This window comes from Streptomyces montanus (genome assembly GCF_005786655.1).
GTDB classification, from domain to species: Bacteria; Actinomycetota; Actinomycetes; order Streptomycetales; family Streptomycetaceae; genus Streptomyces; species Streptomyces sporangiiformans.
On sequence record NZ_VBZC01000019.1, the window covers coordinates 84964 to 141658 of the forward strand.

Genomic DNA, 56695 nt, shown 5'->3' on the forward strand with positions numbered 1-56695 from the left:
CGTTCTCCCCCGGATCAGGACTCGGGCCGCTTGACGCTCTCCAAGAGCATGTCCAGCCATTCCGCGACCTTGTCCCGGTGCTGGTCCGTCGGTAGCTGTGCGGCGCGCCAGGCGATGCCACGGACCCCGTGGTCCTGGAGCAGCTGCTCGAAGGGGTCGGCCGCGGCGGCGGCCGAGGCTCTCTCGCGGTCGGCGAGTTGCTGGAGCAGCTCCTGCTCGGAGCGCTGGAGGGCGCCCGCCAACGCCTCGGGGTCCTCGGCCGTGAGGAACCCGGCGTGCACGCGGAAGAAGCGCTGGATGGCGTCGCAGTGCTCCATGGTGGGGCGGCGGTCTCCGTTGATGAGGGCGCCCGCCTGCTGACGCGACATGCCCGCGCCGTCGGCGATCTCCTGCTGTGTGTACCGGCGGCCGTTCGGCTTCAGTCGCGTACGGCGCAGCAGGTCGAGGCGTTGCAGGAAGCGGGTCTGCAGATCCGGCTCACCGGCGGGCCGGCCGCTCAGCAGTGCCTTGACCACGACCTCCGGCACACCGGAGGCCACGGACAGGCGCTGGACGTCGAACACCTCGCTGTGCGGCACACCGAGCCGGTCCGCGAGCGCGTGGACGCGGGCCACCACGGCCGGCAGCAGACCCGTCGCGGTGGCGCCCGGAACCTCGAAGCCATCCGTCACCGACAGGTCTCCCACGTTTCTCTCGACCGCTCTGAGGAAGGTGCGGAACCATGGGGCGCGAAGCCCCCGGAATCCGGGTAGTGCACCGTGAACTTCCGGAGACTAGCCCCTCGTTCGAACTCACATCCAGGCCTCGCCACAACTGTGGCGAGATTCAATCGTCAACAGGCGCCAAATGCCACGATAGTTGACACGCCTCCACCGGTGATAGCAGGATCACGGCGCCGCGTGAAGGCCGCAAAGGCAAGAGGGGTGACCTCCCGATGGAGTACCAGGCAGGAGGGCGGCGGCCGCGGCCGCGACCTGTCCCCGAGAGTCTCCAGGCTCAGGCGTATTTACAGGACTACGCCGCGCTCCTGGAGGCCGTCCCCTTTCCGTCCGTCGTCTTCGATCACCGCTGGGATGTCGTTCTCACGAACGACGCGTTCGAGACACTTTTCCGCGGCGTCGGACCGCATCCCACGGCCATGCCGGGGGACAACTTCCTCCGGTTCGTCCTGTTCCATCCGGATGCGGCCACGATCCTCGCCGAGCACGAGTCGAGCTGGTGTCTGCCGATGCTGGCCCACTTCTCCGCCGCGATGGAGCGGCACGGCCAGGACCGTGTGCTGCTGTCCATCCTCCGGGACATCGCCCAGGATCCGATCATGGACGCCGCGTACCGGCACGGCCTGCCGCACTGGATCCGCTCCGTCGGCCCGGGCGCCCTGGAGCACGACGGCGCCGTACGGCCGCTGTGGCACCCGGACCCTCGGTGGGGCCGTACCGACTGCCGGATCGTCGGCGAAACCCCCAAGACCCTTCAGGACATGGGCTATACGCGCATGACCCTGGTCCTGCGTGAGGCGGACCGCTCCACGGGTGTGACGCGCCGGGCCGCACGGACACGGCGTACGACGAGCCACCTCAGCGTGGTCCCCGCAGCGAAGGCGTGACCCGTGAAGGCGTGACGGCCCGGCTCAGCCTCTGTCGCGACCGTCGCGAGGGCTGCCGGACCGTGTGCCGGACAGGGCGAGGCGGCGGGCGATGAGCCGCGCCGTCGACTCCTGTACGCACTGCTCGGCCAGGGCCCGGGCCGAGTCGGCGGACCCGTCCCGCACCGCCGAGAGAACGGAGCTGTGGCGGCCCGCGGCCTCGTCGCGATACCCGTCGTCCGCGAGGACCAGGCACAGCAGCGCCCCGATCTCCGTCTGGAAGGCGACCTGCTCCCGGGTGAGCCGCGCGGACTGGGCGGCGGCGGCCAGCTCCACATGGAACCGGCCGTACTTCCGGCTGCGCGAAGCGGCGTCCTGAGCCTGCCTCAACTCATCGACCGTACGCCGCAGTTGCTGGAGATCGTCGGGCTCCGTCCGTTGCGCCGCCAGCCGGGCGGCCGCGCCCGAGACCGCCGCCCAGTGGTCGCCGAGATCGCGCAGCTCCTCGGTGCTCCAGCCCGTGAGGCGGGCCTCGAGCCGTTCCTCGCCCGGGAGTTCGGGCAGCGAGACGAAGCTGCCGCCGCCCCGCCCCCTGCGGGTGGTGACCAGACCCTGCTGGCGCAGGGCCATCAGCGCCTCGCGGAGGGTCACGGTGGATACGCCGAGCTGCGCGGCCAGCTCGGTCTCGCCGGGGAGCTGCTCTCCGTCGGCGAGCAGCCCGAGCTCGATGGCGTCGCCGAGCCGACGGACGACCGATTCCACGCGGGCGCGGTTCTCCACCGGCGTGAAGACGGCTCTTCGGACGCCGTTGTCGCCCATGTCTTGCCTCACGGCCACCACCTTGTGCGTTGACTCAACCTTTACCTTAAGGGGGACTTGAGATTTGAACTATGACTTCATATCTTTTCGAGCAACGTAAGACAGCACCAGAAGGGTTCCCGTCCATGCAGGGAAGCGCGGTCCGGCTGAACGGCCTGCGGAAGTCGTTCGGAGAGACGGCCGCCGTGTCCGGGGTCGACCTGGAGATCACGGACGGGGAGTTCTTCTCGATGCTGGGGCCGTCCGGCTCCGGCAAGACCACGGTCCTGCGGCTGATCGCCGGCTTCGAGAGCCCCACCTCCGGCACGATCGAGCTGGCCGGCCAGGACGTCACGGGCCTCGCCCCCTTCGAGCGGGACGTGCACACCGTGTTCCAGGACTACGCGCTGTTCCCGCACATGACCGTGGAGCAGAACGTCGCCTACGCCCTCAAGGTCCGCAAGGTGCGCAAGGCCGAGCGGCTCAAGCGGGCCCGGAAGGCGCTGGCCGAGGTACGCCTGGAAGGGTTCGGCAAGCGTCGCCCCGCCCAGCTCTCCGGCGGGCAGCGCCAGCGTGTCGCGCTCGCCCGCGCTCTCGTCGGCCGCCCCCGCGTGCTGCTGCTCGATGAGCCCCTCGGCGCCCTCGATCTCAAGCTGCGCGAGCAGATGCAGGTCGAGCTCAAGGCCCTCCAGCGGGAGGTCGGCATCACCTTCGTGTTCGTCACGCACGACCAGGAGGAGGCGCTGACGATGAGCGACCGGATCGCAGTCTTCAACCAGGGCCGTATCGAACAGGTCGGCACCCCCGCCGAGGTGTACGAAACGCCGTCGACTCCCTTTGTCGCCGGGTTCGTCGGCACGTCCAATCTGCTCACAGATCAGGCCGCGCAGCGGATCGTCGGCCAAACCGGCACCTACAGCGTGCGGCCCGAGAAGATCCACGTCCTCGAAGGACTCGAAGGACTCGAAGGACTCGAAGGAAGCGAGACGACTGCCCCCGCGGACGCGTCGCAGTACACCACCGCCGCCGGCACGGTCGCCGAGGTCGTCTATCTGGGAGACGCCACCCGTTTCCTCGTGGACCTCGACGCGGGGGGACGCCTCACCGCCCTCCAGCAGAACCTGGAGACCTCGTCCGCGGACGTCGCCGCCTACCGGGGCGCCCGGGTCAGGCTCCGCTGGCACCAACGGCACGCCGTCCGGGTGCCGGACGCCCTCTGAAGGTCCCCCACAGGTCCCGGGCGCGGCTCGCACGCCGCGCCCGCGTCTCCCACCCATCCCCCCACCCAGCTCCCCCTGGAGATCTCGTGCGTTTGAACAGGTCAGTCACGGCCGTCGCGGCCGTCGGCGTGCTGCTGTTGGCCACCGCCTGCGGCTCGTCGGACAGTTCCGATCCGGCCTCGGCGACCGGGCTCAACCCGCCGGACCTCAAGGCCCAGTCCAAGCTCGGCAAGTCGGAGGGTCAGGTCAACCTCATCGCCTGGGCCGGCTATGTCGAGGACGGCTCCAACGACCCGAAGGTCGACTGGGTCAGCGACTTCGAGAAGCAGACCGGCTGCAAGGTCAACTCGAAGACCGCGGCCAGCTCCGACGAGATGGTCAAGCTGATGAAGACCGGCGACTACGACGCCGTCTCCGCCTCCGGTGACGCGTCCCTGCGCCTCATAGCCTCCGGCGACGCGGCGCCCGTCAACACCGGCCTCGTCCCGAACTACAAGGACGTCTTCAGCGGCCTGAAGAAGAAGGACTGGAACTCCGTCGACGGCCAGATGTACGGCATCCCGCACGGCCGCGGCGCCAACCTGCTGATGTACAACACCGAGAAGGTGAAGCCGGCCCCCACCTCCTGGTCCGCGGTCTTCGAAGATGCCTCCCGGCACAAGGGCAAGGTCACCGCGTACGACTCACCCATCTACATCGCCGACGCGGCGCTCTACCTGAAGTCGGCCAGGCCCGAGCTGAAGATCAAGGACCCCTACGCCCTCGACCAGAAGCAGTTCGACGCGGCCGTCAGCCTGCTGAAGAAGCAGAACGCGAACGTCGGCGAGTACTGGAGCGACTACCTGAAGGAGATCTCCGCCTTCAAGAGCGGCGACTCCGTGGTCGGCACCACCTGGCAGGTCATCGCCAACCTCACCGCGGACGAGGGGGCCAAGGTGAAGGCCTTCGTGCCCGACGAGGGCTCCACCGGCTGGTCCGACACCTGGATGCTCTCCGCCAAGGCCAAGCACCCCAACTGCGCCTACCGGTGGATGGACTGGATCATCTCGCCGAAGGCCAACGCGCAGGTCGCCGAGTACTTCGGTGAGGCCCCGGCCAACGCCAAGGCGTGCGAGGAGACCAGCGTCAAGAACTTCTGCGACACGTTCCACGCGAAGGACGAGGCCTACTGGAAGAACATCGCGTTCTGGAACACGCCGATCGAGCAGTGCCTCGACGGACGCACCGACGTCAAGTGCGTGCCCTACGCGAAGTGGGTCCAGGCCTGGACCGAGATCAAGGGCTGACCGCAGCGATGACGCACACCGCGCAGGCCGCCGGACGTTCGCGCGTCCGGCGGCTCGCCGGGACCCTGCACCGCCGACCGCGGCTGCGGCTGTCCCTACTGCTGGCCGCGCCGCTGCTGTGGCTCGCGGTGCTCTATCTCGGCTCGCTGGCCGTGCTGTTCGCCTCCGCGTTCTGGACGACGAACTCCTTCACCTCCGAGGTGGTGAAGGTCTGGTCGACGGACAACTTCGAGACGCTGTTCACCACGCCGGTCTTCCGGCAGGTGATCCTGCGCAGCGTCGGCGTGGCGCTCGCGGTCACCGCGCTGTGTGCCGTGATCGCCTTTCCGGTCGCCTTCTACACGGCCCGCGTCGCCAAACCGAGGTGGCGCCCACTCCTCGTCGTCGCGATCCTCACCCCGCTGTGGGCCAGCTACCTGGTCAAGGTGTACGCCTGGCGGCTGATCCTCTCCAAGGGCGGCCTCGCCGACTGGGTGCTCGCGCCGTTCGGTCTGCACGGCCCGGGCTACGGCCTCGTCGCCGCCGTCATCGCGCTGACGTACCTGTGGCTGCCGTACATGATCCTGCCGATCCACACGGCCCTGGAGCAGATGCCCGGCAACCTCCTCGACGCCTCCGCCGACCTGGGGGCGCGGGCCGGACGTACCTTCCGCTCCGTGGTGCTGCCGACGGTCCTGCCGTCCGTCGCGGCCGGCTCCGTCTTCACGTTCTCCCTGAGCCTCGGTGACTACATCACGGTGCAGATCGTGGGCGGCAAGACCCAGCTGATCGGCAACCTCGTCTACTCCAACATCGAACTGAACCTGCCCATGGCGGCCGCGCTCGGTACCGTCCCGGTCGTCGTCATCGTGCTCTACCTGCTCGCGATGCGCCGCACCGGTGCGCTGAGCAGTCTGTGAGGAGACCGCCGTGCAACTGTCCCGCTCCGCGCGGATCGCGCTGCGCATCGCCGCCGGGTTCGGCTTCGCGGTCATCTACGTCCCGCTCGCGCTCGTGCTCGTCAACTCCTTCAACCGCGACCGCAGCGCGAGCTGGCCGCCGCCCGGCCTCACCACCCGCTGGTGGTCTCTCGCGTGGGACAACGAGGGCGCCCGGGAGGCACTGTGGGTGTCGGTCAAGGCCGGCCTGGGCGCCACGGCCATCGCTCTCGTGCTCGGCACGCTGATCGCCTTCGCCGTCGGCCGCCACCGGTTCTTCGGCCGTGACACCATCTCGTTCGTGGTCGTCCTGCCGATCGCGCTGCCGGGCATCGTCACCGGCATCGCGCTCAACTCGGCTTTCAGTACGGTACTTGAGCCGCTGGGCGTCGGCCTCGGTATGTTCACCGTGGTCGTGGGGCACGCCACCTTCTGCATCGTGGTCGTCTTCAACAACGTCGTCGCACGGCTGCGCCGGACGTCCGGCTCGTACGAGGACGCGGCGATGGACCTGGGCGCGGACACGTTCCGGGCCTTCGTGGACGTCACGTTCCCGCTGGTGCGGTCGGCCCTGCTCGCCGGTGGGCTGCTCGCCTTCGCGCTCTCCTTCGACGAGATCGTGGTGACGACCTTCACGGCGGGACCCGGCGTCGAGACGCTGCCGATCTGGATCTTCAACAACATGACCCGGCCGCAGCAGGCCCCGGTCGTCAACGTGGTGGCCGCCCTGCTCGTCCTGCTGTCCGTGATCCCGATCTACGTGGCCCAGCGACTTTCCGCGGACCCGGCGTCCACGAGCAGGGTCTGATCGCCCGACAGCCTCCATGGCGTGCGGAGAGCTCAGCCCGCGGCCGCTTAAGGGATTCATTAGATGTGCCCATCCTGGCTGGCCGGAAGCATGGCGCAACCAAGAGGCTGAGCGGCACGAGCGGACCGGGCCGCCCGAGGAGCCAGACGGGGAGCACGGACAGATGAAGGAAACACGACCGGCGGATGCCCCGTTCTACGTGCTTCTGGGGCCGGACGGGGCCGGCAAGTCCTCCGTGATGACCGAGCTGAACCGCCGGCTCCCCGAGTGGTCGTTCGCCTCGACCGACGACGCCTTCGTCGGCGACGAACACCGGCTGGTCCGGCAGCTAAGGGCGCACGTGGAGAAAGAGGTACTGCCCGGCCTCGGAGAGACGTATTCCATGGACTTCCTTGCCAGCCTGCTGCAGACGGCGGTGGTCCACCTCAGGGATCGTGTCGGCTTGGCCACCGCACAGTCGCCGCTCGTCATGGACTCCTATTACTACAAGATCCTGGCCAAGTGCCGCCTCGGCGGCGTAGAGGACAACCCGATGTACGCGTGGTGGCGCTCGTTCGCGCAGCCCCGGACGGTCATCTACCTGGACGTGTCACCGCCGTCCGCATGGCGGCGGCTGCAGGGAGGTGCGTCGGTGAACCGGCTGGAGTCCACCGACGTCCGCAGCGGCCGGCTCGGCTTCGAGTCGTATCAGCGCTCGCTGCGGAAACTGATGATGGAAGAGGTGCGGCACGTGCCCGTTGTGATCGTGGACGAGCAGCCGAGTGTGACGAGGGCGGCCGACCGGGTGCTGGAGGTGCTCGCCCCGTGACGTCGCACCCGACCTGGGCCGACCCCGGGCACGCCGAGCGTTACCTGGTCCGTGTCCGGGCCGCGCGGGAGCGGCTGTTGGCCGAGCAGGCCGACCCGCGCGGCGAACAGCAGAAGGTGCTGGCCGATCTTCTGGCGCACAACGCGGACACCGAGTTCGGCCGGGCGCACGGCTTCGGCAGCATCCGCACGATGGACGAGTTCCGGCGGGCCGTCCCGCTGCAGGACTTCGACGCGCACGCCGCGCACATCGAGCGGATGGCCGCCGGCGAGACGAACGTGCTGACCGCCGATGACCCGGTGGTCTACTTCACCAGCAGCGGCAGCACCGGCGCCCACAAAAAGATCCCGGTGACCCGGCGCTTCATGCGGACGACGTTCTTCCCGTTCTACTACGCGGCCTGGGCACCGCTCATCGAGCACTTCCCCGATGTGATGGCCCGCCCCGACGCCGTCCTCAACCTCAAACACGACCCGCTCGCGGCGCCGCCGCGCACCGAGGACGGGCATCCGCACGTCGGCGCCAGCCAGGTCGACTTCGGCACGGCCTTCGGTGAGCCACTCGCCGCCGAGCTGGGCACCGCCGCCCCGTGGGCGGAGCTGCCCGTCGACGTGCGGCCCGACGACCACCTGGAAAAGACGTACCTGCGGCTGCGGTTGGCCGTGCAGAGCGACGTGCGGTGCGTGATCGGCATCAATCCGGCGATGATCGCGGCACTGCCCCACCAGCTGAACCTGTGGTGGCCGCGGATCGTCAAAGAGGTTCACGACGGCACCCTCGGCGGCCTGCCACACGGCACGCCCGATCCGGGCCGGGCCGCGGAACTGTCCCGGCTGGCCGAGTATTTCGGCACCGTGCGGCCGGCCCACGTGTGGCCCCGGATGCGTGCTCTGTTCTGCTGGACGACAGGCGTCGCCTCGCTCTACCTGCCCGCGCTGCGTGAGGAGTTCGGCGCCGGCGTGGCCGCCCTGCCCGCGCCCGTCGCCGCCTCCGAGGGACCCACCGGCGTGCCTTTCGACCGGCACGGCTCGGCGGGCAGCCTCGTACTGTCCGCCTGCGTCTACGAGTTCGCCGACGCGGACACCGACCTCACGCCCGACACACCGACCCTGCAGCCCCACGAACTGGAGGAGGGCCACGACTACCACGTGATCTTCAGCCACGTCGGCGGCTTCTATCGCTACGCGGTGGGTGACGTGGTGCGGGTCGTGGACCGGGTCAACGGTGTCCCGCGGGTCGAGTACGCCGGGCGCAACCGGCTTTCCGACCGGACGGGGGAGCGGCTGCGGGAGGCCCATGTGATCCGGGCGGTCCGCACCGCACTCGACGGCGCCGGACTGCGCCTGCGCAACATCAGCTGCCGGGTGGCCGCGGAGAACGGACAGGCCGCCCGCTACACGTTCGCCGTGGCCCCGCACTCCACATGGGACACCACCGAGGCGACCCGATTCGCCGTCGACGTCGACGCCGCTCTGTCCCTTCAGTCCGCGGACTACGCGCGGGCCCGTACCGGCGGCAAGCTCGCGGCGCCCGAGACGGTACTGGTCGAGGAGACGGCGTTCCAGCACGACTGGCACGCCTCGGTGAGCGGCGGCATCCGGCCCACCCAGGTCAAGGACCGCCTCTTCCGACAGGACCCGTCCCAGTGGGAACGCCTGACCGCCGCAGGCCGGCCCGTTCGTCGCGAGCAGGCGTCGCGCACCTAGGTGTGCCGATCGGCCCCGCCCGGCAATCCGCAACCACCCCACACGCGTGACCAGGAGGGCTCTCATGACAGACCTGACCGACGCCGTAGAACGTACGGCCCTGCTCACCGCCGCTCTCCGCCACGCTGAGAGCGGACGCCCGGACCGCCTCTACGACGACCCCTACGCCGCCGCCCTCGTCGGTGACGCAGGCCCGGCTCTGCTCGCCGAGATCCGCGAGGCGACCTATCCGGCGAACGCCCGCCGCTCCCTGCCCAGCACCCCGGACTACAACGCGATCCGCACCCGGTTCTTCGACGACTACCTGCAGAAGTGCGCGGCGGACCCTTCCATGACGCAGATCGTGCTGGCGCCCTCCGGCATGGACTCCCGGGCCTACCGGCTGCCCTGGCCGGGCCACATCCGCTACTTCGAGGTCGACCGGCCGGCGGTGCAGCGTTTCAAGGCCGACCGGCTGCGACACGTCCAGCCGCAGGTGGACCATCGCGTGATCGAGGTCGACCTGGTCGTGGACGACTGGGAGACCGAACTCGTGGCTGCCGGCTACGACCCGGGCCTGCCCTCCACCTGGCTGCTGGAGGGGTTGCTGTACTACATCCCCGAGCGGGACGTCCATCGCATGCTCGACCGGGTGGCCGCACACTGCGCCCCGGGCAGCCGCATCGCCGCGGACATCGTCAACGAGGCGGCCCTGACCCTGCCGTCCATGCGGGGCCTGCTGGACGTCTTCGCCGGGTGGGGCTGCCCCTGGGTGTTCGGCAGCGATGATCCCGAGGCTCTCTTCGCCGGGCACGGCTATGACGTGCAGGCGGTCCAGCCCGGCGAGGAGGGCGCCGACTACGGCCGCTGGCCGGACCCGGTTCCGCCGCGCGACGTCCGCGACGTCCGCCGGGTGTTCCTCGTCCACGGGACCAGGCGGTGACCCGTACCGCCGTCGTCGCCGGCGGCAGCATCGCCGGGCTCGCCACCGCTCTGGCCCTGGCCGGGCGGGGTTGGCAGGTCCAGGTTCTGGACCGGGCGGCGCCCCCGCCGGACGGCCCGCCCCGTAAGGCGGCCGGCACCTGGGAGCGCCCGCTGGTACCGCAGAGCGGCCACTCGCAGTTTCTGCACTCGCTCGGCGTGGGTGTGTTGCGCGAGCACCTGCCGTTCCTCCTCGATGACGCGGTCGAGGAGGGCGGTCGGCTGCTGGACCTGACCGCGGTGGCGCCGCCGGCCGCCGACCCCGCCGACCGGGACGGCGACGAGCAGCTCCTCGCGCTCGGCATGCGTCGTCCGGTCCTGGAGCTGGTGCTCCTGCGAGCCGTCCGCAACAGACCAGAGGTGACACTCCGTCACCAAACCGTCGTGGACGGGCTGATGCTGGATGAGGACGCCCGGCGAGTCAGGGGTGTGGTGACCCGTGACGGTGCGCGGATCCCTGCCGACGTCGTGATCGACGCCGCCGGCCGTGCGGCGCTCTCCAAGTCCTGGCTGGCGGCCGCCGGCGTCACCGTCGAGCCCGACACCACCTCGCCGTCCCACCTGCGGGCCTTCACCCGGTTCTACCGGCTGCTCTCTCCCGGTGCCGTGCCCGGCCCACTGAACCGGGGCAACGCGGCCGGCGGCGTCTGGGACCACTACGCGGCCGTCGTGCACCCCGCCGACGGCGACGTCTTCGCCATCACCCTGGGCATGCCCAGCCGCGACCCGGCCACCACCGCCCTGCGCAGGCCCGATCCGTTCACGGCCGTGTGCCGCCTGTCCCCGTTCGTCACACCCTGGGTCGACCCCGCGGCGGTGGAACCACTCACCGGAGTCCGCGCCATCACCATGCCGGCCAACGCGCTGCGCGGCATCATCAGCCCCCGGCAGCGACCGGTGGCCGGCCTGTTCGCCGTCGGCGACGCGGCGGCACTGACCAACCCGCTGTACGGGCGGGGCGTTTCGCTGGCACTGCGGCACGCCGTCACGCTGGCCGAACAGCTCGACGACAGTGCCGGCTCGTCGCCGGACCTTGCCGAGCGGGCCGCCCGGCAGGCCCACGAACTGTACCGGCCCTGGTACGAGCAGTCGGTGCACGACGACAACGCCCGGAACCGGATGTGGCGTGCCCGCTTGGCGGGCGAGGAGACCGTTCCGCTTCCGGCGGTGGTGCCCGGCGGACCGCCGCTGCCCGTGGTCGCGGCCGCGGCCACCGGTGACCGCGCGGTGTGGCGGGGGCTGATCCGCGGCGCGATGAGCCTCGACCGCCCGGCGGACGTCTTCGGCGACCCACGGATGCTGGCGCGGATCGAGGCCGCCGCCCGCCCCGTCGCTCAGGCCGCTCGCCCCGTCGCTCCGACCGCCCGTCCCGCTGTTCCGGTCGGCCGCCCCACCGCCCCGGCCGGTGGGCGGCCTCCGACCCGCACGGAGCTGTTGGCGGCGATCGAGCCCCGAGAAGGAACCTGAGGTGACATCCCATCCCAGGGTGCTCCTCGCGCCCATCACCGTCACGCCGTCCAAGCCCCTGACCCCCAGTCACCTCAAGGGCCTGCTCTGGTCGGACGTGCTGTACCGCGCGACCGCCCGGCTGGCCGACGTGACGTACCGGTACAGCCCCACCACGTACTACCCGACCGAACAGGTCCTGGGATTCTGGGAGTTTCTCGACCGGACCGAGGGTGACACCGACTACTCCGGTGCCTCCGAGGAGGACATCGGCGAGCTGTACGTGCGTCACCGGGCGGAGGGCGCTCGGCCGGGAGCGGATGCTCTCCGCCCCTACCTGGAGGCCGTGGAGGCCGGCGACTGGGTGCACCCGGCGAGCAGCAGGGTCCTGCACCTGTGGTCGGGACACTACGCCCGGCTGGGGCTTCACGACCCCGGGATGCTGAAGCACCAGCCGCCCGGCCTCGGGCTGGCTGAGATGATCGAGCGGCTGGTCGCCCGCGGTGTGGGCCTGGACCAGCGGCGCTGGGGCGGCCCGGTCTACCTGGACCTGAGCGGCTGTGGAATGCCGCTGCGGCAGATCGTCACCGCGGACGGCCGCCCGAACTATCTTGCGTGCGCACTGCGCGAGCTCCTGCCGCTCGCCGAGTCCCACGACGAGGTCGTCTTCCTCTACGACCGGGAGCTCGACCCCGACTACCGACTGCTCGAGCGAGTACTGAGCGGCCCGGACACGGCGGTGCACCGCATCCCGATCGGCCGGGTGCCCATCGGCGGGCGGATCGCCTCGGCCCGGCACGGAGGCTGGCACGACCACACCGTGGACGCCCTGATGGACCACCTCGGCAAGGAACACGACGCCGCGGCGATCCGGCTGGGCATGCGCCTGTACTTCCTGGCCACCTTGGGCAAGGGCGACCAGCAGTCGTTCCGCCACGACCTGTTGGAAAAGAGCTGTACGCGCGCCGCGCGACTGCTCGAACGTTCCGCGCAGCACCCGCCGGCCGGATCCGCGGCTCTGGCAGAGGACTTGAGCCGCCACCGACGCTCTCACCTGTACGTCGACCCCTACCGGCTGACCTCGTCGTTGCTCGCCAGGAGCCGGCGCACGGTCGACCGCGACCTGCTCTCCTCGGTGTTCTCCTGTGAGGCTCACTGCGATGACTTCCACAACCGCTGCCGCTGCGGCATCCACGACGGCTCGGAAAGCCTGCCCGGCCGAGGCTTCCCCGGCTGAGCGGCTGCTCGCCGTCACCGCCGACCGCATCCGCGTCACCCGCCCCGACCTTGTGGCCGACCTCGACCTGAACAGCATGGCGGACCTGGAACGGGCCCGGACCCGGATCACCGATGACGCCGCGCGACAGGACGCGGTGGTCGTCGCGGTCGTCCGCGAACCCGACCTGCCCCGGTGGGCCGCTCAGACCTGCGCGTTCGCGCTGGCACTGGAGCCCGCCCGGGCCAGGGCCTGGCGGCGCGCGTTCACCCGCACCCTTCACCTGGCCGGCCAGCCGCTGCGGTTGGCCGAACGGTTCCGGTTCGCACGCGTAGCCCCTGACGGCTCCGTCGGCTGGACGGACCCGCTGCCCGAGGCCGACACCCTTCCCCTGCGACGGCTGCTCAAGGCTTTCGCGGGGACGCAGGAACTGAGCCCGCGCGCCCCCGCCACCGTGCAAGTGCCGCACCCCTTCGAGGCCTCCGCCCCGCGGTGCGCGCCGCGCACCCCCGTCCACCGCGACCTGTACTACGCCACCGCGCGGGTCACCGTCGCCGAGGGCTTGATTCACCTCAACCACCTGCTGGCCGAGGCAGTCATGGACGGCCTGATCGGGCCCGGTGACCGGCTGACTCTCCGGCCGGTGCCCCGCCTGGCCGGCTATGAGCGGACGTTCGCGGCGGCACGCGTCGAGGCCGACGTGCACCGTCCGCGCACCCTCCAGATCTACGCCGCGCTCACCGAGGAGCTCTGACATGGTCCCCAAGACCGACCACCCCGCGCCGCCCGCCGGCGGCCCCGGCACCGCCGACGCCGCCGCGATCCGGCTCGGCATTCACGAGACGCCGGACCTCGCGAACGACGTCATCGCCCGGGCCGGTGCACGCGTCGAGGACTTCGTCCTCGTGCCGTACGACGTCCGCGATCCGTTCAGGCAACTGCGCGCCGGTCAGGTGGACGTCATGCTGGTGAAGTTCGGTCCGCGCGAGAACGACATCGCCGTCGGATCGCCGGTCGGCTTCGACGCGCGCGCCGTACTCGTCGCCGCGGACCACCCGCTGGCCTCCCGCGACGCGGTGTCCGTGGAGGAAGCCGCGTCCTACGACGCCTTCGAGCGGCCGGAGGGTTTTCCGGCGTCCGTGTGGGACCTGATCGTCCCGCCGCGGACGCCCGCCGGGACGCCGATCCGCCGCGTCCACACACTCACCACCATCGAGGCCCTGGTGCGTACCCTGACCACCACACGGGCGGTCCACCTGTCCTTCCGCTCGGTCGAGGCGGCCCTGCCGCCGCAGGTCCGGGCGGTCCCGCTGAGCGATCTCCCCAGCGCGCCGATCGCTCTGGCGTGGCCCAACGGCGCCGTCCTGCCGGCACGCGTGCGGGCCTTCATCCGTGCCGCGGAGGCCGACGCCGCCGGGGCCCCGACCTCGTCCTGATGAGCGAAAGCCCGCACCGCTCCCGCACAATGAAGGACACTCCTTCCGTCAGACGGAAGCCGGGTTGCCGAGTCGTGGCTGCCGTCACGACTGTGGTGACACAACCGGCAGCGCGGGGCGACGGCGCCCCGCTTCCAGGGACGGGACCGCCCATGCCTCATATGACCGCTTTCGCCAGGAACCAGTGGTACGTCGCCGCCTACGCCCACGAGGTCGGGCGCGAACTGCTCGGCCGTACGATCCTCGGTGAGCCGCTCGTCTTCTATCGCACGGAGGAGGACGGGACACCGGTCGTCCTGCACGACCGGTGCGTGCACCGCCGCTACCCGCTGTCGGAGGCCCCGACCCGCCTCGACGGCGACCGGATCGTGTGCGGTTACCACGGCTTCACCTACGACACGACGGGCACCTGTGTGTACGTGCCCGGGCAGAAGCGCGTCCCGCGCACGGCCCGCGTCGCCTCGTACCCGGTGGTGGAGCAGGACTCCCTGATCTGGGTGTGGATCGGCGACCCGGCCCTCGCCGACCCGCAGACCATCCCGCGGGCCAAGCACCTCGACTCCCCGGGCTGGGTCACCGTCCGCGGCATGGAGCCCATCGACTGCGACTACGGCCTCCTCGTCGACAACCTCCTCGACCTCTCCCACGAGACGTATCTGCACGGCGGTTACATCGGCACACCCGAGGTCGCCGAGACGCCGATCACCACCGAGGTCGACGAGGGCGCGGGCATCGTTCGCGTGAGCCGGCACATGGACGACGCGGAGTGCCCGCCGTTCTACGCCAGCTCCACCGGCATCGAGGGCCGCATCACCCGCTGGCAGGACATCGAGTACCACGCGCCCTGCCTCTATCTGCTGCACAGCCGGATCGCCCCGGTCGGCGTCGTGCCCGAGGAGGACGGCAGCGACCCGAACGGCTTCCACACCGAGATCACGTACGCGATCACGCCGTCCGGCGACGGCAAGGTGTACGACTTCTGGATGGTCTCGCGCGACTGGGCGACGGACGACGACGAGGTCACCGAGTTCCTGCGGGGCAACAACCACACGGTCGTCATGCAGGACGTCACCGCGCTCAACCTGCTGCAGAAGACGCTCGGCACCGAGCGCCACGGTTACCAGGAGCTGAGCATCAACATCGACACCGGCGGTCTCGCCGCCCGCCGTATCCTCGCCCGGCTGGTCGAGGAGGGCGAGAAGCCCATGGAGAAGGTCCAGTGACAAGTCCCACCGGCGAGATCTACCGCATCGACTGGCTGCCGGGCACCGACATCCTGCACGGCACCTGTCACTGCGGCCGCGAGCACACGGCACAGGACCCCATCGAGATGTGGGAGTGGATGCTCGCCCACCCGCAAGGACACGAGCCGCGAGGAAACAGCTCATGACCGTGTACGAAGCCGAACTCGTCGTCGACCGCCGGGAGTCCGCGGCCGACGGCGTGCTCACCCTCACCCTCCGCCATCCGCTGGGCGAGGAACTCCCCGCGTGGGAGCCGGGCGCGCACATCGACGTCCTCCTCGGCCCGGACCTGGAGCGGCAGTACTCGCTGTGCGGGGACCCGGCGGACCGGAGCGCCTGGCGGATCGGTGTCCTGCGCGAACCCGACGGGCGCGGTGGATCCGCCTACGTCCACGGGAAGTTGAGGGAAGGCGACAAGGTCCGTGTGCGCGGGCCGCGCAACAACTTCGCGCTCGAACCCGCCCCGCGCTACCGCTTCATCGCGGGCGGCATCGGCATCACCCCGATCCTGCCGATGCTGGCCGCGGCCGAGGCGGCGGGCGCTCAGTGGACGCTGCTGTACGGGGGGCGGACGCGCGACTCCATGGCCTTTACCGAGGAGTTGGCCGCGTACGGGGACCGGGTGGCGATCGCCCCGCAGGACGAGACGGGGCTGCTGGATCTCGGCTCCGTGCTCGACGACGTGCCCGAGGGCACCCTCGTCTACTGCTGCGGTCCGGGGCCGCTGCTGGACGCCGTCGAGGAGCGGTGCCCGGGCGGGGTGCTGCACGTCGAGCGGTTCCAGCCCAAGGAGCAGGAGACCGGCCCGGACAGCGAGTTCGAGGTCGTGCTGGAGCGCACGGGGAAGACGCTGACCGTGCCCATGGGTGTGTCGGTCCTGGACACCGTGCGGGACGCGGGTGTCGAGGTGCTCTACTCCTGCACCGAGGGCACCTGCGGGACCTGCGAGACCGATGTCCTGGAAGGCACCCCCGACCACCGGGACTCGGTGCTCAGCGACGAGGAGCGGGAGGCCGGCGAGACCATGCTCATCTGTGTGTCCCGCTGCCGAGGCAAGCGCCTCGTGCTCGACCTGTGACCCGCAGGTCGGCCTCGATCCGGGCGACCGTGGCCAGCAGGTGCGGCAGCAGGTCACGGCGTACGGACTCGACGGAGTTGCGGCTGGCGTGCACGGGGATGTTGACCGCCGCGACGACTTCGCCGTCCCGGTCGCGCACCGGGACGGCGACCGACCGCAGTCCCTCCTCCAGCTCCTGGTCGACGATCGCGTACCCCTGACGGCGAACACGGCGCAGTTCGGCGCGCAGCGTCCCGGCCGAGACGATGGTGCGGGCCCTGAGGGGCGGTAGCTCGGCGCGGGCCAGCCGGGTGTCGATCTCCTCGTCCGGCAGGTGCGCGAGGATCACCCGGCCCACGGACGTCACATACGCCGGGAAGCGGGTGCCGACGGTGATCGTCGCGGTCATGATGCGACGCGTGGGCACGCGTGCCACGTACACGATGTCGTCGCCGTCGAGAACGCACAGGGACGACGACTCCCTTATCCGCGCGACGAGTTGCTCGAGATGCGGCTCGGCGATCTCGGGCAGGGTGAAACTGGACAGGTACGAGTAGCCGAGTTCCAGGACGCGCGGGGTGAGCCGGAACATCCGCCCGTCCGTCCGCACGTACCCGAGGTCGACGAGGGTGAGCAGGAAGCGGCGGGCGGCCGCGCGGGTCAGCTCGCAGGCGCGCGCCACCTCGCTCAGCGTCAGTTCGGGGTGCTCGGCGTCGAAGGCACGGATGACCGCGAGACCGCGCTCGAAGGACTGGACGAAGTGCGGTTCGCGGGCTTCAGCGGACATCGTCGCCTCCACGAGGAAGCACGGGAAGTGCGCTCTGTACGCACGGAAGTGCGCTCTGCGCACGCTAAGAGCACGCTTCGGCAACTGTCAACGTCCGTGCATGCAAGCCCATTGACCCGTACCCGGCGACGCTCTACTTTCGCGCTGAGCACTTGTGTGCGGTCTGCGCACAGCCCGTCGAAGAGCTGTCCCACTTAGGGGGATTCATGCGTCGTCTGCTCATCTGCCTCGCGGCCGGTGCCGTGTTCGCCGCCGCGACGGCCTGCGGTTCCGACTCCTCCGGGTCGGGCGGCGAGGACAAGGGGTCGGGCGGTACCACCACGCTCAAGGTGGGGGTCATTCCCATCCTGGACGTCGCCCCCATCTATCTGGGCCAGAAGAAGGGCTTCTACTCCGAGCGCGGTCTGAAGCTGGAGCTGACCCCCGCCCAGGGCGGGGCGGCGATCGTGCCCGGTGTCGTGTCCGGCCAGTTCCAGTTCGGCTTCAGCAACACGACGTCCCTGCTGGTCGCCCAGTCCAAGAACGTGCCCGTCAAGGTCGTGGCGAACGGCGTCGCCTCCACCGCGAAGGAGGGTGCCGATTTCATGGGCACCACGGTGAAGAAGGGCAGCCCGATCAAGTCCCCCAAGCAGTTGGAGGGCAAGAAGGTCGCGGTCAACACGCTCAACAACATCTGCGACACCTCGATCAAGGAGTCGGTCCGCAAGGACGGCGGCGACCCGTCCAAGGTCAAGTTCGTCGAGATGCCCTTCGAGCAGATGCCGGCCGCGCTCGACGGCGGACAGATCGACGGAGCCTGCACACCGGAGCCCGCGCTCGCCACGGTCAAGGCCGCGGGCGGCAGGTCCATCGCGTCGAGCTTCTACGACGTGGACCCGAACCTCACCGTGGCCATGTACTTCACCTCCCAGCAGTACGCCCAGCAGAACCCGGAGGTGGTGAAGAAGTTCCAGGAGGCGACGGCCGAATCACTCAAGTACGCCGACAGCCACCCGGACGAGGTCCGCGAGATCCTCACCACGTACACGAAGATCCCCAGCACCCTGCTGGACAAGCTGACTTTCCCTCACTGGCCCGCTGAGCCGAACCGCGCCTCCATCGAGCGTCTCGCCGAACTGGCCAAGCAGGACGGCCTGTTCAAGGAGACCCCGGACCTGGACAAGCTGCTGCCGTGAGGGGAACCAACGCCGCCCTGGGCGCGGCCGGGCTCGCGGGTTTCCTCGCGCTGTGGGAGGCGGTCCCTCGTCTCGGCGTCGTCTCCGAGGACTACTTCCCGCCGGTCAGCCGCGTCGCCGGCGCGCTCGTCACCGAGCTCGGCGACCAGGCGTTCTGGACGGCGCTCGGGGACACGCTCACCGGCTGGGCGCTGGGGCTGGCGATCGCGGTGACGGCCGGGATCCTCGCCGGAGTGGTGATCTCGATCGTGCCGTTGCTGCGCGAGGCGACCGCGTCCACGATCGAGTTCCTGCGCCCGATCCCGTCGGTCGCCCTGATCCCGCTCGCGGTCCTGCTGTACGGCTCGGAACTGCGCTCGGTGCTGCTGCTGGTGGTGTACGCGTCCTTCTGGCAGGTGCTGATCCAGGTGCTGTACGGCGTCCGGGACGTCGACCCGGTCGCCGAGGAGACGGCCCGCTCGTACGGCCTCGGTACGTGGGCCCGGGTCCGCCACGTCCTGTGGCCGACCGCCCTGCCGTACGTCATGACCGGCGTCCGCCTGGCCGCCGCGGTCGCCCTGATCCTGGCGGTGACCGCCGAACTCGTCATCGGCGCCCCGGGGTTGGGCGCGCGCATCATGGTCGCCCAGACCTCGCAGGCCGTGCCGGAGATGTACGCGCTGGTGGTGGTCACCGGGGTGCTCGGGCTGCTGATCAACGTGGGCGCGCGCACGGTGGAGCGCCGGGCGCTGGCCTGGCACCAGTCGGTTCGCGGGGAGGTGGCGGTGTGAAACGCCTGGCCCTGCGGCTGTTCTTCGTCCTCGCACTGCCCGTACTCCTGGTGACCGCCTGGTGGCTCGCCTCCTCCGGCAGCACCGACGTGTACTGGCCCCCGCTGCGCACGATCCTCACCACGTTCCCGGACGTGTGGACGGCCGAGCGGCTGCACGCCGACGTCGTCCCCAGTGTGCTGCGGCTGCTGGCCGGTTACGCGTCGGCGGCCGTGGTGGGTGTCGCGCTGGGCACGGTCATCGGCTCGTACCGGCACATACGGGCGGTGTGTGAACCGGTCCTGGAGTTCCTGCGAGCCGTGCCGCCGCCCGTCCTCGTGCCGGTCATCATGCTGTTCGCCGGAATCGGCGACACGATGAAGATCGCCGTGATCGCGAGCGGCTGTGTGTGGCCGATCCTGCTCAACACGGTCGAGGGCGTGCGGGCGGTGGACTCGGTCATGTCGGAGACGGCCCGGTCGTACGGCATCACGGGCACCGCACGCCTGCGCCACGTGGTCCTGCGGTCGGCGAGCCCGCAGATCTTCGCGGGGCTGCGGCAGGCCCTGTCCATCGGCATCATCCTGATGGTGATCAGCGAGATGTCCGTGTCCAGCAACGGGCTCGGCTTCACCATCGTCACGTTCCAGCGCACGTTCGCGATCCCCGACATGTGGACCGGCATCCTGGTCCTCGGCCTGCTCGGGTTCCTGCTGTCGGTCGTCTTCCAGCTGGTCGAACGGCGGGTCCTCGGCTGGTACCACGGTCTGCGCGCGTCCTCCAGGCAGTCGTCGTGAAGCTTGAGAAGAAGCTCGAGAAGGGGCAGTCCATGGACGGGCTTCTTGCCGTATCCGGCCTCAAGAAGGTCTACGAGGGTTCCGGCCGCCGGGTGGAGGCGGTGCGAGACCTCACGTTCACCGTCGACGCGGGCGAACTCGTCTGTCTGGTCGGCCCGTCGGGCTGCGGAAAGACCACGCTGCTGAAGTGCGTGGCCGGACTGCTCGCGCCCACGTCCGGCGAAGTCCTGCTGGAGGGACAGCGGGTGAGCGGGCCGCCGCCGGGCATGGCGGTGGTCTTCCAGGAGTACGGGCGCAGTCTGTTCCCCTGGATGCGGGTGCGCGAGAACGTCGAACTCCCGCTCAGGCAGAAGAAGCTGCAGCCTGCCAAGCGCCGCGAGCTCGTCGCCGACGCACTGGAGTCGGTCTCTCTCGCCGACGCCGCGGACGCCTATCCCTGGCAGTTGTCGGGCGGCATGCAGCAACGGGTGGCGATCGCCCGCGCGCTCGCGTACGAGCCGGAGGTGATGCTCATGGACGAGCCCTTCGCGGCGGTGGACGCCCAGACCCGCGCCGATCTGGAGGACCTGGTGCGCGGGCTGTGGCGGCAGCGGGGCATCACGATCCTCTTCGTGACGCACGACATCGACGAGGCCGTGTATCTCGGGGAGCGAGTGCTGATCCTCTCCGCCTCCCCGACCGTGGTCCAGGAACAGATCAAGGTCGATCTGCCCGCCGAACGCGACCAGTTGCACACCCGGGTGGCCCCGCGCTTCGCCGAGCTGAGGACCCATGTGTACGAGCAGATCCAGGCGGCGAAGCGCGGTGGGCCGGGCCTGAAGGCGGACGCGCCGCCACCTCGGTGAACGCGGCGAAACCGGGCCTCGCGAACACCTGTGCGCGTTCGACGTCGCCGCTACCGGGCCAGTTCCTTGTGGGCCGTCTCCGGCAGCCGCAGATAGACCACCGAGGAGACGAGGCAGAGCCCGGCCACGTACCAGGGAAAGAGCCCTGAGTGGCCGATCTCCTTGAAGAGCGTGCCGACGTACGGGGCCGTGCCGCCGAAGAGGGCCACGGTGAGCGAGTAGGGGAAGCCGATTCCGGCGGCGCGCACGCGCGGCGGGAAGATCTCCGCGTTCACGGCCGCGCTGATCGAGGTGAAGCCGGTGAGCAGCACCATGCCCGCGCAACTCACGAGCAGCAGCACGGCGAACGAGTCGTGCAGGGAGCGCAGCAGCGGCACGCTCAGCAGGGCGAAGCCCAGACCGAAGAAGAGGAGGAGCGGACGGCGGCCGAAGCGGTCCGACAGCAGTCCGCCGAGCGGCTGGAGCAGTCCGAAGAACGCCAGCGAGATCGTGCCGGCGAGCAGGGCGTCGGACTTTTCGATGCCCGCGTTGAGCTCCGCGTACGTGGGCAGATACGAGGTCCAGGTGTAGTACGCGATGGTGCCGCCCGCCGTGATGCCGCAGATCAGCAGGGACTCGCGTGGGTGGTGCCGCAGGGCGTCCAACAGGCCCGGGCGCGGGGCCTGTCGCTGCTCGGCGCTCCGTGTCTCGTGCGCCCCCTGCCGGATCCAGAAGCCGACGAGACTCAGGGCGGCGCCGAGCAGGAACGGGACCCGCCAGCCCCAGCCCTCCATCTGCCCGTCGCTCAGCGCGCCGACGAGCAGAGCCGCCATGCCCGACGCCAGGAGCTGGCCCGCCGTCGTGGAGACGTACTGGAAACTGGAGAACAGGCCGCGTCGCCGGGGGCCCGCCGACTCGACGAGGAAGGTCGTGGAGGCCGCGAACTCGCCGCCCACGGACAGCCCCTGGAGCAGCCGTGCGCAGACGAGCACGACGGGAGCGAGGACGCCGACGGCCGCGTACGTCGGCGTCAGCCCGACCAGCAGGCTGCTGCCGCCCATCAGCAGAATGGTGACCGTGAGCGCGGTGCGCCGCCCGTGCCGGTCCGCGACCGCGCCCATCAGGAGCCCGCCGACCGGGCGCATGAAGAAGCCGACCGCGAAGACGGCGAAGGTCGACAGCAGCGGAACCAGGGAATTGCCGGAGCCCTTGGGGAAGATCTGGTCGGCGATGTACGTCGCGAGGAAGGTGTACGCGTACCAGTCGTACCACTCCACGGCATTGCCCACGGAAGCGGCGAGTAGCTGCCGTACCGGGCGCCGGGTGGGAGTGCGAGCGGGGTGGGTCTGTGTCATGACCGCGACCATCCCCAGCGCGGTGGCCGCGCACACCTGACCGGAGCGAGGGCTTCCCCTCCGCCGGTCGCGGGAACGCTCCGGACGACAGCGCCCGACTGTTCGCATCGCGTATGCCCACCGGTCACATCAGCGCCGCACGCCCCTTTCCTGACATCTGCTGCTCTTGGAACACTCCTTTCGCGCAGGTTCCAGCACTTCCCCAAGGGCCCCACTCCACACCAGTCCAGGACAAGAGGTCACCCAGCCATGTCTCAAGTGAACAGGCGTCGTTTCCTCCAGCTCGCGGGCGGCACCGCGACGTTCAGCTCGCTGTCGGCCAGCATCGCCAAGGCAGCGTCGATTCCCGCGGGTTATCACCGCGGCACCATCGAGGACGTCGAGCACATCGTCGTCCTCATGCAGGAGAACCGGTCCTTCGACCACTACTTCGGCTCCCTCAGAGGCGTCCGCGGCTTCGGCGACCCGCACCCCGTGACCCTCGACAGCGGCAAGTCGGTGTGGCACCAGCCCGACGGCAACAAGGACGTGCTGCCCTTCCACCCGGAAGCCGACGACCTGGGCATGCAGTTCCTGGAAGGCCTGCCGCACGGCTGGCCCGACGGGCAGGCCGCCTACAACGGGGGCAAGTACGACAGGTGGGTCCCCGCGAAGGGCACCACGACCATGGCGTACCTGACGCGCGAGGACATCCCGTTCCACTACGCGCTCGCCGACACCTTCACCATCTGCGACGCCTACCACTGCTCGTTCATCGGCTCCACCGACCCGAACCGCTACTACATGTGGACGGGTTACACGGGCAACGACGGCAAGGGCGGCGGCCCCGTCCTCGGCAACGACGAACTCGGCTACGACTGGACCACCTACCCCGAGCGCCTGGAGAAGGCGGGGATCTCCTGGAAGATCTACCAGGACATCGGCGACGGTCTGGACGCGGCGGGCTCCTGGGGCTGGATCGAGGATGCGTACCGCGGCAACTACGGAGACAACTCGCTGCTCTACTTCAACAAGTACCGCAACGCGGCGCCCGGTGATCCGCTGTACGACAAGGCCCGCACCGGCACCGACGCCAAGAACGGCGACGGCTACTTCGATGTGCTGAAGGCCGACGTCAAGGCGGGCAAGCTGCCGCAGATCTCCTGGATCGCCGCCCCCGAGTCTTTCTCCGAGCACTCCAACTGGCCCTCGAACTACGGCGCCTGGTACATCTCCCAGGTCCTGGACGCGCTCACCGCCAACCCCGAGGTCTGGGCGAAGACCGCGCTGTTCATCACGTACGACGAGAACGACGGCTTCTTCGACCACCTCGTGCCGCCGCTGCCGCCGCGCTCCGCCGACCAGGGCAAGTCCACCGTCGAGGTCGGCCCGGACCTCTTCGCGGGGAGCGCGACCCACGTCGCCGGCCCGTACGGCCTCGGCCCGCGGGTTCCGATGCTGGTCGTCTCGCCCTGGAGCAAGGGCGGTTACGTCTGTTCGGAGACCTTGGACCACACCTCGATCCTCCAGTTCATGGAGCGTCGCTTCGGGGTGCGCGAGCCGAACATCTCGCCGTGGCGGCGCGCGATCTGCGGCGACCTCACCGCCGCGTTCGACTTCGCCCGCAAGGACGCCGCGCCCGTCGCACTCCCGGACACGGACGACTACGAACCGCAGGACCGCGAACGCCACCCCGACTACCGCCCGAAGGTGCCGGCCGACCCGAGCATGCCCCGGCAGGAGCGCGGGCTGCGTCCGGCCCGCCCGCTCAAGTACGCGCCGAAGGTGGACGGTTCGGCAGACCCCGTGGCCGGAACGTTCACGCTGACCTTCGCCTCCGGTCGCAGGGCGGGCGCCTCGTTCCTCGTCACCTCGGGCCATCGCACCGACGGCCCGTGGATGTACACCACCGAGGAGGGCAAGAGCGTCTCGGACACCTGGAACTCGGCCGAGTCGAACGGCTCGTACGACCTGACCGTGCACGGCCCGAACGGCTTCCTGCGCGTCTTCAAGGGCCCCGGCAAGGCGGCCGGCCCCGAGGTCAGCGCGCGGCACGTCGGCGACGACGTGGAGCTGACCTTCACGAACAAGGGCACCGCCACGGCGAGCCTGAAGCTCACGAACGGCTATGGAGGGCAGCCCCAGACGTTCAAGGTGCGGCAGGGCACGACCGTGCGGCACACCGTGGATCTGCGGACGAGCAGGCGCTGGTACGACCTGACCGTCACGTCCGATGCGGACGGCTCGTTTCTGCGCCGGTTCGCCGGACATGTCGAGAACGGGCAGCCGGGCGTCAGCGATCCCGCCATCATGACGGTGTAGGAGAGGCGATGAGGTCCACACCAAATCGACCGGTCACATACCGGTGGGCTCGCGGTAGTGTGCCCCGGTGACCACGCACTCGAACACACCTGCAGGCTGGTACCCGGATCCTCAGGGGGCGCCCCAGACGCTCCGCTACTGGGACGGTGCACAGTGGACCCAGCACACCAGTCCGGACCAGCAGGGTCAGGGCGCTCAGCAGCCGCAGGCCGTGCCTCAGCCCGCCCAGCCCGCTCAGCAGGCTGGGCAGGCTGTTCCGCAGCAGGCGCCCGGTGTCGATGCGCGTGTGCAGCGACAGGTGCAGCAGCAGGCCGGGGTCGCGCCGAACGCGGCCGGTGGAGGCACCCTGTTCACCGAGCCGGTCCTGGTGGTGAACCAGAAGGCCAAGCTGATCGAGCTGACCAACGAGTACAAGGTCATGGACCAGCAGGGCAACCAGCTCGGCTCGGTCGTGCAGGTCGGGCAGAGCGCGCTGAAGAAGGCCGCACGCTTCATAGCCAGCGTCGACCAGTTCATGACCCACAAGTTGGAGATCCGTGACGCCTACGGTCAGCCGCAGTTGCTGCTGACGCGCCCCCGGAAGTTCATGAAGTCGCGGGTGCTCGTGGCGCGTCCGGACGGTCAGCCGGTCGGCGAGATCGTCCAGCAGAACATGATCGGAAAGATCAACTTTGCGATCATGGCCAACGGGCAGCAGGTCGGCGCGATCAAGGCGGAGAACTGGCGCGCCTGGAACTTCGCGATCGTCGATCACGCGGACAACGAGGTCGCCCGGATCACCAAGACCTGGGAAGGCCTGGCCAAGACGATGTTCACGACCGCGGACAACTACGTCCTGCAGATCCATTTCCAGCTTCCCGAGCCCCTGCTGAGTCTTGTGGTGGCGACGGCCCTGACGGTCGACACGGCGCTCAAGCAGGACAAGCGCGGCCTGGGCTGACAGGGTGTGACGCGGGAAGGGCGGTCGCGGATCTCCGCGACCGCCCTTCCCGCTGTGGTGAGTTCACAAGGGAGTGAGGTGTCCCGGCTTCGGCTGCCGGGGCAGCAGCGAAGGCTCCTGTGACGCCGACCCGGGCTCCAGCGCCAGTACCGCCGCGACGGGATGGTCGTGGTCGTCGGCCGGGGGCGACTCGGGCGTCGTACGCCGCGGTTCGGGTGTCGCATGCGAGAGAGTGACGACGCCCCAAGCGGCGACCCCCGCCCCTGCCGACGCCGGCAACAGACCCGCCACCCCGCCCTGCAACCCCTCGCCCAGCAGGAAGAGGCCGATGACCGCGGCGGCCATCGGGTTGGCCAGCGTCACCACCGCGAGCGGCGCGCCGAGGCCGCCCCGGTAGGCGGTCTGCGACAGCAGCAGCCCGGCCGTCGCGAACGCCGCGACCAGCAGGGCGACCACGACCACCTGCGCGCCGAGCAGCGGCGCCGAACGGTCCGTCGCGGCCACCGTCACGGTCTGCGTGAGCGCGGACGCGACACCCGAGGCGAAGCCCGACGCGGTCGCGTGCCGCAGCCCGGGACGCGTGCCGGGCCGGGACAGGACGCCGATCACGGCCGCGGTCGTGCCCGCGACCGCCAGTGCCTCCGGCACGCTCAGCACCTCGTCGGGCGAGGGCCCGGACGCGGTGGCGAGCAGCGCGGCGAGCCCGGTCAGCGTGAGCGCCGTACCCCGCCACTCGATGCTGCTGACCCGCCGGCCCGCCGCCCGTGCGCCGAGCGGCACGGCGGCCACCAGGGTGAGCGCGCCGAGCGGCTGGACCAGGGTGAGCGGCCCGTACTTGAGGGCGGCCACGTGCAGCAGCGCGGCGGACCCGTTGAGCGCGACCGAGGACCACCACGCGCCACTGCCGAGGAGGCGCAGTATGCCGGAGCCGGGGGTTCGGGAGGCCAGCCGCTCCTGGGCCACGGCCGCGGCGGCGTACGCGACGGCGGAGAACAGCGAGAGGACGATGGCGACGACGGTGGCGCTCATCGGCCGGCTCCCACGAGTTCGGGAGCCGAGTCCCCGGCCGGTGCCAGGGGCTCCGGTGCCGTGTCCTGCGGCGGTGCCCCGGCCTCCGGTCGCGTGTCCGCTCCCGGTGTCCCGGGCTGCGAGGGACCGTCCGAAGCCGTCGTCCGGTGCTGCGGCCGGATCACCGCGAGGACGATGCCCAGCAGCGCGGCCGCGACGATCGCGTCGAGCCAGTAGTGATTCGCGGTACCGACGATCACGAGCAGGGTGAGCAGCGGATGCAGCAGCCACAGCGGGCGCCATCGTGACTTGGTCGCGACGATGAGGCCGATCGCCACCATCAGGGCCCAGCCGAAATGCAGTGACGGCATCGCCGCGAACTGGTTCGACAAGGAGTCGGCCTCCGGCGAGGCCCCGTACACCGTCGGCCCGTACGCCTGCCCGGTGTCCACGAGACCCGCCGTGGCGAGCATGCGCGGCGGGGCGAGCGGGAACGCGAGATGCAGCACCAGGGCGGCGGCGGTGACCGCGGCGAGCACCCGGCGGGCCCAGACGTAGTGCGCGGGGCGTCGCAGGTACAGCCAGATCAGGAAGGCCGCGGTGGCGGGGAAGTGGACCGTCGCGTAGAAGAGGTTCGCGAGGTGCACGAGGGTGTCGCTGTGCAGCAGCCCGGACTGTACGGCGCCCTCGCCGGGAAGGCGCAGGGTCCGCTCCAGGTCCCATACGCGGTGCGCGTTGTCGAAGGCCTCGCCTGCATGGCCGGTGGCCAGTTGTCGGCCGAGCTTGTAGACGAGGAAGAGTCCCGCGACGAGCAGGAGTTCACGGACGAGGGGCGGCCGCGATATCGCGGCGGCCCCGTCTTGTGCAGGCTCGGTGCGGGCTTTCATCCCCCGGCCCCCTTGCTGACGGTGGTGCATGAAGTGGTGTGGGATGAGCCCAGGACAGGGCCCACTCGACACAGGAGTGGGTCCTGTCCAAGGCTCATCGATACGCCACTGTACCGAAACGACTCAGTTTCGGTACAGTGGCGTATCGATAGACGTACGACACACTGGGAGCGGGCCACGAGGCCGCGGGGAAGAGTGAGGAGAAGGCCATGACGTCGCAGGCAGCGGACGGACCGGAGACGGGCGCCGCCTCGCGCCGCTCCAAGCTCACGCCCGAGCGTGAGCGTGAGTTCTTCGACGCCGCGCTCGACCAGATCCGTGAGTGCGGCTATGACGCGCTGACCATGGAAGGTGTCGCCGCCAGCACCCGGTGCAGCAAGTCCACGCTCTACCGGCAGTGGAAGACGAAGCCCCAGTTCGTGGCGGCCGCGCTGCGTGCCCTCCACTGTCCGCGGTTCGCGGGCATCGACACCGGCTCGCTCGCCGGCGATCTACGGGCGGCCGCGCGCGCCGCGGGCGAGCGGTCCGATGAGGACGCCAAGCTCCTGCAGGCGCTCGGACCCGCCGTCCTGCAGGACGAAGGGCTGGAGCGGGCGCTGCGCGACGCGCTCGTGGAACCCGAGCTCGGCGCACTCCAGGAGATGCTCCGGCGCGCGGTCGACCGGGGCGAGATCGCCGCCGGCCACCCGGCCCTGGAGTTCGTGCCCGCGCAGCTGCTTGCCGTGATCCGGCTCCGCCCGCTTCTGGAGGGGCAGCACGCGGATGCCGACTATCTCGTCCGTTATGTGGAGGCGGCCCTGATCCCCGCCCTGGGGCTCTCGGAGTCCACCTGAGACGCGGGCCGTCGTCCGTGGGATGACCGGACGGCCGCCTGCTCGCGCCGCACCGTGGGGACGGGGGCGGCGCGAACCCCCCGGCCGGGTGGGGCTTCTCCTGAGCGGAGAGTCCCCACCCGGCCGACCGGTGTCACACGTTCTGCCCGTTGCCGCCGCCCGCGGCGGCCTTGATGCCCTTGGTGATCTGGTCGATCACGGACTGTTTGGGGGCCTTGTCGTCGACGTCGATGCCGAAGCGGACGACCACGAGGAGCTTCGGGGTGGCGGGGGAGGGGAAGGCGAGCGACTCGACATAGCCGTCGTCGCCCTTGCTCGTGACGACCTTCCAGCGGACCATGTAGCCCTTCTGGCCCGCCACGGTCACCGCCTTCGAGGCGAGTTCGTCGTGCGAGGTGATCTTGCCGTAGGTCGTGCCGCCATAGGAGTCCTCGGCGTTCTTGGAGATGTCCTCCTTGGCGGCCGCCTCGGCGGTGGTCGCCTTGATCTCCCAGGCCGCGGCGGGTGCGGAGTTGGCCCCGCCGCGCAGGCACTGCTTGGAGGTGTCGCCGGGGCACTTGTACGTTCCCGTCGACACCGAGGCGCCGACCTGCTCGGACTTGCCGGTCCAGCCGTCGGGCACGGGGAGGCTGATGCCGCTGATCGCGTCGGTGGCGTAGCCGTCCTCGGTGCGCGGTGCCCGGGGCTGCCCCGGGGCACCGCTCTCTCCGCCGTCGGGGCCGCCCTGACCGCCGCCGTCCTGTCCCTGGGGGCCCGGCCGGGTGGGTGCCGGGCGGGCGTTGTTCTGATCGCCGCCGCCCGAGCCGTCGTTCGCGGTCAGCGCGTACACACCGCCGCCTATGCCCGCGAGGACCGCGACCGCCGCGGCGATCGCGATGCCCGTGCGCAGGCCGCGGCGCGGCGAACCGGGCGGCATGGCCGGATACGGTCCAACGGACGGCGCATACGCGGGGGGACCCCATGCGGCCGGCCCCGCGGGACGGGTCTGTTCCGTCCACGTCTTTCCGTCCCACCAGCGTTCCGTGGCGGGACCGTCACTTGTCTGCCCGGGGTCGGGATACCAGCCGGGGGGAGTCACCTGGGTCATGGGTCCACCGTATGAGCCTCTTGTGAAAGCCGGATGAGAACCTTCCGGCCGACTTCGCCCGAACACACCCGAACGTCGGTCGCCCGTCTTCCGCGCCCGTCTTCCGCACCCGTCTTCCGCACCCGGGCGCCGGGGCCTCTCGCCGTCGCGGCGACGAGCGAAAGTTGGGTGTCAATCTCCGGCTGCCGCCTGGCAGTTGTTTTCACCGCGCTGGTCGGCGGCCCTCGGCCGTCGCCTTCCGTCCCCGGTTGTCACCCATCATGGCAACAGGTGTCCCGACCAGGCGCCATGGCGGCTTCCGGAGGGCTACGCTCAAGGTTTGTACGTCATTTGGGCGACCTGGGGAGGTAGCGGGATGACGGAGGCACGGCGGGGAACGGCTGCCTCGGCTCCTCTCTGGGAGCGCGACGCGGAACTCGCGGCGATCGCGGAGGCCGTCGACGCCCTGTGCTCCGGTACGGCACTGGGCAGTCTGGTGGTGTTCAGCGGCGAGGCCGGCATCGGCAAGACCGCACTGCTCACCGAGGCCCGCCGGATGGCGGAGGCCCGCCGCTGCACCGTGTGGTCGGCACGCGGCGGCGAGACCCTCACGTCCGTCCCCTTCAATGTCGTACGGCAGTTGCTGCAGCCCGCGCTCATATCGCTCATGCCCGACGAGGCGCGCGAGTACTTCGGCGACTGGTACGACATCGCCGGCCCCGCTCTCGGGATCGCGGAGCCGGGCGCGCGACAGGCCGATCCGCAGGGCGTGTGCGACGGCCTGGTCGCGGCGGTGCGCCGGCTCGCCCGGCGCGAGTGGCCGCTCGTGCTGATCATCGACGACGCACACTGGGCCGACCAGGAGACCCTGCACTGGCTGGCCGCCTTCGCGGAACGCCTCGACGACCTGCCCGTCCTGGTCCTGGTCGCCCGCCGCCCCGAGGGGCTCACCGGAGCGAGCGCCCGCCACCTGGACGCGGTCGCCGCCACGGCCGGACCGACCGCCACCCTGAGCGCGCTGACCCCGGACGCCACCGCGGGAATCACCCGCGCCACGCTCGGCGCCCACGCCGACAACCCGTTCTGCCGTGAGGTGTGGGCGGTCACCGGCGGCAACCCGTACGAGACCGTGGAACTCCTCGCCAAGGTCCAGGACAGCGCACTGCAACCGGTCGAGGGCTCGGCCGCCGAACTGCGCGGCCTCAACCAGTCGGCGCGCGGCCGCGGACTCGTCGACCGCCTCGAAGGGCTCGGCGTCGACGCCACGCGACTGGCCTGGGCGGCCGCGATCCTCGGCACCCGGATCTCCCTCGACCTCGCGGCCGATCTCGCCGGGATGCCGCCCGAGGACGCGCAGCGCTGTGCGGAACTCCTGGGCGCGGCCCGTATCCTCACCGAGGCCGACCGGTCGAACGGTCAAGTGGCCGGCGGAGAGCTGGAGTTCGTGCACCCGCTCATCGCGAGCGCCGTGTACCGCTCGATACCGGACGGCCTGCGTACCGCGATGCACGGTGTGGCCGCCTCGGTCGTCACCGCGTCCGGCCGCGGCGCCGCGGCGGCCTCCCGCCATCTCCTGGAAGTGCACCCGGACGACGACCCCGAGGTCGTCGAACAGATGCGTGAGGCGGCCCGCGAGCACCTCGCCGTCGGCGCCCCCGACGCGGCCCGCCGCTGTCTGGAGCGCGCCCTGCTGGAACCCCCGGTACCGGAGGTCCACGCGCATGTGCTCTACGAATTGGGCTGCGCCACCCTCCTCACCTCGCCCGCCACCACGATCCAGCATCTGCGGGAGGCGCTCACCCTGCACGGCCTGGAGCGCGATCTGCGCGTCGACGCCGTCTGCCGTCTCTCCCAGGCGCTCGTCCACAACGACCAGTTGGAGGAGGCCGTCCGCGCGATCGACGAGGAGGCCACCCGGCTGGAGCACGGCCCCGCCCGGATGCGTCTGCAGGCCGTGCACTACATGTGGGAGGGCATCCACGCCGGCGAGGAGGACGCGTCCGGCCGCTCCCGCCGCCTCGCCGAGCTCGTCAAGCCGCTGACCGGCCGCGACAACTCCGAGCGCGCCCTGCTCATCCTGCGTGCCTTCGACGCCATGACCCGGGGGGAGAACGCGGAGGAGGTCGTCGAGCTGTGCGACCGCGCCCTCGTCAACGGCCGCCTCGCGCCCGGACTCGGCTGGACCGACACCGAGTGGACCTTCGAGCTCCTCATGATGCTCGGCGTCTCCTACACCTACGCCGACTGCCTCGACCGCGCCGAGAGCCTCTTCTCCGAGGCCCGACGGGCGTACGAGACCGCCGGGTGGAGCGGCGGCCATCTGGCTCTCGCACTCGCCTACGGCGGCTATGTGCACCGCAGACGCGGCAGCCTCACGGTGGCGGAGGACCTTCTGCGCGAGTCGCTGCGGCTGGCCGACCGCGTGGGCCGTGGACTGCCCATGCACTGGTCCTCGGTCTGCATGCTCGTCGACACGCTGCTCGCCCGCGGCCATGTCGGCGAGGCCGAGGAGATCGCCGAGCGCTACGCCTTCGAGCCGCCCCACCCGTCCACGATCGTGCTGCCCGACACCCACTCCGTCCGCGGCCGCCTCCTGATCGCCACCGGCCGTGTGGAGGACGGCCTGAACGAGCTGGAGACCGCGGAGAAGGTGGCGGCGTCGCGCGGCGGCCACAACGCGGTGATGGCGCCCTGGGCGGCCGACCTCGCCCTGACCCTCGCCGCCCAGGACCCGCGACGCGCCGCGGAAGTGGCGGCCGACCTTCGCGTCCAGGCCGAACGCTTCGGCACCGACACCGCCATAGGAGAGGCCCTCCGCTGCGCCGCCGCCCTGGAGACCGGCCAGCGCTCGATCGCCCTGTACACCCAGGCGGTCACCTACCTGGAGGCGTCTCCCTGCTCCTACGAACACGCCTTGGCCCGCGTCGAGTACGGCATCGCTTCCCGCTCCGCCACGGAACTCGAGCGCGGTCTGACACTGGCCCGCTCGTGCGGCGCGGACGGCCTCGCGGCGAGGGCGGAGGAGGCGCTGGCCGCGGGGGGTGGCCGACGCTAGCCGTTGGGGGCCCAGCGGGGGTTTTCGCCGGAGGGGCTGATTTTTCGAGCCCGGGCCGGCATCAATCAGCCCGTCCGGCGTTTGAGGACGAGGCCGTTCAGGCCGATACGGGGGTCTGGGGGCGGAGCCCCCAGGGGATGGGAATGGGTAGGGGCGGCGGGGGCGAATGACGTCGGTACGTCACCCCGTGGCCTCGTCCTCCTCGGAGAGGACCCGCTGGGCCACCGCGAACGCCGAATTGGCCGCCGGGACACCGCAGTACACGGCGCTCTGCAGCAGCACCGCCCCGATCTCCTCCGGAGTGAGCCCGTTGCGGCGGGCGGCCCGGACGTGCATCGCCAGCTCGTCGTAGTGGCCGTGAGCGACCAGCGCGGTCAGCGTGATCAGACTGCGCTCGCGGCGCGACAACGTCGGATCCGTCCAGATCTCGCCCCACGCGTAACGCGAGATGAAGTCCTGGAACCGAGCAGTGAACGGAGACTGCCGGGCCTGAGCCCGGTCCACGTGAGCGTCGCCGAGCACCTGCCGGCGTACCTCCATCCCGCGCCGCGCCCCGCCGCCGAAGTGCGCGCGCAGGGCGGTGAGTACGGCCTCCGGCTGTTCGGCGGGCGCCAGATGCGAGGCGCGCGGGATCTCGGTGAGCGCGGCGCCGGGCACGGCGTCGGCGATCTCACGCAGATGCGCGGGCGGCGTCGCCGGGTCCTCGCGACCGGCGACGAGAAGGGTGGGCGCGCCGATCCGCGGCAGCCGATCACGAATGTCGAAGGCCCCGAGCGCGTCGCAGCAGGCGGCGTACGCGTCCGGGTCCGCCGTACGGTGGTCCTCGACGAGTTCCGGCACGGTGAAACCGGGCGTGAACCAACGGGAGTTCGCGCTCTCCGCGAGACCCGCCAGCCCCTCGGCGCGGACCAGCGCAGCCCGCTCCTGCCACGGCTTGGAGCCGTTGAAGTGGGCCGAGGAGCAGATCACGGCGAGGCTCTCGACACGTTCCGGGTGGTGCGCCGCGAGGTGCAGCCCCACCGCGCCGCCGAGCGAGACACCGGCGTAGGAGAAGCGGTCGATGCCGAGCGAGTCGGCGAGGGAGAGGACCAGGCCGGCCAGCTCGTCGACGGTCGCGCCGGGCCCGATCAGGTCGGCGGGGGAGCCGCCGTGGCCGGGAAGGTCCCAGCGCACCACCCGGTGGGTGATGGACAGTTCGGGCGCGACCTTGTCCCACAAGGCCATCGATGTGCCGAGGGACGGGCCGAGGAACAGCGGCGGAGCGGTGGCGGATCCCTCGGCGCGATGGTGCAGCTGTTTGCCGGTCGGCTGGGTGGTCAACGTCGCTCCAGGGCACGGTCGGTGAGGGCTCCCGCGGAGCCGGTGTACTGGGTCGGGTCGGTGAGGGCCACGAGGTCGAGTTCCTTCAGCCGTGGTTCCTCGGCGAGGAGTTGGAGGATGTCCACGAGCGGACGGTCCTCGGCGCCGGCCCGTTCGGCGGCCCGGGTGAGCAGTTCCTTCGCCCGGGCGCGGCCGAGCACCGGGGCGAGCTCGGCGGACAGCCGCTCGGAGACGATCAGGCCGTGGGTGAGGTCCAGGTGAGCGCGCATGGCCTCCGCGTGCACCTGGAGGCCCTCCGCCAGCTCGGCGGCGTCACGCGCCGCGCCGCCGACCAGGCGTAGCAGATCGCGCAGGGGTTCCCACTCGGCGTGCCAGGCGCCCGCGGGCCGCTCGTCCTCGGCGGCCAGCGAACCGTACAGCGTCGCGGCGAGCTGTGGCGCGTGGCGGGCCGCCGCGGCGATCAGCGTGGCGCGCACGGGGTTCGCCTTGTGCGGCATGGCCGAGGACCCGCCGCCGGTGCCCTCGCTCAGTTCGCGGATCTCCGTACGGGCGAGAGTGAGGACGTCCGTCGCCGTCTTGCCGAGGGCGCCCGCCGTGAACGCGAGAGCACCCGCGAGATCGGCGACCGGGGTACGGAGGGTGTGCCAGGGCAACACCGGTGCGGCCAGGCCGGCTTCGCGGGCGTACGCCTCGACGAGCGCACCGGTGTCCGAAGTCCCGTACGCGGTGAAGGCCGCCAACGTGCCCGCCGCGCCGCCGAGTTGGGCCGGAAGGCTGTCGCGTACGGACTGGAGGCGATCCCGGGCGTCCAGCACCAGGGACCGCCACCCCGCGGCCTTGAGACCGAAGGTCGTCGGCACCGCGTGCTGTGTCAGCGTGCGCCCCGGCATGGCTGTGTCCCGGTGCTCCCGGGCGAGCCGGGCCATGGCGCGCTCCGTGCGGGCGAGGTCCGCCAGGACGAGATCCAGCGTCCGCGCGGCCACCAGCATCGTGGCCGTGTCCATGATGTCCTGGCTCGTCGCGCCGCGGTGGACGTACGGGGCGTGCTCCTCGGCGACCGCCGCGGTCAGGTCCGCGACCAGCGGGATCACCGGATTGCCGCCGCCTCGCGCGCGCAGGGCGAGGGCATGGACGTCGAAGCGGGAAGCGTCCGCCGCCGCGTCCACCGCCGAGGCGGCCCGCGCCGGGACGAGACCGAGCGATGCCTGCGCGCGGGTGAGCGCCGCCTCCGCGTCGAGCAGCGCCTGGAGGTAGGCGCGGTCGCCCGTCGCGGACTCGGCGGGGGAGCCCGCTCGCCCGGGGGCGAGCAGGCCGGCGTCGGAATCGACAGGACCGACAGCTGTCACTGGAACTCCAGGAAGACCGTTTCGCCTTCGCCCTGAAGGCGGATGTCGAAACGGTACGTGCGCCGCTCCCCGGCCTGTGCGACCAGCGTGGCCCGGCGCTCCGGCGGCAGCGAGTCGAGCACCGGGTCGGCTCCCCGCGGCCCGTCCGCCAGATACGCCCGCGTGTACAGGTGGTGCAGCAGGCCGCGCGCGAACACGCACACACTGATGTACGGCAGACCGGCGTTGCCCGGCGGCAGTGTGTACAGCGCGTAGTGACCGTCGGCGTCCGTGGCGACGCGGCCGAAGCCGGTGAAGTCGGTGCCGTTCCGGCCGAGGTAGCCACCGGTCACCGGGTCGCGGCGCATCGAACCGGGGGCGCCCTTCAGGGAGCCGTCCGGGGCCGCGTGCCAGAACTCCAGCAGGGCGTCCGGGATCGGATCGCCCTCGCCGTCCAGCACGTATCCGTGCAGCGTGATCTGGTCGGGGTGGCCCTTGGGCGCGACCTGCCCGCCCTCGGGGAAGGGCAGCGCGTACCCGTAGAACGGGCCGACGGTGTGGGACGGGGTGGGGAGCAACGGCTCGGGCATGCTCAGCGGCCTTCCTCTGTCCAGGTGGCGGAGGGACCGTCGAGAACGATGTCCCACTCGTAGCCCAGCGAGAACTCGGGCTGCGAAAGGTCGTGGTTGTACTGCGCGACGAGGCGGCCCCGGGCCGACTCGTCCGTCACCGACCGAAGGATCGGGTCGTACGGGAACAGCGGGTCGTTCGGGAAGTACATCTGCGTCACCAGCCGCTGCGTGAACGCCGTGCCGAACAGCGAGAAGTGGATGTGCGCGGGGCGCCACGCGTTGGTGTGATTGCGCCACGGGTACGCGCCCGGCTTGATGGTGCGGAAGAAGTACCGGCCCTGATCATCCGTCAGAGTCCGTCCCACGCCGGTGAAGTTGGGGTCGAGCGGCGCCGGGTGCTGGTCGCGCAGATGCGCGTACCGGCCCGACGCGTTGGCCTGCCAGAGCTCGATGAGCTGGCCGCGCACCGGGCGCCCGTCGCGGTCGAGCAGCCGCCCGGAGACGGTGATGCGCTCGCCGAGCGGCTCGCCCTGGTGCTGGACGGTGAGGTCGTTGTCGATCTCGGTGATGTCGGTCGGACCGAACACCGGACCGGACAGCTCGACGGTCTCCGGATCGCCTCCGTTCACCGCGACCAGCGGCTGCTTGGGGTGGCGCAGTACGGAGCTGCGGTACGGGGCGTAGTCGCGCGGCGGGTGGTGCTGGACCGGGGCGCCGCCGGCGACGGCTTTGTCGTACGCGTTCTGGAGGTCGTTGACCTCGGTGTCGATGTCCGACTGGGTGAGCGTCATGAGGATTCCGATTCCCTACGGGCCTTGAGAGGTCTCAGCGAGAGGTCTCAGCGTTCGAGGACGAGGGCCAGGCCCTGGCCGACGCCGATGCAGAGGGTGGCGACCCCGATGCCGGATCCGCGGCGGGCGAGCTGGTGGGCGACGGTGCCGGCGAGCCGGGCACCGGAGGCGCCCAGTGGGTGACCGAGGGCGATCGCGCCACCCTGCGGGTTGAGGAGTGCCGGGTCGAACTCGGGCCACTCGGCCACACAGCCGAGCACCTGCGCGGCGAACGCCTCGTTCAGTTCGAGAGTCGACAGATCGTCAAATCCCCTGCCCGCCTTGGTGAGCGCGCGGCGAACGGCCTCGACGGGCGCGAGCCCGAAGTAGTGCGGGTCGATCGCGGAGACACCGGAGGCGGAGACCCGCGCGAGCGGCTCGCGGCCGGTGGCCCTCAGCCCCTCCTCGTCGACGAGCAGCAGCGCCGCCGCCCCGTCGTTCAGCGGGGAGGCGTTGCCCGCCGTCACCGTGCCGTTCTCCTTGCGGAAGGACGGCTTGAGCTTGGCCATCGCGTCGAGGGACGCGGAGGCCCGTACGCATTCGTCGGCGCCGAAGAGGACCGGGTCGCCCTTGCGCTGCGGGAGGGAGACGGGCGCGATCTCGGCGTCGAAGAGGCCGTCGGCCTGGGCGCGGGCCGCCTTCTGGTGGGAGGCGAGCGCGAACTCGTCCTGCTGCTCCCGGCTGATCTTGTGCTTCTCGGCGATCAGCTCCGCGCTCTCGCCGAGCGGGACCGTCCACTGCGGGTCCATCTTCGGGTTGACCATGCGCCAGCCGAGCGTCGTCGAGTACAGCTCGGTGTGCCCGGCAGGGAAGGGCTTGTCGTTCTTCGGCAGGACGTAGGGGGCGCGGGTCATCGACTCGACGCCACCGGCCAGGGCGATGGAGGCGTCGCCGAGCGCGATGGCCCGCGCGGCCTGGATGACGGCTTCGAGCCCGGAGGCGCACAGCCGGTTGACGGTCACACCGGGCACGGATGTGGGCAGGCCGGCGAGGAGGGCGGCCATGCGGCCGACGTTGCGGTTCTCCTCGCCCGCACCGTTCGCGTTGCCGAAGTACACGTCCTCGATCCGTGCCGGATCCAGGTCCGGTGTACGGGCGAGGAGTTCACGGATGGCGTGGGCGGCCAGATCGTCCGGGCGGACACCGGCCAGCGAGCCGTTGTACTTGCCGATCGGGGTCCGTACGGCATCGACGATGTAGACGTCTCGAAGACTCATGACGAAATCTCCTCCGGAATGCGAACCTTCGCGGCGGTCCTCGCCACGATCTCCTCGGCCGTGACACCCGGCGCGGTCTCCAGCAGCACCAGGCCCTCGTCCGTCACGTCCAGCACCCCCAGATCCGTGATGATCCGGTTGACGCAGGCCTTCCCGGTCAGCGGCAGCGCGCACTCCTCCAGGATCTTCGGCGAGCCGTCCTTGGCGGTGTGCGTCATCGCGACGATCACCTTGCGGGCACCGTGCACCAGGTCCATGGCTCCGCCGATCCCGGTGATCATCTTGCCCGGGATGGCCCAGTTGGCGAGGTCCCCGCGCGCGGACACCTGCATGGCGCCCAGTACGGCGACGTCGATGTGCCCGCCGCGGATCATTCCGAAGGACAGCGAGGAGTCGAAGTACGAGGCGCCGGGCAGGACCGTGACGGTCTCCTTGCCGGCGTTGATCAGGTCCGGGTCGACCTCTTCCTCGGTCGGATACGGGCCGGTGCCCAGAATCCCGTTCTCGGACTCCAGGATCACCTCGACGCCCGGAGGCAGATGGTTGGGGATCAGCGTCGGCAGCCCTATACCGAGGTTCACGTACTGGCCGTCCTCCAGCTCGCGCGCGGCGCGGGCGGCCATCTCTTCACGCGTCCAGGCCATCACGCACTCACCGTCCCTCGTGCCGCAGGCGCGGAAATCGTGCGCTGCTCGATCTTCTTGTCGGCCGCCTGCTCCGGGGTGAGCGGGATGACCCGCTGCACGAAGATGCCCGGCAGATGTACCGCGTCCGGGTCGATCTCGCCCGGCTGTACGAGCTCCTCGACCTCGGCGATCGTCACCCGGCCGGCCATCGCGGCGAGCGGGTTGAAGTTGCGGGACGACTTGTTGAAGACCAGGTTCCCGTGCCGGTCGCCCTTCGCGGCCCGGACCAGGGCGTAGTCGGTACGGATGCCGCGCTCCAGCACGTACTCCGTGCCGTCGAACTCGCGGACCTCCTTCGGGGGTGAGGTGACCGCGATACCGCCCTCACCGTCGTACCGCCACGGCAGCCCGCCGTCGGCGACCTGCGTGCCGACACCCGCCGGCGTGTAGAAGGCCGGAATCCCCGCCCCGCCCGCCCGCAGGCGCTCGGCGAGCGTGCCCTGGGGGATCATCTCGACCTCCAGCTCGCCGGCCAGATACTGCCGTGCGAACTCCTTGTTCCCTCCGATGTACGACCCCGTGACGCGGACGATGCGGCCCGCTGCCAGGAGCACCGCGAGACCCGACTCCATCGCCCCGCAGTTGTTGGAGACCACAGCCAGGCCGGAGACCCCGCGCTCGTACAGAGCCTGGATCAGAACATTCGGCACACCGCTCAGCCCGAAACCACCCACCGCGAGCGACGCGCCGTCCGGCACATCGGCCACTGCCTCGGCGGCTGTGGCGACCACCTTGTCCATCAGTGAAGCCCCATCTCTCCCGAGCGACCAGCGCGCCCGAATTGCTCAGGGCACTGATTAATTCCTTGAGGTTTCACTCACGCTGCCATTCGACGGTGCGGCCGTCAAGGCCCCAGAGAAAGCCCCAGGTGGATATCACACCAGGTGAATGTCACAGCTCGCGGCAGACAGCGCGTCGTGCGAGACGGTATCGTCAGTGCACCGACGAATCCCACCCGTCTATGCAGCGCGCATACGGGGAGCTGAGGAGCACACATGGCCGCGGTGGACCTCTCCACTCATCCGGGGCACCTGGCCCGGCGGCTGCAGCAGGCGCACTATCTGCTGTGGAACGCGATGGTCTCCGAGGAGATCACCTCGCCGCAGTTCGCGGTCCTGAACGCGCTTGTCGCCGAGCCGGGCCTGGACCAGCGCACTGTGGGTGAGCGCGTGGGTCTGGACCGGTCCACCATCGCCGAGGTCATCAGCCGGCTCAGCCGCCGCGGCCTCCTCGACAAGGTTCGCGATCCGCAGGACGGTCGCCGCTTCCTGCTGCGCCTCACCGACGAGGGGGCACGCACGCACCGCAAGCTGTCCGTCCGGACGGCCCGTATGAACCAGGTCTTCCTGGCTCCCCTCAGCGCCGAGGAGCGGGCCGTGTTCTTCAGCCTGCTCCAACGCGTCTCGGACGCCGCGGAAGGACTCCGGAACCCGGGGGAACCGCTCGTCACGCAGGGCTGACCGGCTGACAGGGCTGAGGAGGATGCCGGGCAGTGCCGGGGTCACGCCTTCGCGAAGACGACCCAGACCTGTCCGCGCGCGAACTTCATGGATTCGCCGTTCGTCGTCGTGAACTTCGTTCCGTCGGTGGCCGAGGCGCGCTTCCAGTTGACGTCGAAGGCGCGGCCGTCGCGCAGCACCTGCGCCTTGCCGGAGCCCACGGTCTCCGTGTACGGCGTATTGCTGCCCAGGAAGTCCTCGAACTGGGACTTGCGGATCTTCACGTACTGCACGACCACCGTCGAGGCGGCCACCCGCTTCCCGTCGGTCGTCACGCTGGGCCTGCCGTCCATCGACACCAGCCAGCGGTCCCTGCTCTCGGACCAGTTGAAGGTGAAGCTGGCCGCGGGGAAGCGCACGGTGCGTGTGGTCTCGGCCTTGCCGCCCTCGGGCAGCGCCCCGTATTCGAAGCCCGTCGTCAGCGCGTCCGCTCCCGGGGCGGACTTCAGCAGCCGCTCGGGGCGCAGATACAGGTTGTGCGGCGCGGGCCTGTCGGCGCCCCGGAAGTACGCCTCCGGTTCCTGGTTCGGCGACGCCACGTGCAGTGGTGCCTTGTCGATCAGCGGCAGCAACTTGCTGTGCGCCCCCGAGAAGGCGAGCGTCGGCTCGTCGAACTGACGCAGCAGCTCCAGGTCCGACTCGCGCGCGCTGCGCACCGGCCCGACGACCGGCGGCAGTTTGGTCGCGTACATCGCCATCAACCGGCTCAGGCCGGCCTCCACCTGCTCGGCGTAGACGATGTCCGCCGCGTCGAGGCCCGTGTGCGGCCGGGCCCGGGTCACGTTGTCGATCTTCACGGCGAGCGGCGAGCCGGTGGGGGGTTCGCTGGTCTCCGTGCTGTGCTCGGGGTTCGGCGCGCGCCCGTCGTCGGCCGGTCCGCCGTTGCCCTGCGTGCAGCCTGCCGCCATGGAACCGGCCATCAGGGTGGCCAGCAGTGCCGTCGCCACGGCCGAGCGTCTGGTCCGCACCGGCCGCCCGGACCGTCTCATGCCTACGGTGTCCACGATGCCCCGTTTCCATGGGTTTGCGATTATTCGTTCAATCGTGTCATACCCCATGGATCGGTTCCGAAGGCGTTGCTGGGCCGAACAGGTAACCGACTGGGTCGCCGCGGCCATCATCAACCACGGATCGGCGGTCTCAGCCCTCCGGGCCCAGGATCTCCGCGAGGTTGTAGCGGACCGGCTCCTCCAGTTGGGCGTAGGTGCAGCTCTCGGGCGTGCGGTCGGGGCGCCAGCGGCGGAACCGCGCCGTGTGCCGGAAGCGCTGCCCGTTCTCCATGTGGTCGTACGCCACCTCGCACACCAGTTCCGGCCGTAGCGGCACCCAGGAGAGGTCCTTCTTGCCCGACCAGCGGCTGGGTGCACCGGGCAGCCGGGCCGCCTCGTGCGCCGACTCCTCCGCCCAGGCCGCCCACGGATGGCCCTCGGCGGACGCCATGCGCAGCGGCTCCAACTCCGCCACCAGCTCCTCGCGCCGCTTCATGGAGAACGCCGCGGACACCCCCACGTGCTGCAGCGTGCCCTGGTCATCGTGCAGACCGAGCAGCAGCGAACCGACGACGGGCCCGCTCTTGTGGAGGCGGTACCCCGCGACGACCACGTCCGCGGTGCGCTCGTGCTTGACCTTGAACATCAGCCGCTCGTCCTGCCGGTAGCGCAGGGTGAGCGGCTTTGCGATCACCCCGTCCAGGCCCGCGCCCTCGTACTGCTCGAACCACTGCCGTGCCACCTCGATTTCGAGCGTCGCCGGTGCCACATGCAGGGGAGCCGTGACCCCGGCCAGGGTCTCCACGAGCAGCGCGCGCCGTTCGCCCAGCGGGACGTCCAGCAGCGACCGGTCGGAGAGTGCGAGCAGATCGAAGACCACGAACGAGGCCGGGGTCCGCTCGGCCAGCATCTTCACACGGGACGCGGCCGGGTGAATGCGCTCCGTCAGCGCGTCGAAGTCCAGCCGACGGTCCCGCGCGATCACGATCTCGCCGTCCACCACGCACCGCTGGGGCAGCCGTTCCCGCAGCGCCTCGACCAGTTCGGGAAAGTACCGGGCCAGCGACTTTCCCGTACGGCTGCCGATCTCGACCTCGTCGCCGTCCCGGAAGACGATCGCCCGGAACCCGTCCCACTTCGCCTCGTACTGCATGCCTGGCGGAATCCGCGCCACGGACTTGGCGAGCATCGGCTTCACGGGTGGCATCACCGGCAGATCCATGCTTCGACTCTACCCACGGTCCAGGCTGCCCGCGCATGTCCAGGCAGCCCATAATGCGCAGGTCAGAGGCCATTCGGTATCCCACACCGTGGCACGCGTCTGTTGTCCGTCCTTTCGGCGACGGCTCACGGCACAGTGGAGGTATGAACGCGGACGACAGGAACATTCTGGCCCGGGGACGCGTGGCGACCAGGCTTCCAGCCCAGGACCTGGACCGGGCGCGGCGCTTCTACGCCGAGCAACTCGGTCTGGAGCCCGTCGACGAACGGCCCGGTGGGCTGCTGTATCGGTGCGGAGACACGGAGTTCGCCCTGTTCAAGTCGACGGGAGCCTCGCCCGGCACCTTCACGCAGATGGGGTGGCAGGTCGACGACTTGGAGACGATCGTGTCGGAACTCAAGCAGCGCGGCGTGATGTTCGAAGAGGTCGACGTGCCCGGGTTCCGGACGAAGGACGGGATCGCCGAGATCGACGGGAACTACCCGAGCAAGGGCGCACGGGGAGAACGCGCCGCCTGGTTCCGTGACAGCGAGGGAAACCTGCTGGGCATCGGCGAGCCGGTCGTCTGAGCGGATGTCACTGAGCACGTTGGGTGGCCACTCTTCAAGTGGGCGGCCTTCAGCGCTTCAGGCTGACGATCACCAAGGAGTCTCCGGCGGAGCCGACGCCGATTATCTTGTCGGTGCCCGGGACCGCCGTGATGGCGTTCAGCCGGAGCGACTGCTTCGAGTCGGATTCGATCCCGTCGGTGCTCGGCAGCTTTGACTGCGCGATCCCTTCGCACAGCCCGTCTGCGGTGAGGTACCGGCTGGCACTGAGGACCGCACCGCGCTTACCGTCGTCGACCCAGCGGCCGCGTGCGCTGCATGCTCCCTCGGAGTTCGGCAGCGTGATCCATCTGGTGCCGTTCCAGCGCCGCCGGATGGCCTCCGGAGGGGGATCGGACTCGTCGTCCTCGCTGATGGAAGGGTGCTCGCCGTAGACGCGGACGTCGTCCTTCGCCAGCGCGGCGACCTCGGTGAAGTAGGCCAGCTCCTCGGGCGCCGGAACGCTGTAGTGGTACTCCGGCGTCCGTACGGGCTTCCAGGCGCGGCCGTCCCAGTGCATGGTGGCGGGCTGTGCACCCGGCAACCCCAGGTGCTCGTCGGGACCATCGGGGTAGTGGTAGCCGACCGCCCACAGGTCGTCGGACGCGACGCCGTCGAGTGCGGTGACGGTGACGGGCAGGTCCATGGCAGTCCAGCCGGTGCCGTCCCAGTGGTACGCCCCGGTCTTGCCGTCGAGAACCCAGATGTCGTCCTCGGTGAAAGCCCGCACATCTTTGACCCGGCGGCCGTCTGGGAGTTCGGGCAGCGCCGTCCAGCGCGTGCCGTCCCAGCGGGCCATCCGTGACACGTTCCCCTCGTCCAGGCTCGCCGTGAACAGGAAGCCGCCGGAGTCCACGGCGTCGAAGCGCACATGGTCGAAGACTCTGGCGCCGAGCGAAGCCGGCATGGGGCGGTGCTGCCATCCGGTGCCGTCGTCGTGCAGGAGGAGGCCGTCGCCCGCCGCCCAGATGTCGTCGTCGGCGGTCGCGATGACGGCGGACAGCGTGCCCGTGTCGGTGAAGACCTTGTCGTACTTCCAGGCCTTACCGGAGTCGATCACGGCGCGTAGGGCCACCACGGAGACGAACAGCAACAGGAGCACGGCGAGCACCGCGTTGACCTTGAGCATGCGCATGTTCACGTACGTGTTCCCCGCCTCGTGGCCCGAGCCCCCGGCCCGTCGCCGCAGAGCATACGTTCCGGTCCTTCGTCCGGAACTTGGGCATGTATGGGTGAGGACGCCCGCGGGGGCGACCGCGTTCGGTGCCCGCCCCTGTCCACTGTGCTTGAATCGAACGCATGAACGAGTTGCCACCGGATCGTGCGCGCCTGCGCGTCATCCTGGAGCACCTCGACAAGCAGGTCCTCGACAACGAGACCATCGGCATCTACCTGCGCATTCAACGCGACGCCGTACGCCAGGCGCTCGCCCTCGCCGAGGGGGAGCCGCAGCGGCAGCAGCAGTCCCAGCCGGCCCGCCCGCGGCAGCGGCGCCCTGAGGCACTCCCCGCCTTCCCGAACAGCCGTCCCGGGAAGGCGGGGACGAACTTCACGGTGGAGCGGCAACCCAGGGCGTTGGGTCCCGAGCCCGCGCGCATCCACACCGGCGACTGCCCGCACGGCGGCGTGAAGCACCCCATCAGCGCCCAGGACGCACGGGCGGCGCTGCTCGACCCGATGGTGGAGGCCTGCCAGTTCTGCTGCCCGGACACGGAGCTGGGCGTCGACCTCGACGGGCCGTGAGGGAAGGTCCGGGTCAGGGGAGTGGTCGGTCAGGGGAGTGGTCGGTCAAGGGAGTGGCGTCGAGAAGTCGGAACGCGAGGGGGAGGGGAGGTCGGGCAACCCCTCTGCCGGTGCGTCGGACGGATAGAACTGGGCGTACCAGCGGCGTAGTGCCTTGATGCCCTTTTCGTGCGGAAGCAGGACAGGGCGCGGTTGGTGGATCTTGTGATCCCAGATCCGGACCTCTTCGCGCACCTCGCCCAGAGCTTCGGCGCGGAAGACGAGCTTGAGGGCGGGCACCAGGAAGGGGAGTCGGGACGGCTTGCGGATGTAGTACAGCATCCGCAACTCGCTCGTACGGTCGTCGATGGGGGTGGTGAGCGCGACGGCGGTCACCGAAAGGACGGGGCCGTGGGTGCGGACCACCATGACGCCGGGTCCGTACATGAACGCGTCGAAGGTGTTGTCGATGTCCCAGCCGAGAACGCGCCGGCTGATCCGGCCACGTACCTCGGCGAAAGGGCCGTCCGGCTGGAGGTCCTGGACAGGCGGTTCGCTCTGGCCGTGGATGAAGTGGAAATGCGACTCGTCCACGATGTTCTCGCGCATCTCCTGGACATGGATGCGCGCCCGGCAGGTGTCGTCGATCGGTTGCGCGAACTCCTGGGATGTCGTCTCCGGGATGTCCGGTACCTCCCAGGACGGCTCGCCCGGCCCGGCGTAGACGAAGACGAGCCCGCTGTGCTCACGGACCGGGTAGCCGCCGATGGACACCTTGGGGGTCCGGACGGCGAACGGGGCCTTCACGCACCGGCCGTCCGCATCGAATCGCCACCCGTGGAAGGGGCACTCCACGGTGCCGTCCACGACCTTCCCGCCGACGCCCAGGTGTGCGCCGTAATGAGGGCAGTGCGCGTCGCGTACGGCCGGCTGCCCGTCCGCGCCACGGAAGGCGATGAGGGCACGTCCGAAGTAGTGGAGGCTGACGACCTTGCCCGGTCGTAACTCGCCGCTGCGGAGCACGGCGTACCACCCATACGGAACGGACGGCATCGGATACTCGTCGGCTCGCGGATCGCGAGGCAGGGCGGGGAGATTGTCATGACTACGTCGAAACCGCATGGCGCTCATGCTAACCGGGGGCCGTGGTGCGGGGCCGTCGGGCCGCCGCGCACCTGATGGTCCGCAGCCCCCTCCTTCGTGGTGAAGGAGGAGGCTTCTTCGGCTTTGCCGCCTGGCGGATCAGCAGGTGACGACCTTGCCGTACGAACCCCGGCCCCAGTTCCACTCCCACTGCTCACCGGGCTGGTACGTGAGACAGGGGGAGTCGGAACCCCAGTCGATGACGACCTTCAGGTGCATCGCCTCGCGGCAGTTGTTGGTGACCTTCACGTACTTCCTGTGCTTGATGACGTCCCGCTTCACGCAGGCCGGAGCCGTGCCCATCGCGTCGGCCGCCGTTGCCGTGGGGGCCGCGGCTAGTCCGCTGCCCAGGACCGCGGCGGCGAGGATGCCGAGGGCGGCGCTCTTGTGGAACTTCATGCGGATTTCCTCTCTGGCGTGCTCGGTGTGCGAGGCGGGCGGAGTGACGTGGATCACGCCGCCGGGTGTGCTGCACCGACTGTGCCGGGGCTCGGGCACCGACCGCCACAATGACCCGCCGTTTGGGGCCATCTGGGATGTCCCAGTTCCTGACCTGCGGGGATGCGGGCAGCGGTGATGCAGTCGTGGGACGATCCGCGGAGGGTGATCCGCGAAGAGCGATCCGCGAAGGGCGACACGCCGAGAGGTGTTGAGGAGGCGGGCCCCGGCCCCGGCTCTCATGGTGCGGCCAGTGCCGGGGCCCGCCCTGTGCTCAGGAAGTCCGGTGGACGAGCTGGCTGGTCAGTTCGTACCTTGCGCCGACTATGGCCAGGTCACCCGTGGCCACCTTGGCGGCGAGGTCGGGCTCCGCGGCGAGCCGGGAGCGGACGAGTGCGACGTTGGCGTCGATCGTCGCGTCGATGCGGGCGTCACCCTCCTTGCTGTGGTCTATGGCGGGGCTGATCTGGTCGGCCAGGTACTGGATGTGGGCGGGCAGCTCCTCGCCGGACTCGTCCGCCTGGACCGCCGCCTTCACGGCGCCGCACGACTGGTGCCCGAGCACCATGACCAGCGGTATGCCCAGTTCGAGCACCCCGTAGGCGATGCTGCCGAGCACGGCCTCGTCCAGCACCTCGCCCGCCGAGCGCACCGTCATCAGGTCACCGAGGCCCTGGTCGAAGACCAGCTCCGGCGGTACGCGGGAGTCGATGCATCCGAGCACGACGGCGAAGGGGTGCTGACCCGTCGTCAGTGTCTGCCGGACGGCCGGTGACTCGTCGGGGTGGCGTTGGCGGTACGTGCGCCAGCGGAGGTTGCCCGCCGCCAGTTCCCGCAGGGCTTCCTGCGCGGTGGTGGGCCGGGGGCGCGTGCTGCCGGTGGGAGTGGCGGCGACAGCGGAGGGGGCGCCGATGGCGAGACCGGCACCGAGGGCAGCGGTGCCGGTCAGTGCGGCGCGGAGAAGTGAGCGCCGGGCGGGAGCGACCCTGTCGGCGGGTGCGGTCGACGCGAGGCCGACGACTCTGTGAGGTGGGAGGTCAGAATTCACAGGCGGGAACGTATGTCTGAATCTGACCCATGATCGATCACCTGGTCGCGTCTTGACGCTCCATGAACCAACCTTGGGTGATTCCATCCCGGACCGTTGCCGGGATTTTGGACAACCCAGGTGATCACTTCCAGCCAAATCCCTTGGGATCAAAGCCTGTTGAATTGTTTCGTCGTGCGCCCCAGATGGGTGACCGGCCCGGGATCCGGCACCTCGATCTCGTGAAAACCAAGGCGGTCGTAGAAGGCCCTGGCCGGAGTGTTGGTCGTCACCATGCTCAGGTGGACGGCCTGCACCCCTCTGTCCCGCAGGGCCCGCAGGAACGTGCGCATCAGCGCGCGGCCGTGGCCGCGGCCCTGCCAATCGGGGAGCAGGTCGATGTGCAGATGAGCCGGATACGCCGCGACTTCTGGGACGACCATCCGCTCGGGGTGGTGCAACAGCCGGATCATCGCCTCGTCCGGGGTGCGCGGCGGTCCACTGGGCTCCGGAAAACGGTCCGCCACCAGGGGCAGCCACTCCGTGCGGAAGGTGTCGGCGAAGCGGGGAGTGTCCGCGGTGCCGAGGATGTAGCCGACCGCCTGCCCCTGCCCGTCGTCCAGCACGAAGGCCAGCTCCGGCTCCAGATGGACGTACGGAGCCGCAAAGATCGCCGGAATGATCTCGGGGTTCGCGTAGTGGGGCCGGCTGTCCTGGCCGTTGTGCGCGGTCCGGATGCAGATGTCGTCGAGGGCCTCTCGGTCCGCGGGGCGGTACGGGCGCACGGTGGGAGTTGCGGCGGGAGATATGGCGGAAGACGAGGTCATCGCAGCATCCTGCATTACTGGGAGCGTTCCCACGGCGCCGTTCCGCAAAGCCGCGAGCCGATCTGCGAGCCGAGCGGTCCGGTCACACGCGCAGGAGACCGGCGACACCTTCCGGCGGGGACGCCGGGCCTGTTTCAATCCTCCGCCCGGTATGCGACGCAAGCGTGTTACGCCTACCGTGGCTCGCATGGGCGATGCGGTGGAGCTGGAGGTGGCGGGGCGGACCGTGCGGCTGTCCAGCCCGGGGAAGGTCTTCTTCCCGGAGCGCGGCCTCACCAAGCTGGACGTCGCCCAGTACTACCTTGCCGTGGGCCCCGGCATCCTGCGCGCCCTGCGCAACCGGCCCACCACCCTGGAGCGCTACCCGGAGGGTGTGGCGGGCGAGTCCTTCTTCCAGAAGCGGGCCCCCAAGAACATGCCCGACTGGATCCCCACCGCCCACATCACCTTCCCGAGCGGCCGCAGCGCCGACGAGATGTGCCCCACCGAGGCCGCCGCCGTCGTGTGGGCCGCCCAGTACGGCACACTCACGTTCCACCCGTGGCCGGTGCGCCGCGACGACGTCGACCGTCCCGATGAGCTCCGCATCGACCTGGATCCGCAGCCCGGCACGGGATACGGCGACGCCGTGCACGCAGCCCATGAACTACGCGCCGTCCTGCACGAGTTCGGCGGGATGCGCGGCTGGCCCAAGACGTCCGGCGGCCGGGGCCTGCACGTGTTCGTGCCGATCGAGCCCCGCTGGACCTTCACCCAGGTGCGCCGCGCCGCGATCGCCGCCGCGCGCGAACTGGAGCGCCGTATGCCCGACCGCGTGACCACCGCCTGGTGGAAGGAGGAGCGCGGCGAGAAGATCTTCGTCGACTACAACCAGACGGCCCGCGACCGCACCATCGCCTCCGCCTACTCCGTACGTCCCCGGCCGCACGCCCCGGTGTCCGCGCCCCTGCGCTGGGAGGAGGTGGGCGTCGCCGTGCCCCAGGACTTCGACCTGGTGTCGATGCCCGGGCGTTTCGCCGAACTCGGCGATGTGCACGCCGACATGGACGACCACGCCTTCTCCCTCGAAGCCCTGCTGGAGCTCGCTCGCCGGGACGAGCACGACCACGGTCTCGCCGACCTTCCGTATCCGCCCGAGTATCCGAAGATGCCGGGCGAGCCGAAGCGGGTACAGCCGAGCCGGGCCAAGCGCGAGGAGAGTTGAGCGGAGAGACGCGGGGCGGGACAAACGGATGGACAAGAGGGCGGAGAGACAAGCGGTGGCGTACGGCCGCTGCCGAAGCACAGCGAGCCGCACGCCACCGCCGCTGGGGCGCCCACCACGGGTCATCCCGTACAGGCGACTACAACTCCTTGATCCGGATGTCCCGGTACGAGATCACATCCGTCGTGCCGTGCACCTGCAGCCCGACATAGCCGGAGGCGAACCGGCGCCCGTCCGTGCCCGGGTCGTCCGAGCGGGGCGGGGTGAAGTCCTGGCCGCCGATGTTGTCGAACTCGTTGATCAGCACGCCGTTGCGGTACACCGAGTAGTGCTGGTCGACCACACGGATCTCGTAGTCGTTCCAGGTGCCCTTCTGCGTGACGCCGGCCCCGGCCAGCCCCACACGGTCGAAGCCGTAGACCGAGCCCGTCTTGTACATGTCGCCGTCCGGACGGTCGTTGATCTGCAGCTCGTGCCCGTACTTGATGGCGACCCACTCCGGACGTGACTCCTCCGGGTGGTCGTGGACCCACGGGAAGCGGGCGAAGACACCCGCGTTGGCGTTGCCGGTGCCCGGCGCGTCGTCCCGCCACTGGAGCTTCAGCGAGAAGTCGCCGTACTTGCGCTCCGGGAACCACAACATGCCCATGCCCGACACCGTGGTGCTGCTGGTCATCGAACCGTCCGCGTTCACCGCGAACCTGCCGCCGCCGACCTGCTGCCACTTGGCGAACGACTCCTCGGAGCCGTCGAAGATCGTGCGGTAGCCCTCGGTCTGGCCCGGCTTGCCGATGCCCGACTCCTTGGCGGCCTTGGTGATCAGGTTGTACTCGCGCTGGACGAGGACGCCTTCCTTGAGGAGCTTGTCCAGGACGCCCTTCACGTGCTTCAGGAACAGCGCGTGCGACGTCCACTCCTTCTCGTCCTCGATCAACTCGTTGATCCGGCACCGGTTGTTGGTGATCCGGTTCGGCACACCGGTGTCGACCGTGCCGACGATGACCGTCAGCCGCTCGTCGTACTCGGCGCAGGCGGGCGCCGGCACCCCGCCGCCCGAGGCGACGGTGAAGCTCACCGTCCGGGCGTCCGACGTGTTGCCCGCCTTGTCGCGCGCGCGGTACGCCACCGAGTGCGCGCCCACGCGGTCGACCACGACGGGTGCGGTGTACGCCAGATAGGGCCCGCCGTCCAGCGAGTACTCGATCGCGGCGACCCCGGAACCGCCGTGCTCGTCCGTGGCGGTCACCGTGACCTTGGCGCTGTTGATGTAGGCGCCGGAGGAGTTCTTCGAGCCCTCGACGCTCACCCCGGTCACCGGCGGAGTCTTGTCCTCCGCCGGCGGAGCGACCACGGTGAACGAGACGGACTTCTCCGCCGCCACGTTGCCCGCCTTGTCCGTGGCCCGGTAGCGCACCTTGTGCGTGCCCACCTCGTGGACCATCACCGGAGCCGTGTACCGCTGCCAGGCACCGGAGTCACCGAGCGCGTACTCGATGGTGTTGACGCCGGATCCGGTGTCGGAGGCCGTCACGGTGACGGTCGCCATGGAGAGATACTCCCCTTGCGGGTTCCGCTCGCCACTCACGGCGGCCGAGGTGTCGGGGGGCGTCGTGTCGTCCGTCGGTGGCGGCGCCACCGTGAACTCGGCCGTCTTCTCGGCCGCCGTGTTCCCGGCCTTGTCGACCGCTCTGTAGCGGACCTTGTGGCTGCCCACCTGGTCGACCACCACGGGCGTCGTGTACGGCTGCCATGGTCCCGCGTCACCGATCGCGTACTCGATCCGTTCCACACCAGAGCCGGCGTCGGTCGCGCTCAACGTCACCGTCGCCGAACCCACGTAGGCGCCGTCCGCGTTCTGCGTGCCGCTCACCTTCGCCGCGGTCTCCGGCGCGGTCGTGTCCTCGCCGGTGCCCTCGGTGACCACGAGGATGCCCTGCATCTGACCATGGCCCGGGATGGTGCAGTAGTAGCGATAACGGCCGGGCGTCAGCGTCACCTCGGCCGTGTGCTTCCCGCCCTGGTCGTCGTTCGGATTGGCCAGGATGTTGAGCGGGACGTCGTTGTTGTACTCCGGGTCGGACACGTCGAAGGTCAAGGTGTGCGGCATGCCCATGGTGTTGCCGGTCGCCGCGCTGTTCTCGAAGACGATCGTGGTCGTGCCCGCGACCGCGGTGGCGGGCGCCGACGTGTACTTGGTGATGTCGTCGCCGGCCGTCCATGTCAGGGTCTGCGCGGCAGCCGCCGACGGGGCATCGGCACCGGCCCCGTCGGCCTTTCCGAAGGCGGACGTCGACGTCAGCCCGAGCACCATCAGCAGCGACGCCAGGAGAGCCGTCCACAAGCGGCCAGTTGTTCTTCCAGTTCTTCGCCGTCGTATGCGTACCACGCCCATCATTCGGCCTCCCTGGCGAGCTGATCCGCGGCCGGCGTCGGAGCGCCGCCCTTGTAAGTGACTTGCCACAGCGCCGACTTGGCGTCCGAGGTGAAGAAGCCACGCCCGTAGTCGAGGACGTACAGCCTGCCGTCGGGGCCGAACTTCCAGTCCATGAGGTTCTTGATGCCGTCGTTGCCGACGGGCACGATCTTCTTCAGTGACTCGGCGTGCACCGGAATGCCGCCCTGGCCCGCCGTCTTGGGGTCGAGCAGCACGGCGTGCCGCGGCTGGTCGGCGTCGTAGAAGTCGCCGACGAACCACTTGCCGTCCCAGTACGACGGCCACTTCCCCTCACCCGCGGACGCCGAGTCGTAGCGGTAGACGGGCCCGTTCATGGCCGCCTGACCGCCGCCCTTCAGCCACGGCAGCAGGAACTTCTGCTCCTCCGCCTTGTACGACGGGATGCCGTTCGCGTCGCGCGGGAAGTCCGGTCCGCCGCCCTGGGGGGAGTACCAGATGGTGTTCCCGGTGACCGGCGGGAGGTTGACGAGGCCGTCGTTGTTAGGTGATTCGTTCTTCGGGGCGTCGCAGTTGTACCAGCCCAGCGGCTTCGTCGGGTCGGGCAGGTTGCGGTCACGGTAGGGCTGTTTGTTGCCCATGCAGTACGGCCAGCCGTGGTTGCCCGGCTTGGTGATGGCGGCGAACGTGTCGTACTTCGCCGGGCCCCAGGTCGTCGACGGGTTCGAGGCGTCCGGGCCGACCCAGCCCGCGTACAGGACGTCCGTCTTCTTGTCGACGGAGATGCGCGCGGGGTTCCTGACGCCCATCACGTAGATCTCGCCGCGCGTCTTGCCGCCGCCCTCGTCGGTCTCCTTGCCGGTGAAGAGATTGCCCTGGGGCAGTGTGTACGTGCCGTCGGGCTCCGGGTGGATGCGCAGGATCTTGCCGTTGAGGTTGTTGGTGTTGCCGGCGGTGCGGCGCGCGTCGGCGAACGACACGCCCTTGTAGTTGGGCTGCGGGTTGTTGCCCGAGTAACCGTCGCTGAAGCCACTGGAGTTGTTGTCGCCGGTGGCGATGTACAGGTTGCCCTTGGAGTCCCACGCCAGACCGCCGCCCGAGTGGCAGCAGCTGTGGATCTGCACCGGCCACTTCAGCAGGACCTTCTCGCTGCTCAGGTCCAGCTTGTTCGTGGCCTGATCGAGCGTGAAGCGGGAGACGCGCCGCTCGGCCATCCGCGTGTCGCGGTTGATCTGGGAGTGGGGCGTGTAGTGCAGATACACCCAGCCGTTCTGCTGGAACGCCGGGTCCAGCTCGATACCGAGCAGGCCCTCCTCGACCTTGATCAGCTCACCCCCGCCGCCCTTGTTTCCGAACACGGTCAGCGCGCCGGCCAGGGTGACCTTCTTGGTCTTCGGGTCGTAGACGTGGATCTCGCCCTTGCCCTTGCCGATGTCGGGGTTGTTCCAGTCGGTGACCACGGGCTGCGAGGAGTCCGCGCCACCGCGGCCGATGTAGAACACCCGGCCGTCGGGCGCGGTGACCAGGCCGTGCGGCTCGCCGATCTGGTCGTTCTGACCCGGCTGGTTGGGCTGAGTCAGGCGCTCCGCCTTGTAGTTGGCGTTGATCGTCGCCTTGCAGTCGGCCCGGACGAGCCGCGTGGTCCACAGCAGCGCCCCCCGCAGATGCGTACGGAAGTCCACTTCGTCGTACGAGGAGGCCGTGCCGCCCATGCCGGTGTAGAAGGAGCGTCCGCCGTCGTAGTCACGGCACCAGGACACCGGGTGGTCCGCGCCGTTCTTGCCGTCGCCCGGCTGGTACGTCGACTCGCGCACCCGTGCCACGGTGTGCACGTCGCCGGACGGGTTCTTGACCCAGTTCAGCCACTGGTCCGGGCGCTTCCACTGGAGCGGGAGGTCCTTCGTGGCGGGATGCTGACGGTCGCCGACCTCAACGGTCGCCCGCTGCACGGCGGTGGGGCTCGACGCTGCCGGCCGGGCGCCGACGAGTCCCGTGAACCAGTCCGAGTACGGTTCGGCGCGGGCCGCGTCATGGATGCCGACGAAGCCGCCGCCCGCCTCCATGTACGCCTCCAGGCCGGCCTCCTGCTCCGGGTCGAGCACGTCGCCGCCACCCGTGAGGAAGACGACCGCGTTGAAGCGGCCGAGTTTCGTCTCGTCGGTGAAGACGGCGGCGTCGTCCGTGGCCTCGACCTTGAAGCGCTGCGCGGCCGGACCGGAGAGGCCGATCTTCTCGATCGCCTCGATACCGGCGTTGACGACGGGAGACTCCTCGCCGCCCGCCGCGGACCCGTGGTAGATCAGCACTCGTACATTGGCGCCGCCGGGCGGCGACTTGATCGACATCGTTGTCAGCGCCGAATCGGGCGCCGGATCGGGTGCCGGGCGCGCACTCGCGGTGGGCCCCGAGAGGACCCCCGCGGTGACGGCTCCGGCGGCCAGCGCGGCGGCCCAGGCGCGGTGTCTCGCTCTGTGTCTTGTTCTGCTCAACCCTCGCCCAGCTAAAGGATTTTGATGCGGTGTGAGCCGCATGTGGTCACCCACCCCTCTGCTTCTTTTTGAGGCTCGGTTCGCCGCTGGGGCGACACAGGCGCGCCCCTTTGGCTCACTCGCGTCACAGCAACAGCGCCAAGGAAGCTAGACCTCTTTTCGTCACTCGCCAATAGCTATGACCGCAATGGCACGAACTTTGTCCTGAGAGTGGATAAACGGGACTCGTGCCATTACCGTCTCCGGAGTTCGTCTCTGTCGCTCCATCAGTTCCGGCAGATCTGTCAATCCCGTTGATTCCGCACCACGTTGGGGGAGTACGGCATGGGCACCACGGACGACATGGGCAGACGCGGATTCAACCGGCGGATGCTGCTGGGTGGGGCTGCCGTCGCCGCCACCGCGACATCGTTGTCGGCGGTCGGCGCGCAGGACGCGGCGTCCGCCGACGGTCCGGTCAGGACGGCCCCCGCGGGCGGCGAGGTGAAGCGCGTCAAGCTGTACGCCGAGAAGCTCGCCGACGGTCAGATGGGCTACGGCCTGGAGAAGGGCAAGGCGTCGATCCCCGGCCCGCTCATCGAACTCAACGAGGGCGACACGCTGCACATCGAGTTCGAGAACACGATGGATGTGGCGGTGAGTCTGCACGTCCACGGCCTCGACTACGAGATCTCCAGCGACGGCACGAAGCAGAACAAGAGCGATGTCGAGCCGGGCGGTACGCGCACGTACACCTGGCGCACCCATGCACCCGGCCGCCGCAAGGACGGCACCTGGAGGGCGGGCAGCGCGGGCTACTGGCACTACCACGACCATGTCGTCGGCACCGTGCACGGCACGGGCGGACTCCGCAAGGGGCTGTACGGGCCGGTGATCGTCCGCAGGAAGGGCGACATCCTTCCCGACCGGACCCACACCATCGTGTTCAACGACATGATGATCAACAACAAGCCCGGCCATCAGAGCCCCAACTTCGAGGCCACGGTGGGTGATCGGGTCGAGTTCGTGATGATCACGCACGGCGAGTACTACCACACGTTCCATCTGCACGGGCACCGCTGGGCCGACAACCGCACAGGGATGCTGACGGGTCCCGACGATCCGAGCCAGGTACTGGACAACAAGATCGTGGGGCCCGCCGACTCTTTCGGCTTCCAGGTGATAGCGGGGGAGGGCGTCGGCGCGGGCGCGTGGATGTACCACTGCCACGTCCAGAGCCATTCCGACATGGGGATGGTGGGGCTGTTCCTGGTCAAGAAGACGGACGGGGCGATTCCCGGGTACGAGCCGCACGAGCACTAGACGCCACTCGCGAGGCTGTTTCGGCGGTCGGCGTAGGATCGGGGAGCGCTCTCAACACCGCGCCGACCAGGGGTTACCCTGATCCGCAACCGCCGTCTGCGAGGAGTCCCGAGGTGACCGAGTCGTCGACAGCGCCACGACCCACGCTGGAAGCCGTGGCGGCCCGGGCGGGCGTCTCCCGGGCCACCGTGTCGCGTGTCGTCAACGGCGGCGACGGCGTGCGGGAACCCCTGGTCGAGCGGGTCAGGCGGGCCGTCGACGAGCTCGGCTATGTCCCCAACCAGGCAGCGCGCAGCCTTGTCACCCGGCGTCACGACGCGGTCGCCGTGGTGATCGCCGAACCGGAGACCCGGGTGTTCGCGGACCCCTTCTTCGCGCTTCAACTCCGTGGCATCAGCAAGGAGTTGACCGCACACGACTCCCAGCTCGTGCTGCTGCTCACCGAGGGTCGTGACGACCACGTGCGCGTGGGCCGTTATCTGGCCGGCGGTCATGTCGACGGCGCGCTCGTCTTCTCCCTGCACCTCGACGACCGACTGCCCGGCCTCATCCACGGCGCCGGAGTACCGACCGTGTACGGCGGACGGCCGGGCTGGGGCGACGGGACGCGCGGCGCGGTCTACGTCGACAGCGACAACCGGGGCGGCGCGCGGGAGGCGGTGCGCCATCTCGTCGCGCTCGGGCGTACGCGCGTCGCTCACATCACCGGTGCCCTCGACCAGACCTCGGCGGTCGACCGGCTCGACGGCTTCCGGGACGTGATGGTGGACGCCGACCCCCGGCTGATCGTGGAGGGCGACTTCACCCCGGCGGGCGGCGAGCGCGCGATGCGGGAACTGCTCGACCGCTGCCCGGAGTTGGACGCGGTGTTCGCCGCCAACGACCTGATGGCCTCGGGCGCGCTGCGCGTGCTGCGGGAGCGGGGGCGGCGGGTGCCCGAGGATGTCGCCCTGGTCGGTTTCGACGACATGCTGCCGGTCGCGGAACAGACCGACCCACCTCTCACAACGGTCCGTCAGGACATAGAGGAGATGGGCCGGTTGATGGCACGGCTGCTGCTGCGTGGCCTGGATCGCCGGAGCGCGACCGAGCCCGCGGCCTCGGGTCCGGGCTCGCAGAGCGGCTTGGCGGGCGCGCCGTCCAGTGTCGTCCTGCCGACGACCTTGGTGCGGCGCGCCTCGGCGTAGGGGCTCTGTGGCCGGCCTCAAGAGGCCTAAGAACCTACCGTCACCGTGAACCGGCGCGGGTTGCCGTCATGGGCCGCGCCGGACACGTCGGGTTCGCCGTCCGGGCGTACGTCGTCGTACGGGAAGGTATAGCCGATGGGCGAGTTGGCGTGCACGACACGCGCCCAGTGGTTGGTGGTCGTGGCGTTGTAGTAGTCGGCCGCCGTCGCCCCGTTCGGCTGGGAGGCGTGGGTGAGCATGATCGAGCGGTTGAAGCCGGCGGCCAGGCGGGCGAGGAGGCCCTTCTTGTCGTCGGGGTCGCCCGGGTTGTTGGCGAACGGGCCGTGGTTGCAGGTGAAGATGTCCTTCGACGTGGGCTTGGCGAAGGTGTGGCCGCCGTTGAAGGTGAGGGTGTCGCCGCTGACCCGTCCGGTGAACACGCCCCGCCCGCCCTGGAGGTCGATCTTGAGGTCG

General features: G+C 70.2%; 53 protein-coding genes (1 of these 53 cut by a window edge). 29 read left to right on the forward strand and 24 right to left on the reverse strand.

Annotated features, from left to right (window positions below):
• Positions 1-14 precede the first annotated feature (14 nt).
• Positions 15-671, reverse strand: coding sequence for a helix-turn-helix domain-containing protein (locus FE633_RS19000; protein ID WP_138046358.1), 657 nt, complete (start codon positions 669-671; stop codon positions 15-17).
• Positions 672-934: 263 nt separating this feature from the next.
• On the opposite strand from FE633_RS19000, the gene FE633_RS19005 reads away from it, so the two are divergent.
• Positions 935-1606 carry an MmyB family transcriptional regulator gene (locus FE633_RS19005; protein WP_138046359.1) on the forward strand — a complete coding sequence of 224 codons (672 nt, stop codon included), beginning with the start codon at positions 935-937 and terminating at the stop codon, positions 1604-1606.
• A 24-nt stretch (positions 1607-1630) separates the two neighbouring features.
• On the opposite strand, the gene FE633_RS19010 is transcribed toward FE633_RS19005, so the two are convergent.
• Positions 1631-2404: a FadR/GntR family transcriptional regulator gene (locus tag FE633_RS19010; protein WP_138046421.1), complete on the reverse strand. Its 774-nt coding sequence runs from the start codon at positions 2402-2404 to the stop codon at positions 1631-1633.
• A gap of 125 nt (positions 2405-2529) precedes the next feature.
• On the opposite strand from FE633_RS19010, the gene FE633_RS19015 reads away from it, so the two are divergent.
• From FE633_RS19015 to FE633_RS19075, 14 genes are all read left to right on the forward strand, one after another.
• Complete coding sequence (locus FE633_RS19015) at positions 2530-3603, forward strand: ABC transporter ATP-binding protein (RefSeq protein WP_138046360.1); 1074 nt, start codon at positions 2530-2532, stop codon at positions 3601-3603.
• A 92-nt stretch (positions 3604-3695) separates the two neighbouring features.
• Positions 3696-4889 carry an ABC transporter substrate-binding protein gene (locus FE633_RS19020; RefSeq protein WP_425473192.1) on the forward strand — a complete coding sequence of 398 codons (1194 nt, stop codon included), beginning with the start codon at positions 3696-3698 and terminating at the stop codon, positions 4887-4889.
• Positions 4890-4897: 8 nt separating this feature from the next.
• On the forward strand, positions 4898-5788 hold the full coding sequence (locus FE633_RS19025; protein ID WP_138046362.1) for an ABC transporter permease: 891 nt from the start codon (positions 4898-4900) through the stop codon (positions 5786-5788).
• Between the two features lie 10 nt (positions 5789-5798).
• The gene (locus FE633_RS19030) at positions 5799-6614 is read left to right on the forward strand and encodes an ABC transporter permease (RefSeq protein ID WP_138046363.1); all 816 of its coding nucleotides are present in this window, start codon (positions 5799-5801) and stop codon (positions 6612-6614) included.
• Positions 6615-6777: 163 nt separating this feature from the next.
• Positions 6778-7422, forward strand: coding sequence for a nucleoside/nucleotide kinase family protein (locus tag FE633_RS19035; protein ID WP_138046364.1), 645 nt, complete (start codon positions 6778-6780; stop codon positions 7420-7422).
• Entirely contained in the window at positions 7419-9128 is a 1710-nt protein-coding gene (locus tag FE633_RS19040; RefSeq protein WP_138046365.1) for a GH3 family acyl-acid amido synthetase, read from the forward strand. The genes FE633_RS19035 and FE633_RS19040 overlap by 4 nt, the downstream gene beginning before the upstream one ends.
• Positions 9129-9192: 64 nt before the next feature.
• Complete coding sequence (locus FE633_RS19045; protein WP_138046366.1) at positions 9193-10050, forward strand: SAM-dependent methyltransferase; 858 nt, start codon at positions 9193-9195, stop codon at positions 10048-10050.
• The gene (locus FE633_RS47790; RefSeq protein WP_212747239.1) at positions 10047-11555 is read left to right on the forward strand and encodes an NAD(P)/FAD-dependent oxidoreductase; all 1509 of its coding nucleotides are present in this window, start codon (positions 10047-10049) and stop codon (positions 11553-11555) included. Before FE633_RS19045 ends, FE633_RS47790 begins: the two co-directional genes overlap by 4 nt.
• Position 11556: 1 nt before the next feature.
• Positions 11557-12771, forward strand: coding sequence for a hypothetical protein (locus FE633_RS19055; protein WP_246113703.1), 1215 nt, complete (start codon positions 11557-11559; stop codon positions 12769-12771).
• Positions 12695-13504: a DUF6182 family protein gene (locus FE633_RS19060; RefSeq protein WP_246113704.1), complete on the forward strand. Its 810-nt coding sequence runs from the start codon at positions 12695-12697 to the stop codon at positions 13502-13504. Before FE633_RS19055 ends, FE633_RS19060 begins: the two co-directional genes overlap by 77 nt.
• A 1-nt stretch (position 13505) precedes the next feature.
• Positions 13506-14186, forward strand: coding sequence for a substrate-binding domain-containing protein (locus tag FE633_RS19065; RefSeq protein ID WP_138046367.1), 681 nt, complete (start codon positions 13506-13508; stop codon positions 14184-14186).
• A gap of 152 nt (positions 14187-14338) precedes the next feature.
• Positions 14339-15409 (forward strand): aromatic ring-hydroxylating dioxygenase subunit alpha, encoded by a 1071-nt coding sequence (locus FE633_RS19070; protein ID WP_171060021.1) that lies wholly within the window; start codon positions 14339-14341, stop codon positions 15407-15409.
• Complete coding sequence (locus FE633_RS47325; protein ID WP_171060022.1) at positions 15406-15576, forward strand: hypothetical protein; 171 nt, start codon at positions 15406-15408, stop codon at positions 15574-15576. The genes FE633_RS19070 and FE633_RS47325 overlap by 4 nt, the downstream gene beginning before the upstream one ends.
• Positions 15573-16508: a PDR/VanB family oxidoreductase gene (locus tag FE633_RS19075; RefSeq protein WP_138046369.1), complete on the forward strand. Its 936-nt coding sequence runs from the start codon at positions 15573-15575 to the stop codon at positions 16506-16508. Before FE633_RS47325 ends, FE633_RS19075 begins: the two co-directional genes overlap by 4 nt.
• Here FE633_RS19075 and FE633_RS19080 read toward each other — a convergent pair.
• Positions 16459-17274, reverse strand: a complete 816-nt coding sequence (locus FE633_RS19080) for an IclR family transcriptional regulator domain-containing protein (protein WP_138046370.1) — start codon at positions 17272-17274, stop codon at positions 16459-16461. The genes FE633_RS19075 and FE633_RS19080 overlap by 50 nt on opposite strands.
• Positions 17275-17480: 206 nt before the next feature.
• Between FE633_RS19080 and FE633_RS19085 the strand changes: the two genes are divergently transcribed.
• From FE633_RS19085 to FE633_RS19100, 4 genes are read left to right on the forward strand one after another with little or no spacing between them, the layout of a single operon-like run.
• Positions 17481-18449 (forward strand): ABC transporter substrate-binding protein, encoded by a 969-nt coding sequence (locus FE633_RS19085; protein WP_138046371.1) that lies wholly within the window; start codon positions 17481-17483, stop codon positions 18447-18449.
• Positions 18446-19219: an ABC transporter permease gene (locus tag FE633_RS19090; RefSeq protein WP_138046372.1), complete on the forward strand. Its 774-nt coding sequence runs from the start codon at positions 18446-18448 to the stop codon at positions 19217-19219. Before FE633_RS19085 ends, FE633_RS19090 begins: the two co-directional genes overlap by 4 nt.
• The gene (locus FE633_RS19095; protein ID WP_138046373.1) at positions 19216-19995 is read left to right on the forward strand and encodes an ABC transporter permease; all 780 of its coding nucleotides are present in this window, start codon (positions 19216-19218) and stop codon (positions 19993-19995) included. Before FE633_RS19090 ends, FE633_RS19095 begins: the two co-directional genes overlap by 4 nt.
• A gap of 32 nt (positions 19996-20027) precedes the next feature.
• Complete coding sequence (locus FE633_RS19100; protein WP_138046423.1) at positions 20028-20840, forward strand: ABC transporter ATP-binding protein; 813 nt, start codon at positions 20028-20030, stop codon at positions 20838-20840.
• A 50-nt stretch (positions 20841-20890) separates the two neighbouring features.
• On the opposite strand, the gene FE633_RS19105 is transcribed toward FE633_RS19100, so the two are convergent.
• On the reverse strand, positions 20891-22186 hold the full coding sequence (locus tag FE633_RS19105) for an MFS transporter (RefSeq protein ID WP_138046374.1): 1296 nt from the start codon (positions 22184-22186) through the stop codon (positions 20891-20893).
• 237 nt (positions 22187-22423) lie between these two features.
• On the opposite strand from FE633_RS19105, the gene FE633_RS19110 reads away from it, so the two are divergent.
• Together FE633_RS19110 and FE633_RS19115 are read left to right on the forward strand one after the other, a co-directional pair.
• Positions 22424-24475, forward strand: a complete 2052-nt coding sequence (locus FE633_RS19110) for a phosphocholine-specific phospholipase C (RefSeq protein ID WP_138046375.1) — start codon at positions 22424-22426, stop codon at positions 24473-24475.
• Between the two features lie 67 nt (positions 24476-24542).
• On the forward strand, positions 24543-25415 hold the full coding sequence (locus tag FE633_RS19115) for an LURP-one-related family protein (RefSeq protein ID WP_138046376.1): 873 nt from the start codon (positions 24543-24545) through the stop codon (positions 25413-25415).
• Between the two features lie 63 nt (positions 25416-25478).
• Here the strand turns inward: FE633_RS19115 and FE633_RS19120 are convergent, their stop codons facing one another.
• Together FE633_RS19120 and FE633_RS19125 are read right to left on the reverse strand one after the other, a co-directional pair.
• Positions 25479-26444: a DMT family protein gene (locus FE633_RS19120; RefSeq protein WP_138046377.1), complete on the reverse strand. Its 966-nt coding sequence runs from the start codon at positions 26442-26444 to the stop codon at positions 25479-25481.
• Positions 26441-27310: a phosphatase PAP2 family protein gene (locus FE633_RS19125; protein WP_138046378.1), complete on the reverse strand. Its 870-nt coding sequence runs from the start codon at positions 27308-27310 to the stop codon at positions 26441-26443. The genes FE633_RS19120 and FE633_RS19125 overlap by 4 nt, the downstream gene beginning before the upstream one ends.
• A 209-nt stretch (positions 27311-27519) precedes the next feature.
• Between FE633_RS19125 and FE633_RS19130 the strand changes: the two genes are divergently transcribed.
• On the forward strand, positions 27520-28143 hold the full coding sequence (locus tag FE633_RS19130) for a TetR/AcrR family transcriptional regulator (RefSeq protein ID WP_138046379.1): 624 nt from the start codon (positions 27520-27522) through the stop codon (positions 28141-28143).
• Positions 28144-28276: 133 nt separating this feature from the next.
• Here the strand turns inward: FE633_RS19130 and FE633_RS19135 are convergent, their stop codons facing one another.
• Positions 28277-29230, reverse strand: a complete 954-nt coding sequence (locus FE633_RS19135) for a DUF2510 domain-containing protein (RefSeq protein WP_138046380.1) — start codon at positions 29228-29230, stop codon at positions 28277-28279.
• Positions 29231-29585: 355 nt separating this feature from the next.
• Between FE633_RS19135 and FE633_RS19140 the strand changes: the two genes are divergently transcribed.
• Positions 29586-32264, forward strand: a complete 2679-nt coding sequence (locus FE633_RS19140) for an ATP-binding protein (protein WP_138046381.1) — start codon at positions 29586-29588, stop codon at positions 32262-32264.
• A 180-nt stretch (positions 32265-32444) separates the two neighbouring features.
• Here FE633_RS19140 and pcaDC read toward each other — a convergent pair whose 3' ends face one another.
• From pcaDC to FE633_RS19175, 7 genes are read right to left on the reverse strand one after another with little or no spacing between them, the layout of a single operon-like run.
• Positions 32445-33584, reverse strand: a complete 1140-nt coding sequence (gene pcaDC, locus FE633_RS19145; protein WP_138046382.1) for a bifunctional 3-oxoadipate enol-lactonase/4-carboxymuconolactone decarboxylase PcaDC — start codon at positions 33582-33584, stop codon at positions 32445-32447.
• Positions 33581-34930, reverse strand: coding sequence for a 3-carboxy-cis,cis-muconate cycloisomerase (gene pcaB / locus FE633_RS19150; RefSeq protein WP_138046383.1), 1350 nt, complete (start codon positions 34928-34930; stop codon positions 33581-33583). Before pcaB ends, pcaDC begins: the two co-directional genes overlap by 4 nt.
• The gene (gene pcaG, locus FE633_RS19155; protein ID WP_138046384.1) at positions 34927-35499 is read right to left on the reverse strand and encodes a protocatechuate 3,4-dioxygenase subunit alpha; all 573 of its coding nucleotides are present in this window, start codon (positions 35497-35499) and stop codon (positions 34927-34929) included. Before pcaG ends, pcaB begins: the two co-directional genes overlap by 4 nt.
• 2 nt (positions 35500-35501) lie before the next feature.
• Positions 35502-36272, reverse strand: a complete 771-nt coding sequence (gene pcaH, locus FE633_RS19160) for a protocatechuate 3,4-dioxygenase subunit beta (protein WP_138046385.1) — start codon at positions 36270-36272, stop codon at positions 35502-35504.
• Positions 36273-36319: 47 nt separating this feature from the next.
• Positions 36320-37528 carry a thiolase family protein gene (locus FE633_RS19165; RefSeq protein ID WP_138046386.1) on the reverse strand — a complete coding sequence of 403 codons (1209 nt, stop codon included), beginning with the start codon at positions 37526-37528 and terminating at the stop codon, positions 36320-36322.
• Positions 37525-38172 (reverse strand): CoA transferase subunit B, encoded by a 648-nt coding sequence (locus FE633_RS19170; protein WP_138046387.1) that lies wholly within the window; start codon positions 38170-38172, stop codon positions 37525-37527. Before FE633_RS19170 ends, FE633_RS19165 begins: the two co-directional genes overlap by 4 nt.
• Positions 38172-38954, reverse strand: a complete 783-nt coding sequence (locus FE633_RS19175; RefSeq protein ID WP_138046388.1) for a CoA transferase subunit A — start codon at positions 38952-38954, stop codon at positions 38172-38174. The genes FE633_RS19170 and FE633_RS19175 overlap by 1 nt, the downstream gene beginning before the upstream one ends.
• A 255-nt stretch (positions 38955-39209) precedes the next feature.
• On the opposite strand from FE633_RS19175, the gene FE633_RS19180 reads away from it, so the two are divergent.
• Positions 39210-39674, forward strand: a complete 465-nt coding sequence (locus tag FE633_RS19180; RefSeq protein WP_138046389.1) for a MarR family winged helix-turn-helix transcriptional regulator — start codon at positions 39210-39212, stop codon at positions 39672-39674.
• 41 nt (positions 39675-39715) lie between these two features.
• Here the strand turns inward: FE633_RS19180 and FE633_RS19185 are convergent, their stop codons facing one another.
• Both FE633_RS19185 and FE633_RS19190 read right to left on the reverse strand, forming a co-directional pair.
• Positions 39716-40702, reverse strand: coding sequence for a DUF3048 domain-containing protein (locus FE633_RS19185; RefSeq protein ID WP_138046390.1), 987 nt, complete (start codon positions 40700-40702; stop codon positions 39716-39718).
• Positions 40703-40853: 151 nt separating this feature from the next.
• A complete protein-coding gene (locus FE633_RS19190; protein WP_138046391.1) occupies positions 40854-41924 on the reverse strand; it encodes an ATP-dependent DNA ligase in 1071 nt (356 codons plus the stop codon).
• 143 nt (positions 41925-42067) lie between these two features.
• Here FE633_RS19190 and FE633_RS19195 point away from each other — a divergent pair, with 143 nt between their 5' ends.
• On the forward strand, positions 42068-42493 hold the full coding sequence (locus FE633_RS19195; RefSeq protein ID WP_138046392.1) for a VOC family protein: 426 nt from the start codon (positions 42068-42070) through the stop codon (positions 42491-42493).
• Between the two features lie 49 nt (positions 42494-42542).
• Here the strand turns inward: FE633_RS19195 and FE633_RS19200 are convergent, their stop codons facing one another.
• Entirely contained in the window at positions 42543-43646 is a 1104-nt protein-coding gene (locus tag FE633_RS19200; protein WP_484422049.1) for a DUF6242 domain-containing protein, read from the reverse strand.
• A 164-nt stretch (positions 43647-43810) separates the two neighbouring features.
• Between FE633_RS19200 and FE633_RS19205 the strand changes: the two genes are divergently transcribed.
• Positions 43811-44254 carry a DUF6233 domain-containing protein gene (locus FE633_RS19205; protein WP_138046394.1) on the forward strand — a complete coding sequence of 148 codons (444 nt, stop codon included), beginning with the start codon at positions 43811-43813 and terminating at the stop codon, positions 44252-44254.
• Between the two features lie 45 nt (positions 44255-44299).
• Here FE633_RS19205 and FE633_RS19210 read toward each other — a convergent pair whose 3' ends face one another.
• From FE633_RS19210 to FE633_RS19225, 4 genes are all read right to left on the reverse strand, one after another.
• Positions 44300-45355, reverse strand: a complete 1056-nt coding sequence (locus tag FE633_RS19210) for a Rieske 2Fe-2S domain-containing protein (protein ID WP_212747240.1) — start codon at positions 45353-45355, stop codon at positions 44300-44302.
• Positions 45356-45475: 120 nt separating this feature from the next.
• Entirely contained in the window at positions 45476-45775 is a 300-nt protein-coding gene (locus FE633_RS47330) for a hypothetical protein (RefSeq protein WP_171060023.1), read from the reverse strand.
• 313 nt (positions 45776-46088) lie between these two features.
• Positions 46089-46862, reverse strand: a complete 774-nt coding sequence (locus FE633_RS19220; protein WP_246113705.1) for a carbonic anhydrase — start codon at positions 46860-46862, stop codon at positions 46089-46091.
• A gap of 149 nt (positions 46863-47011) precedes the next feature.
• On the reverse strand, positions 47012-47668 hold the full coding sequence (locus FE633_RS19225; RefSeq protein WP_138046397.1) for a GNAT family N-acetyltransferase: 657 nt from the start codon (positions 47666-47668) through the stop codon (positions 47012-47014).
• 187 nt (positions 47669-47855) lie between these two features.
• Here FE633_RS19225 and ligD point away from each other — a divergent pair, with 187 nt between their 5' ends.
• Entirely contained in the window at positions 47856-48872 is a 1017-nt protein-coding gene (gene ligD, locus FE633_RS19230) for a non-homologous end-joining DNA ligase (RefSeq protein WP_138046398.1), read from the forward strand.
• Between the two features lie 139 nt (positions 48873-49011).
• Here the strand turns inward: ligD and FE633_RS19235 are convergent, their stop codons facing one another.
• Positions 49012-51264: an OmpL47-type beta-barrel domain-containing protein gene (locus tag FE633_RS19235; protein ID WP_171060025.1), complete on the reverse strand. Its 2253-nt coding sequence runs from the start codon at positions 51262-51264 to the stop codon at positions 49012-49014.
• The gene (locus tag FE633_RS19240) at positions 51264-53795 is read right to left on the reverse strand and encodes a ThuA domain-containing protein (protein ID WP_138046425.1); all 2532 of its coding nucleotides are present in this window, start codon (positions 53793-53795) and stop codon (positions 51264-51266) included. Before FE633_RS19240 ends, FE633_RS19235 begins: the two co-directional genes overlap by 1 nt.
• A gap of 300 nt (positions 53796-54095) precedes the next feature.
• Here FE633_RS19240 and FE633_RS19245 point away from each other — a divergent pair, with 300 nt between their 5' ends.
• Positions 54096-55055 carry a multicopper oxidase domain-containing protein gene (locus tag FE633_RS19245; RefSeq protein ID WP_171060026.1) on the forward strand — a complete coding sequence of 320 codons (960 nt, stop codon included), beginning with the start codon at positions 54096-54098 and terminating at the stop codon, positions 55053-55055.
• 113 nt (positions 55056-55168) lie between these two features.
• Positions 55169-56242, forward strand: coding sequence for a LacI family DNA-binding transcriptional regulator (locus tag FE633_RS19250; protein ID WP_138046401.1), 1074 nt, complete (start codon positions 55169-55171; stop codon positions 56240-56242).
• A 26-nt stretch (positions 56243-56268) separates the two neighbouring features.
• Here the strand turns inward: FE633_RS19250 and FE633_RS19255 are convergent, their stop codons facing one another.
• Positions 56269-56695, reverse strand: partial view of a glycoside hydrolase family 64 protein gene (locus FE633_RS19255; protein ID WP_138046402.1) — the end only. 800 nt of this gene lie beyond the right edge of the window; only the last 427 of its 1227 coding nucleotides appear in the window; its start codon lies off the right edge, out of view; the stop codon is at positions 56269-56271.

Coding starts and splice junctions, on each gene's coding strand:
- FE633_RS19005 (WP_138046359.1), top strand. CDS start 935: ATGGAGTACCAGGCAGGAGGGCGGCGGCCGCGGCCGCGACCTGTCCCC.
- FE633_RS19010 (WP_138046421.1), bottom strand. CDS start 2,404: ATGGGCGACAACGGCGTCCGAAGAGCCGTCTTCACGCCGGTGGAGAAC.
- FE633_RS19015 (WP_138046360.1), top strand. CDS start 2,530: ATGCAGGGAAGCGCGGTCCGGCTGAACGGCCTGCGGAAGTCGTTCGGA.
- FE633_RS19025 (WP_138046362.1), top strand. CDS start 4,898: ATGACGCACACCGCGCAGGCCGCCGGACGTTCGCGCGTCCGGCGGCTC.
- FE633_RS19035 (WP_138046364.1), top strand. CDS start 6,778: ATGAAGGAAACACGACCGGCGGATGCCCCGTTCTACGTGCTTCTGGGG.
- FE633_RS19045 (WP_138046366.1), top strand. CDS start 9,193: ATGACAGACCTGACCGACGCCGTAGAACGTACGGCCCTGCTCACCGCC.
- FE633_RS19060 (WP_246113704.1), top strand. CDS start 12,695: ATGACTTCCACAACCGCTGCCGCTGCGGCATCCACGACGGCTCGGAAA.
- FE633_RS19065 (WP_138046367.1), top strand. CDS start 13,506: ATGGTCCCCAAGACCGACCACCCCGCGCCGCCCGCCGGCGGCCCCGGC.
- FE633_RS19070 (WP_171060021.1), top strand. CDS start 14,339: ATGCCTCATATGACCGCTTTCGCCAGGAACCAGTGGTACGTCGCCGCC.
- FE633_RS19075 (WP_138046369.1), top strand. CDS start 15,573: ATGACCGTGTACGAAGCCGAACTCGTCGTCGACCGCCGGGAGTCCGCG.
- FE633_RS19080 (WP_138046370.1), bottom strand. CDS start 17,274: ATGTCCGCTGAAGCCCGCGAACCGCACTTCGTCCAGTCCTTCGAGCGC.
- FE633_RS19085 (WP_138046371.1), top strand. CDS start 17,481: ATGCGTCGTCTGCTCATCTGCCTCGCGGCCGGTGCCGTGTTCGCCGCC.
- FE633_RS19100 (WP_138046423.1), top strand. CDS start 20,028: ATGGACGGGCTTCTTGCCGTATCCGGCCTCAAGAAGGTCTACGAGGGT.
- FE633_RS19105 (WP_138046374.1), bottom strand. CDS start 22,186: ATGGTCGCGGTCATGACACAGACCCACCCCGCTCGCACTCCCACCCGG.
- FE633_RS19110 (WP_138046375.1), top strand. CDS start 22,424: ATGTCTCAAGTGAACAGGCGTCGTTTCCTCCAGCTCGCGGGCGGCACC.
- FE633_RS19120 (WP_138046377.1), bottom strand. CDS start 26,444: ATGAGCGCCACCGTCGTCGCCATCGTCCTCTCGCTGTTCTCCGCCGTC.
- FE633_RS19125 (WP_138046378.1), bottom strand. CDS start 27,310: ATGAAAGCCCGCACCGAGCCTGCACAAGACGGGGCCGCCGCGATATCG.
- FE633_RS19130 (WP_138046379.1), top strand. CDS start 27,520: ATGACGTCGCAGGCAGCGGACGGACCGGAGACGGGCGCCGCCTCGCGC.
- FE633_RS19135 (WP_138046380.1), bottom strand. CDS start 29,230: ATGACCCAGGTGACTCCCCCCGGCTGGTATCCCGACCCCGGGCAGACA.
- FE633_RS19140 (WP_138046381.1), top strand. CDS start 29,586: ATGACGGAGGCACGGCGGGGAACGGCTGCCTCGGCTCCTCTCTGGGAG.
- pcaG (WP_138046384.1), bottom strand. CDS start 35,499: ATGCCCGAGCCGTTGCTCCCCACCCCGTCCCACACCGTCGGCCCGTTC.
- pcaH (WP_138046385.1), bottom strand. CDS start 36,272: ATGACGCTCACCCAGTCGGACATCGACACCGAGGTCAACGACCTCCAG.
- FE633_RS19165 (WP_138046386.1), bottom strand. CDS start 37,528: ATGAGTCTTCGAGACGTCTACATCGTCGATGCCGTACGGACCCCGATC.
- FE633_RS19170 (WP_138046387.1), bottom strand. CDS start 38,172: ATGGCCTGGACGCGTGAAGAGATGGCCGCCCGCGCCGCGCGCGAGCTG.
- FE633_RS19175 (WP_138046388.1), bottom strand. CDS start 38,954: ATGGACAAGGTGGTCGCCACAGCCGCCGAGGCAGTGGCCGATGTGCCG.
- FE633_RS19180 (WP_138046389.1), top strand. CDS start 39,210: ATGGCCGCGGTGGACCTCTCCACTCATCCGGGGCACCTGGCCCGGCGG.
- FE633_RS19185 (WP_138046390.1), bottom strand. CDS start 40,702: ATGAGACGGTCCGGGCGGCCGGTGCGGACCAGACGCTCGGCCGTGGCG.
- FE633_RS19190 (WP_138046391.1), bottom strand. CDS start 41,924: ATGGATCTGCCGGTGATGCCACCCGTGAAGCCGATGCTCGCCAAGTCC.
- FE633_RS19195 (WP_138046392.1), top strand. CDS start 42,068: ATGAACGCGGACGACAGGAACATTCTGGCCCGGGGACGCGTGGCGACC.
- FE633_RS19200 (WP_484422049.1), bottom strand. CDS start 43,646: ATGCGCATGCTCAAGGTCAACGCGGTGCTCGCCGTGCTCCTGTTGCTG.
- FE633_RS19205 (WP_138046394.1), top strand. CDS start 43,811: ATGAACGAGTTGCCACCGGATCGTGCGCGCCTGCGCGTCATCCTGGAG.
- FE633_RS19210 (WP_212747240.1), bottom strand. CDS start 45,355: ATGCGGTTTCGACGTAGTCATGACAATCTCCCCGCCCTGCCTCGCGAT.
- FE633_RS47330 (WP_171060023.1), bottom strand. CDS start 45,775: ATGAAGTTCCACAAGAGCGCCGCCCTCGGCATCCTCGCCGCCGCGGTC.
- FE633_RS19225 (WP_138046397.1), bottom strand. CDS start 47,668: ATGACCTCGTCTTCCGCCATATCTCCCGCCGCAACTCCCACCGTGCGC.
- ligD (WP_138046398.1), top strand. CDS start 47,856: ATGGGCGATGCGGTGGAGCTGGAGGTGGCGGGGCGGACCGTGCGGCTG.
- FE633_RS19235 (WP_171060025.1), bottom strand. CDS start 51,264: ATGGGCGTGGTACGCATACGACGGCGAAGAACTGGAAGAACAACTGGC.
- FE633_RS19240 (WP_138046425.1), bottom strand. CDS start 53,795: ATGCGGCTCACACCGCATCAAAATCCTTTAGCTGGGCGAGGGTTGAGC.
- FE633_RS19245 (WP_171060026.1), top strand. CDS start 54,096: ATGGGCAGACGCGGATTCAACCGGCGGATGCTGCTGGGTGGGGCTGCC.